Annotated in this window: 45 protein-coding genes; 19 read left to right on the forward strand and 26 right to left on the reverse strand. The window is 33.1% G+C overall.

Features of this window, described 5'->3' with window-relative positions; all coding sequences use genetic code 11:
* Nucleotides 1-167 precede the first annotated feature (167 nt).
* Entirely contained in the window at nt 168-707 is a 540-nt protein-coding gene (locus tag QZ659_RS09485; protein WP_291725382.1) for a transposase, read from the forward strand.
* Nucleotides 708-804: 97 nt separating this feature from the next.
* On the opposite strand, the gene QZ659_RS09490 is transcribed toward QZ659_RS09485, so the two are convergent.
* Entirely contained in the window at nt 805-1512 is a 708-nt protein-coding gene (locus QZ659_RS09490) for a hypothetical protein (protein WP_291725383.1), read from the reverse strand.
* Nucleotides 1513-1978: 466 nt separating this feature from the next.
* Between QZ659_RS09490 and QZ659_RS09495 the strand changes: the two genes are divergently transcribed.
* Together QZ659_RS09495 and QZ659_RS09500 are read left to right on the forward strand one after the other, a co-directional pair.
* A complete protein-coding gene (locus QZ659_RS09495) occupies nt 1979-2695 on the forward strand; it encodes a M949_RS01915 family surface polysaccharide biosynthesis protein (RefSeq protein WP_291725384.1) in 717 nt (238 codons plus the stop codon).
* A gap of 349 nt (nt 2696-3044) precedes the next feature.
* Nucleotides 3045-3515, forward strand: coding sequence for a hypothetical protein (locus QZ659_RS09500; RefSeq protein WP_291725385.1), 471 nt, complete (start codon nt 3045-3047; stop codon nt 3513-3515).
* Between the two features lie 17 nt (nt 3516-3532).
* Here QZ659_RS09500 and QZ659_RS09505 read toward each other — a convergent pair whose 3' ends face one another.
* Nucleotides 3533-4417, reverse strand: coding sequence for a carboxypeptidase-like regulatory domain-containing protein (locus tag QZ659_RS09505; protein WP_291725387.1), 885 nt, complete (start codon nt 4415-4417; stop codon nt 3533-3535).
* A gap of 160 nt (nt 4418-4577) precedes the next feature.
* On the opposite strand from QZ659_RS09505, the gene cysS reads away from it, so the two are divergent.
* Nucleotides 4578-6089 (forward strand): cysteine--tRNA ligase, encoded by a 1512-nt coding sequence (gene cysS / locus QZ659_RS09510; RefSeq protein ID WP_291725389.1) that lies wholly within the window; start codon nt 4578-4580, stop codon nt 6087-6089.
* A 312-nt stretch (nt 6090-6401) separates the two neighbouring features.
* Here the strand turns inward: cysS and QZ659_RS09515 are convergent, their stop codons facing one another.
* A complete protein-coding gene (locus QZ659_RS09515) occupies nt 6402-8573 on the reverse strand; it encodes an OmpA family protein (protein ID WP_291725391.1) in 2172 nt (723 codons plus the stop codon).
* Between the two features lie 151 nt (nt 8574-8724).
* Between QZ659_RS09515 and QZ659_RS09520 the strand changes: the two genes are divergently transcribed.
* The gene (locus QZ659_RS09520; protein WP_291725393.1) at nt 8725-9348 is read left to right on the forward strand and encodes a class I SAM-dependent methyltransferase; all 624 of its coding nucleotides are present in this window, start codon (nt 8725-8727) and stop codon (nt 9346-9348) included.
* 84 nt (nt 9349-9432) lie between these two features.
* On the opposite strand, the gene QZ659_RS09525 is transcribed toward QZ659_RS09520, so the two are convergent.
* Nucleotides 9433-10617, reverse strand: coding sequence for a hypothetical protein (locus QZ659_RS09525; protein WP_291725395.1), 1185 nt, complete (start codon nt 10615-10617; stop codon nt 9433-9435).
* Between the two features lie 392 nt (nt 10618-11009).
* Here QZ659_RS09525 and QZ659_RS09530 point away from each other — a divergent pair, with 392 nt between their 5' ends.
* The gene (locus QZ659_RS09530) at nt 11010-11684 is read left to right on the forward strand and encodes a hypothetical protein (RefSeq protein WP_291725397.1); all 675 of its coding nucleotides are present in this window, start codon (nt 11010-11012) and stop codon (nt 11682-11684) included.
* 67 nt (nt 11685-11751) lie between these two features.
* Entirely contained in the window at nt 11752-12741 is a 990-nt protein-coding gene (locus QZ659_RS09535) for an NAD(P)H-quinone oxidoreductase (RefSeq protein ID WP_291725399.1), read from the forward strand.
* A gap of 65 nt (nt 12742-12806) precedes the next feature.
* Here QZ659_RS09535 and QZ659_RS09540 read toward each other — a convergent pair whose 3' ends face one another.
* Entirely contained in the window at nt 12807-13406 is a 600-nt protein-coding gene (locus QZ659_RS09540; protein WP_291725401.1) for a hypothetical protein, read from the reverse strand.
* Nucleotides 13407-13530: 124 nt separating this feature from the next.
* On the reverse strand, nt 13531-13959 hold the full coding sequence (locus QZ659_RS09545; protein WP_291725403.1) for a hypothetical protein: 429 nt from the start codon (nt 13957-13959) through the stop codon (nt 13531-13533).
* A 312-nt stretch (nt 13960-14271) separates the two neighbouring features.
* Between QZ659_RS09545 and QZ659_RS09550 the strand changes: the two genes are divergently transcribed.
* Nucleotides 14272-14856, forward strand: coding sequence for a hypothetical protein (locus tag QZ659_RS09550; RefSeq protein ID WP_291725405.1), 585 nt, complete (start codon nt 14272-14274; stop codon nt 14854-14856).
* Nucleotides 14857-14976: 120 nt separating this feature from the next.
* A complete protein-coding gene (locus tag QZ659_RS09555; RefSeq protein ID WP_291725407.1) occupies nt 14977-16518 on the forward strand; it encodes a hypothetical protein in 1542 nt (513 codons plus the stop codon).
* A 14-nt stretch (nt 16519-16532) separates the two neighbouring features.
* On the opposite strand, the gene QZ659_RS09560 is transcribed toward QZ659_RS09555, so the two are convergent.
* Complete coding sequence (locus tag QZ659_RS09560) at nt 16533-17216, reverse strand: DUF2461 domain-containing protein (RefSeq protein WP_291725409.1); 684 nt, start codon at nt 17214-17216, stop codon at nt 16533-16535.
* Nucleotides 17217-17877: 661 nt separating this feature from the next.
* On the opposite strand from QZ659_RS09560, the gene QZ659_RS09565 reads away from it, so the two are divergent.
* Complete coding sequence (locus tag QZ659_RS09565) at nt 17878-18741, forward strand: RNA polymerase sigma factor RpoD/SigA (RefSeq protein WP_291725411.1); 864 nt, start codon at nt 17878-17880, stop codon at nt 18739-18741.
* A 64-nt stretch (nt 18742-18805) separates the two neighbouring features.
* Here QZ659_RS09565 and QZ659_RS09570 read toward each other — a convergent pair whose 3' ends face one another.
* The 6 genes from QZ659_RS09570 to QZ659_RS09595 all read right to left on the reverse strand — a co-directional run bounded on the left by QZ659_RS09570 (nt 18806) and on the right by QZ659_RS09595 (nt 25526).
* Nucleotides 18806-19903 carry a hypothetical protein gene (locus tag QZ659_RS09570; protein WP_291725413.1) on the reverse strand — a complete coding sequence of 366 codons (1098 nt, stop codon included), beginning with the start codon at nt 19901-19903 and terminating at the stop codon, nt 18806-18808.
* Between the two features lie 25 nt (nt 19904-19928).
* Entirely contained in the window at nt 19929-20288 is a 360-nt protein-coding gene (locus QZ659_RS09575) for a hypothetical protein (RefSeq protein ID WP_291725415.1), read from the reverse strand.
* 71 nt (nt 20289-20359) lie between these two features.
* The gene (locus QZ659_RS09580; RefSeq protein ID WP_291725417.1) at nt 20360-21496 is read right to left on the reverse strand and encodes a hypothetical protein; all 1137 of its coding nucleotides are present in this window, start codon (nt 21494-21496) and stop codon (nt 20360-20362) included.
* Nucleotides 21497-21558: 62 nt separating this feature from the next.
* On the reverse strand, nt 21559-24219 hold the full coding sequence (locus QZ659_RS09585) for a type ISP restriction/modification enzyme (protein ID WP_291725419.1): 2661 nt from the start codon (nt 24217-24219) through the stop codon (nt 21559-21561).
* 222 nt (nt 24220-24441) lie between these two features.
* Nucleotides 24442-24891: a hypothetical protein gene (locus tag QZ659_RS09590; RefSeq protein WP_291725421.1), complete on the reverse strand. Its 450-nt coding sequence runs from the start codon at nt 24889-24891 to the stop codon at nt 24442-24444.
* A 77-nt stretch (nt 24892-24968) separates the two neighbouring features.
* Nucleotides 24969-25526: a hypothetical protein gene (locus QZ659_RS09595; protein WP_291725423.1), complete on the reverse strand. Its 558-nt coding sequence runs from the start codon at nt 25524-25526 to the stop codon at nt 24969-24971.
* A gap of 344 nt (nt 25527-25870) precedes the next feature.
* Between QZ659_RS09595 and QZ659_RS09600 the strand changes: the two genes are divergently transcribed.
* From QZ659_RS09600 to QZ659_RS09610, 3 genes are all read left to right on the forward strand, one after another.
* A complete protein-coding gene (locus QZ659_RS09600) occupies nt 25871-27214 on the forward strand; it encodes a dihydroorotase (RefSeq protein ID WP_291725425.1) in 1344 nt (447 codons plus the stop codon).
* A 302-nt stretch (nt 27215-27516) separates the two neighbouring features.
* On the forward strand, nt 27517-28677 hold the full coding sequence (gene alr, locus QZ659_RS09605) for an alanine racemase (protein WP_291725427.1): 1161 nt from the start codon (nt 27517-27519) through the stop codon (nt 28675-28677).
* A gap of 234 nt (nt 28678-28911) precedes the next feature.
* The gene (locus QZ659_RS09610) at nt 28912-31278 is read left to right on the forward strand and encodes a TonB-dependent receptor (RefSeq protein ID WP_291725430.1); all 2367 of its coding nucleotides are present in this window, start codon (nt 28912-28914) and stop codon (nt 31276-31278) included.
* Here QZ659_RS09610 and QZ659_RS09615 read toward each other — a convergent pair whose 3' ends face one another.
* The 7 genes from QZ659_RS09615 to QZ659_RS09645 all read right to left on the reverse strand — a co-directional run bounded on the left by QZ659_RS09615 (nt 31279) and on the right by QZ659_RS09645 (nt 38771).
* The gene (locus QZ659_RS09615) at nt 31279-32019 is read right to left on the reverse strand and encodes a hypothetical protein (protein ID WP_291725432.1); all 741 of its coding nucleotides are present in this window, start codon (nt 32017-32019) and stop codon (nt 31279-31281) included. It lies immediately after the preceding gene.
* Nucleotides 32009-32800, reverse strand: a complete 792-nt coding sequence (locus QZ659_RS09620; protein ID WP_291725434.1) for a hypothetical protein — start codon at nt 32798-32800, stop codon at nt 32009-32011. The genes QZ659_RS09615 and QZ659_RS09620 overlap by 11 nt, the downstream gene beginning before the upstream one ends.
* The gene (locus tag QZ659_RS09625; RefSeq protein ID WP_291725436.1) at nt 32787-33722 is read right to left on the reverse strand and encodes a hypothetical protein; all 936 of its coding nucleotides are present in this window, start codon (nt 33720-33722) and stop codon (nt 32787-32789) included. The genes QZ659_RS09620 and QZ659_RS09625 overlap by 14 nt, the downstream gene beginning before the upstream one ends.
* Before the next feature lie 122 nt (nt 33723-33844).
* Complete coding sequence (locus tag QZ659_RS09630; RefSeq protein ID WP_291725438.1) at nt 33845-35536, reverse strand: S8 family serine peptidase; 1692 nt, start codon at nt 35534-35536, stop codon at nt 33845-33847.
* A 71-nt stretch (nt 35537-35607) separates the two neighbouring features.
* Nucleotides 35608-36225, reverse strand: a complete 618-nt coding sequence (locus QZ659_RS09635) for a hypothetical protein (protein ID WP_291725440.1) — start codon at nt 36223-36225, stop codon at nt 35608-35610.
* A 371-nt stretch (nt 36226-36596) separates the two neighbouring features.
* A complete protein-coding gene (locus tag QZ659_RS09640) occupies nt 36597-37997 on the reverse strand; it encodes a tetratricopeptide repeat protein (protein WP_291725442.1) in 1401 nt (466 codons plus the stop codon).
* 120 nt (nt 37998-38117) lie between these two features.
* Nucleotides 38118-38771, reverse strand: coding sequence for an ABC transporter ATP-binding protein (locus QZ659_RS09645; RefSeq protein ID WP_291725444.1), 654 nt, complete (start codon nt 38769-38771; stop codon nt 38118-38120).
* 416 nt (nt 38772-39187) lie between these two features.
* Between QZ659_RS09645 and QZ659_RS09650 the strand changes: the two genes are divergently transcribed.
* Entirely contained in the window at nt 39188-40192 is a 1005-nt protein-coding gene (locus tag QZ659_RS09650) for a glycosyltransferase family 9 protein (protein ID WP_291725446.1), read from the forward strand.
* Between the two features lie 26 nt (nt 40193-40218).
* Here QZ659_RS09650 and QZ659_RS09655 read toward each other — a convergent pair whose 3' ends face one another.
* A complete protein-coding gene (locus QZ659_RS09655; RefSeq protein ID WP_291725449.1) occupies nt 40219-40635 on the reverse strand; it encodes an START-like domain-containing protein in 417 nt (138 codons plus the stop codon).
* Nucleotides 40636-41118: 483 nt separating this feature from the next.
* Here QZ659_RS09655 and QZ659_RS09660 point away from each other — a divergent pair, with 483 nt between their 5' ends.
* Nucleotides 41119-43377 (forward strand): 7TM diverse intracellular signaling domain-containing protein, encoded by a 2259-nt coding sequence (locus QZ659_RS09660; RefSeq protein WP_291725451.1) that lies wholly within the window; start codon nt 41119-41121, stop codon nt 43375-43377.
* On the opposite strand, the gene rsmA is transcribed toward QZ659_RS09660, so the two are convergent.
* Nucleotides 43374-44192 carry a 16S rRNA (adenine(1518)-N(6)/adenine(1519)-N(6))-dimethyltransferase RsmA gene (gene rsmA / locus QZ659_RS09665; RefSeq protein ID WP_291725453.1) on the reverse strand — a complete coding sequence of 273 codons (819 nt, stop codon included), beginning with the start codon at nt 44190-44192 and terminating at the stop codon, nt 43374-43376. The genes QZ659_RS09660 and rsmA overlap by 4 nt on opposite strands.
* A gap of 183 nt (nt 44193-44375) precedes the next feature.
* On the opposite strand from rsmA, the gene QZ659_RS09670 reads away from it, so the two are divergent.
* A complete protein-coding gene (locus tag QZ659_RS09670; protein WP_291725455.1) occupies nt 44376-45371 on the forward strand; it encodes a DMT family transporter in 996 nt (331 codons plus the stop codon).
* On the opposite strand, the gene QZ659_RS09675 is transcribed toward QZ659_RS09670, so the two are convergent.
* From QZ659_RS09675 to QZ659_RS09685, 3 genes are all read right to left on the reverse strand, one after another.
* Nucleotides 45354-49196, reverse strand: coding sequence for a two-component regulator propeller domain-containing protein (locus QZ659_RS09675; RefSeq protein WP_291725457.1), 3843 nt, complete (start codon nt 49194-49196; stop codon nt 45354-45356). The two genes, QZ659_RS09670 and QZ659_RS09675, sit on opposite strands and share 18 nt — an antisense overlap.
* A 163-nt stretch (nt 49197-49359) precedes the next feature.
* A complete protein-coding gene (locus QZ659_RS09680) occupies nt 49360-49614 on the reverse strand; it encodes a hypothetical protein (RefSeq protein ID WP_291725459.1) in 255 nt (84 codons plus the stop codon).
* 85 nt (nt 49615-49699) lie between these two features.
* Nucleotides 49700-51061: a hypothetical protein gene (locus tag QZ659_RS09685; RefSeq protein ID WP_291725461.1), complete on the reverse strand. Its 1362-nt coding sequence runs from the start codon at nt 51059-51061 to the stop codon at nt 49700-49702.
* A 390-nt stretch (nt 51062-51451) separates the two neighbouring features.
* Here QZ659_RS09685 and QZ659_RS09690 point away from each other — a divergent pair, with 390 nt between their 5' ends.
* Together QZ659_RS09690 and rlmD are read left to right on the forward strand one after the other, a co-directional pair.
* Nucleotides 51452-52147, forward strand: a complete 696-nt coding sequence (locus tag QZ659_RS09690; RefSeq protein ID WP_291725463.1) for a hypothetical protein — start codon at nt 51452-51454, stop codon at nt 52145-52147.
* 160 nt (nt 52148-52307) lie between these two features.
* Nucleotides 52308-53723 (forward strand): 23S rRNA (uracil(1939)-C(5))-methyltransferase RlmD, encoded by a 1416-nt coding sequence (gene rlmD / locus QZ659_RS09695; RefSeq protein WP_291725465.1) that lies wholly within the window; start codon nt 52308-52310, stop codon nt 53721-53723.
* A gap of 37 nt (nt 53724-53760) precedes the next feature.
* Here the strand turns inward: rlmD and QZ659_RS09700 are convergent, their stop codons facing one another.
* Nucleotides 53761-54348 carry a hypothetical protein gene (locus tag QZ659_RS09700; protein WP_291725467.1) on the reverse strand — a complete coding sequence of 196 codons (588 nt, stop codon included), beginning with the start codon at nt 54346-54348 and terminating at the stop codon, nt 53761-53763.
* Nucleotides 54349-54434: 86 nt separating this feature from the next.
* Between QZ659_RS09700 and QZ659_RS09705 the strand changes: the two genes are divergently transcribed.
* Nucleotides 54435-54782, forward strand: a complete 348-nt coding sequence (locus QZ659_RS09705; protein WP_291725469.1) for a translation initiation factor — start codon at nt 54435-54437, stop codon at nt 54780-54782.
* Nucleotides 54783-54974: the final 192 nt, after the last annotated feature.

The following is a 54974-nucleotide window of genomic DNA, read 5'->3' on the forward strand; positions in this document are numbered from 1 at the left end:
AGCTGTTTTTTGCAACTAAATTTGATACTGCTAAACTAAAGGTTGGTGTTTTAGCGATAGCGACACCAACAACAAACAAGTGATATGCTCATTGGTGACATAACGGCAAGCCGAAACTAAAACACCAACTAGGGTATTTTTATTTTTCGTGATAATGAAGACTAAAAATGACAAAAGAAACTGACCTCTACGAACACAGATACATTGCTTTCTTCACAGCAACAATACTGAAATGGCAGAAGCTACTCCAACCAGATAAGTATAAAGATTTGATTGTGCAGAGTTTGGAATTTTTGGTGGTTAAGAATCGTATAGAGTTGTATGGGTTTGTTATTATGCCTAATCATATTCATTTGCTTTGGCGTATTGTTCCTCCTTTTACGAAAGAAGAAGTACAAAGAGATTTTCTCAAGTATGTAAGTCAGAATATCAAGAAAGATTTAAAAAATAATCATCCTGCTGTTTTGGAGCGTTTCAAAGTAAATTTGAAAGATAGGAAATATCAGTTTTGGCAAAGGAATCCACTTACTGTTTATTGCTACAATGACAAAATGATAACTCAAAAGTTAGAGTACATTCACGCTAACCCTATTCAAGAAAAGTGGAATCTTGTCTCAACTCCAGAAGAATATCATTACTCATCAGCTCGTTTTTATATTGAAAACAAAGAGGATTTTAGTTTTTTGACTTCTTGTTATGGAGAGTAGGCTTGTTGGTGTCGCTATCGCTAAAATACCAATAAGGGTATTTAAAACTATGGTAAAACCCACCCTAAACTAAAACACTAATAAGGAACATGAAGAACTAATCACAAACATATTCATATACGTTTTTAGTATAAATCTTACCGTCTTTGTCTAAGCAAATTTCTTTATAAAATTTCCCTTTATCATCATAGTAAAAAGTATATCGATACGACCTTGTTCCATCAGATTCATAGGTGTCGTAGTATTTTCGCTTTTCATCTTCGTCATATTGATAAGATAGGGTTCTATAATATGTGTTGTCGGGTTTATAAATTTTCATTTTGTCTATTTTACCATCTTCTGTATAAGTGTACATTGTATAGTCATAAAGTTCTCCTTCATAATTATATTCTTTTTTTATGAGCTGTTTTTCAGCATTATATTCAAACTTACGATAATGTTCTACTGTTCCGTTTGGTAAATACTTGTAATGAGAAATTTCTAATCCATCTTCATTATAATTGTGAATAGTATAACTTGTCATTTGATTGACTGCATCATACCAAGTGCGTTTTGTTATTTTTCCTTCTTCATTTACATCGTCTTTATAGTAAAATCTTAATGAGCCATCTGGATTGTGATAAGTCATTCCTACTTCTTGTTTTTTATCAGTGTATTGTCTTATCACATAAAAATTCATACTTCCATTTCCATTATAATATGTAGTTTTGGTAAACCTGCACGGACTTTTCTCGTTTTCGTCTTGAGCAAATAAAGAAAAAGAAAGTAAAAAGCTAACTATCAAAAATATAAATTTGGCTCTCATTTGGTTTTTGGATTGATGGTGAGTAAAAATGACTTCTACCTTTACATCACAATAAAAAAAAATATTTTAGCTCATCTAACCTTAAAAATTCCCCACACTTCCCTAAAAATGAGCAAATTATAGAGGGCTAAATATAGACTTAGACTTGCTGAAGTATTTGGAAACAGCCTTTTACTCTACCATTGTATCAATTTAGGAATATCTTTGAGAGAACAAGGTAAATACAAATAAGGGAATCAAACACATTAGAATAGCTACTCTAAAAAATGACCTAGAAGTAATACAATATCTAAAGAAGCTCTGATTCAAGTTTTCTTTCTACTCCTCAACTGTAAAAAAATAAAAAAGAAACGCACTACTAAGGTTAGGTGGCAAAGAAGTTGTAGGTTCACTTCTCACTCAAAACTACTACGAAGAGAGTTTTTTAATTATCAATACTTTTTAATTTTAAATTTCAGTCAAATCTATGACACGTTTTAATTCTCTATCAAGAACTTCTTTCTACTTTTGTCTTCTCATTAGTTTACTTTTTTTTACTTTTGGTGCAAAAGCTCAAAACACAACCAGTAAAAAACTTTCTAAAGAAGAGATAAACTCAATCTTTACAACAGAACGAAAAGCCGATTTAGCTATCCATTATCCCATTTTTCAAGTTCATACTTATTCAGATAAAAAAGGGAAATATTATATCGTTTTATCAGAATATTTACCTGCTGATGCCAAAGCAAAAGATGCTATTAGCAAAGTTCAGGAAGTGTATATTAAATATCAAGACGGAAAATATACTAGAATATCCGAAACTAATAATCATATTAGGGAAGAACAATACGAAACGGGTGTCTGGTTTTGGACAAAGTTTCTAAGTTTAGAAGACTTGAATAGTGATGGGGAAGTTGACCCAATTATAGTATTTGGAAGTGTTGGAATGAATAAATATGATGATGGTAGAATAAACTTTATTATTCATCATAAGGAAAAGAAAGTCATGATTTATCATCAAAATGGAGTACTAGACTCTGATAGATATACAAATGTAGATGCTAGTTTTTACGAATTACCTATTTCAATTCAAAACAAAGTAAAAGAAATGATGGTAAACTTTGAAAACATTGAATATGCTATCTTTCCAGCAGGTTGGAAAGAAGCTATGGCAAAAAAGAGAGGTTATTTTGATGAGAATTAACCTAAGGTTTAAAGTATAATTTTTTAAGAAGACAGCTAGAAAATAGCTGTCTTTTTTTGTGTTTTTGCAATCTCCTTTATTACTTACTCCATAGAGTGCCCTAATATACTAAGGTCAGACCAATAGGTCAGTACCAATAAGTGTATAAAAATACATTAGCTTCGCTCGCTTTCAGGTCTTAAACAACTTTTCCAATAAAGATATTTAAAGCACCAAAAGAGTAAAAAAGATAGACCTTCCTACAAGACTAGTAAATGTAAAAGTTGATAATTTGGAAAAAGCTATAAGTAACTATAGTTTTTTTTGTATCTTAAATGAAATATCCATATTTATCTAAACCTAAAAAGCTATGAGTATTTGGAAGAAAATTCAATCCTTTACAGACAAAATTACAGGAAAAAGTGCTTTAGTACAGCTTCAAATAGACGGAAGCTCTATGAAAGCACTTTTTGTTGTGAGAGTAACTGTTTCAGTAAGTGATTCCCCAATTACTATTAGAAAAGTAGCTGTTCGTTTAAAATCAGAAGAAACTATTATAGCTAGAAATGTAAATTTACATAACCCTATGGTTTCACATGGTAAACGAAGGGATGTAAAGCAACAAGAAATACTTTTTCAGTCAGAGAGTAATCTATCTATCGAAAGTCTTTCTTTAGAAGCAAATCAAAACTATGAATTTGAAGGCGAGTTTGTATTGTCTAAAGAAGCTATGCCTACCTATAAGGGCAGAAATGCAACACACCAATGGTATGTACAAGCCTATATAGATACGCTAGGTAGTAATCCTTCTTCAGAATGGGTACGATTTACGGTAGTATGATATACTATCATATAGACTCAAAATATATATCCCAAAGTCAGATTGACTTCTTTAAAGTCTTGTGCTATTTGGCGATAGGAAATTCCTGTGTTCAATTCTAGTTTTTCGTAATAAAACTTTCTATTTAGATTTGCCTCCCACGCCCAGTATTCTTGCCAATAGAAGGATTTGGCTGAAATACAAAATCGTATAAGATGTATGTATTTTGAAACTTCCAAATGAACGCCAAAATTTGTAGATTTATCATTTTCCACTCCTTTCCATAAAAATTTTTGATAACCAATTCCATATAAAAGTTCAGTTTTGATAGGTTTTAAATTACTCTTACTTATCAAAGAGTGGGTGGTAACTATGTTTTTTACGTCTAAATCTTCAAAAGTGGTTTGTTGAAACTTGTAATAAAATACCTTCTTTAGGATATCTGTTCCTACCTTACAGTAAAAATCTTGATTTTCCTTGAAGTTTGTGCCATATCCAAAGTCAAAGTCAATATTAAAGTTGAGAGAATAAAAACGCCTCGTTTTGCTTATAGAGATACCATAGGGATTGTAGAGAACGCCACTCCAATAATTTATTATTAGAGGGTAGGAAATTGTAGGATGATCAAGCACAGGTTGCTCAAGTAAAACTATGTTTTTATTTTTGCCTATTTTTGAAGCAGTCATTTCTTTCGTTTCATAACCAACACAACGAAATATTAAAATATCGTCTTTATTTTCCACAGTAATTAAAAATCTTCCTTCAATGTCAGTTATTGTACTTCTATCTGTTTCTTTTACTTGTACAATAGCACCAGGTAAAGCTCCATAATCACTTATGACTTTCCCTTTTACTAAAATCTGCCCCAAAGTAGCATAAGAAAATGATAAAATAAAGAGTAGAGAAAGTATAACTTTTTTCATAGGTTTTTAAATTTTGTTAATGAGTTTTCATCCTTACGATAGTTTCTACTCAAAATGCTGCAAAAATTGAATGGAATTAGAACTTTTCTATTTCTATTGATTGTTTTTTGGTAAATTTGTCTAATTATCCATTTTTCATTATCCATTATCCATTCACTGAATGAATCCTGAAAAAGACCTCTTAATCTATAATACACTTACTCGCAAACGAGAAAAATTTGAACCCATTGATGCGCCCTTCGTGGGAATGTACGTCTGTGGTCCTACGGTATATAATGACGTACACCTAGGAAACTGCCGTACTTTTACGTTTTTCGATGTGGTGTATAGATATTTGACGTACTTGGGATACAAAGTTCGCTATGTCCGAAATATTACGGATGTCGGACACTTAACAGGGGATAGCGACGAAGGAGATGACAAAATTTCTAAGCAAGCTCGTTTGGAAAAAGTCGAGCCGATGGAAGTTGTGCAGCGTTATACTAACGGTTTTCACGATGTGATGCTAGAACTAGGAAACATCCCACCAAGTATTGAACCAACAGCCACAGGACATTTGATTGAACAAATCGAAATGGTCAAGAAAATTATTGAAAATGGTTTTGCGTACGAGTCGAATGGTTCAGTGTATTTTGATGTGGTAAAGTATAACGAATCACACAATTACGGTAAGCTCTCTGGTAGAAATGTAGAAGAACAGTTAGAAGGACAAGGCACACGCAAATTAGACGGACAAGATGAAAAACGTAATCCTGTTGACTTTGCAATATGGAAAAATGCAGACCCTTCACACCTTATGCAATGGCACACCGAATGGGGTAAAGGCTTTCCAGGGTGGCATTTGGAGTGTTCTGTAATGAGTACAAAATATTTGGGCGACCAGTTTGATATTCACGGTGGAGGAATGGATTTGCAGTTTCCTCATCACGAATGTGAGATTGCACAAGCCGTAGCTACGACTGGAAAAGAACCTGTGAAGTATTGGTTACATTCCAATATGCTGACAATGAATGGCACGAAGATGTCCAAATCTTTGGGAAATGTAATTATGCCAGATGAGCTTTTTAGTGGAAATTCTGAATTGCTTTCAGAAGCCTATTCTCCTATGGTCTTTCGTTTCTTCATGTTCCAAACGCACTACCGTAGCACAATGGACATTACAGACGAAGCCTTAAAAGCAGCTAAAAAAGGCTATTTCAAACTTATGAACGGCATCAAGAATGCAAAAAGTTTAGAGTATCCAAGTGAAATTGAGCCAAATATTAATGAAAAACAGGAAAGTGATATTCAAAAATCGGTTACTTCTGTTTTTAGAGGCATCAATGACGATTTTAATACAGCCAAATCTATTGCAGCCTTATTTAATCTTGTCAAGAAAATAAATATGCTTCATACTGGGCAGTTAGATTTTTCTCAAATTTCTAAGGAATCATTTGATAAGCTAAAAAATACGCTGATTGATTTTACTGAACAAGTTTTGGGAATCAAGGAAGAATTGCCACAAGGCGAGAAAATGCTTAAAGAAATGATAACTACTTTAGTAGAAATGTATAAAGAAGCTAAAGAAGCTAAAAACTACGAAAAAGTAGATTATTTGAGAAGCAAAGCTAAAGAAATCGGAATTGTCTTCAAAGATATGAAAGATAAGATTGATTGGGCGTATGAGGAGTAACATCTAATTAACGTGAATTTGGAATTATATTTATTGATTATCAATGAGTTATGATATTCTTTTAATCTTCGGTACTGCCCTTTGGGCTGACCTTGATTAAAAGTAGGTCAGTCTCGTTAGAGCAGACCTAAAATAGTTTTTGTAGTGTATAGAGAAGCATTTAAGATTGGTTTTTAATCCCGAGTTCACGTTAATTACGAATTACGAATGAAAAACGGCTTTGAAATATTGATATTTTCAAAGTCGTTTTTTTATTAATGATGAAATTTGTAGGTCAAACGGCTTGCCTTTGACAAATAACATACGAATATATTATTTCCCCACCAATTCAATTTCTACTCTACGCCCATAAAAATCTTCCCTGTAAGGGTTGTTGGTATCTATCCCAAAAGAACCTTCTACAATTCGGTCTTCTGAAATTCCAGCATCTAAAAATAACTGTTTTACGGCATCAGTGCGCTGTTTAGAGAGTTTTTGGTTGAAGGCTGCACTTCCCTTTGAATCTGTAAATCCATAAATACGAACGCTCAAATTCTTGTCGTTTTTCAAGACTTCTATCAGAGGCGATATTTTTTCTTTGTCTTTTGGAATCACAGTAGAAGAGCCTGTCTTGAAGAAAATTTCTATTTTCTTTACACCTACCACTTCACTTTTCTGATTTGTAATTGGTGTTTTTTCATCTTTGTTTACAACAACAACAGTATCTTTCTTGGAAACTGGATTTGAGTTTTCAGACCAATTACTATTCGTTTCTACTAACTTTTCATTTTGTCTTTGATTTGCCAAAAGCTCAAGTTGTGTTTGAAGTGTTGAAAGTTGGTTTTCAATTTTAGACAAATCTTGGTTTTTTTCTGTATTCTGATTTTGAATTTCTTGTGTTTCCAACTGCTTTTCTAAGGCTGCCATTCGCTGCTGCATATACAAAAACTGCAATTCCATTAGTTTATACATCGCAGAATCTTGTTTTTGTGTAGTTGTAGTCGCTTGATTTGGATTGTCTAGCGTAATAGACAGATTGTTTTGCCTTTCAGCTCTAAGTTCTTCTAATTGTTTTTGAAGAGTATCCATTTCTAATCTTGCTTGCTTCTGTGCTTCTTCATCTGCTTTTCGTTCTGCTCTCGTTTTTTTAGTTTTCTTGTCTTCTTCGATTTGTTTCAAGCGATTTTGTAGTTCTTCTAATTCTGCTTTGGTTTCTTCAAGCTCTGTTGTTTGCTCAGTTTTAGAAGCTGAATTAGTAGTCGTTTGTCCAGTTTGGGGAATAACCTCTACTCTTGTAATGCTACTATCCGAACCAGATTTACTTGTCGTAACATTGACATTTATATCAATCTTGACAGTTTGGGGATTTGGATTTTGTTGATACGGATATTGCTGATTTGGATTGTAATTGTACGGATTCTGACCTTGATTTTGTTGCTGAGCATTTTGATTATTCTGTGAATTTTGATTTTGAGAGGTATTTGTTTCGACTTTAATTTCAGAATTTTTTGTATAATCTGGAATACCATCAACAGTAACTGTTTTTAAAGAATCTGGATTGAGTTCGAAAACACTTTTAGGTTTGTTAGCTGCGTACAAAGCTGGTGCACGAAAAGCCTGTTTTTTCGGCGAAAACGACCAACTGATTCCAAAAGAAGTGAAAATAAAAGCATCATTTTTCAAGAAACCTTGCCCAGTATTTCCACGACTGCCTTGTCCACCATTGTAATTTGCTGGATTGGCAATGTAAGCCGTTTCTGCACTTTCGTAAGACGAGCGAAAATCTCCACTTACATCATCTAAAAAATCACTTGTCAAGGAGTAATTTACAACTGATTGCAAATGCAAACTTAAACGGTTGAGCAAACGAAACTTCAAACCAATTCCCAAAGGAACATTTAACGAATAAGGCGAATAACCAGTTGAACTTTCTGTATTAAAATCTTGAAGGCGAGTTTCGAAACTTCCATCTTGCGTTATTATTTGTCCGTTTCCACTATTTTCGGCAGCATCACGAATTGTATTATCTGACCAATAATAATAAGGTTGATTGTCGTTGTAATACAAATCGCCATACGTTTCAAAATAATTTCCTCCAATTCCAGCCATCAGATAAGGAGAAACTAAAGCGTTTTCTCCCAAGAGCCAGCCGTTGTCTGTATAAAAAGTGAAAATATAGGCTGCCGAATAAATTTTAGTCTGTACATTTAAAGAACGTTCCAAAATTCCAGTTGCTCTGTCGTTGGCTGTAAATTCTCCGTAGGTGAGTTGAAGACGATTAGAAAGTGTTTTGTTGGGTGTGTTTTCTATGCTTAACCCAAAGGAAAATTGATTGAAGTCAGTAGCAAACATATCGTTGGATTGCCAAAACTTTTCATTCAAATCGCCACGATAGGTCATATTTCCAGTTTGCAGACCTATGCGCCAGTTGAAGTTATTTTGCTGACCAAATCCAAAAGGAATTGTTAAGAAAAATGTTAGAATTAGGAAGTATATTTTTTTCATTGCAGTACGATAAAAAAGTTACAATATTTTAAAACTGTCAGACATCTCAAGGATGTCAGTACAGTTGGATGTGAATTGTCTGACACATTTAAAGTGTACCGATAATCTTATTTTTTTGATTCATCATTTCTAAACCTTAACTTGTTTGAATATGAACTGTACACTATGCAACACAACGTTAAAAAATAAAGCTGATGAATTTTATTTCATCTGTGCCGGTTGTGGTGCTTATGTAAAAGACCAAAAATTTTATGTAGATAGCCAACAAGAAAAATCAATGTATGAAAATCATAACAACGATGTCAATGATTTGGGCTATCAAAAGTTTACTTCGCCGATTACGAAGACGATTCTTCAACACTTTACACCAAACGACTTGGGCTTGGATTATGGTTGTGGTACAGGTCCTGTAATTTCCAAACTTTTAAAAGAAAAGGGCTACAAAATAGAGCTTTACGACCCTTATTTTTATCCGAATGAAAATTATTTAGACTACCAATACGATTATATTTTTAGCTGTGAAGTCTTTGAGCATTTTTATAACCCTGCCAAAGAAATTCAAAAGCTACTTTCTGTTTTGAAACCAACAGGCTCATTAATAGTAATGACACATCTATACGATTACAAAACAGATTTTAAAAACTGGTATTACCGAAAAGATACTACTCACGTTTTTATTTATACAGAAAAGACGATTCAGTTTATTGCAGAAACTTATAATTTAGAAGCTGAAATACAGAAAGATAGAATGATTGTTTTTAAGAAATCAGTATAGTTTATTTTTACTAACCACAGAGTTCAGAGAGAACACAGAGAATGAAAATTTCTGCCGTTGTTGGTGTCCCCACCAACGACTAATCTACTTTTCCAAATCTATCCAAAAACGAAACTCTGCACTAAAACCTACAAAAGGACGGATATACACTTGGTCAAATACTCTTCCTCCTTGTGTCGAATCTTCTAAAAATGTTCCTCCTGCATTAAATCGAATAAAGCGAAACACTCTATACCCTAAGCCGATGTATGTCGGTCGTTTGAAAATAGGGCCTGTAATTTCTTCACCATTTCCATCTTCAAAGTTGCTCCAAAAAAAGCCTACGGATATCGAACTTCTACTCCAAAACTGTCCTGCAAAACCTTTTTTACCAAGTGGTAACGACAAACCAGCATACGGAGAAGTGCCAAAAGAACTGTTTTCAGAATTTGTACCTGCCAAATGAACACCACCATAACCTACATTCAACGGAATTTCGGTGCGAGTTTTTTCGGTAGGATAGTCGTCCATAAACTTTCTGTCTTGCAAGACGAGCAAATCTACATTCAAAACTTGTCCTAGTTCGGCTGCCAAAAGCTGTTTGAGTTCGGTCATTAATTTCTCTCTATAATCTGCACGAGCATCTTTTTTCTTGCGCTTTGAGAAAATGAATTTTCCTTTTTTGAGATTTGCTTTATTGATTTGCTCAATTTTGGAAACTACCAAATCTGAAAAGCCTTCAAACTGAAGTTGGCTTCTATTTCTATAAAGTGAAAGTCCTTTTCTTGCAATTTCATTGAGATTTCTGACAAGTTGTGCTGTTCCTCCAATTACTCTAGCACGCTTTCTTTCTACAGTAAAAGATTGTTCTGCATAAGCAAAAAGGTTGTTGTAGAGGTCTTGACGAAGGTTTTCTCTTTCCATATCTGTAATTCTTCTATAATAATCTATCTGAACATCATATTTGGAAGAACCACGTAATTTATAATTAACAGGAACAGTAAACGTACCAATACTAGAATACGGAGGGCGTACCCACGAAGCCACAAAAAGAGGCTTTGGGTTATCTTTTCGATTGCTTTTGTCATCCAAAATGACAATTTCTACCAAGACAGTTTCAGGCTGTGCTGCTCCACTGACCATTAAGTTTTCTTCGGCTGGCAGGCTTTGACTATTGTTGAAAGATGACTTTTCATACTCAAAAACGGCTGTGGCATACTGTGCTTTTACTAAAAAAGTAGAAGAATAAAAAGCTAAAAATAAGGATAAAAAAAGTAGTTGTTTTTGCATTGAGATAGTTGAAAAGAATTGAGTTAGAAGAAAATATAGAGTATTGGACATGAACAGACATTTGCTGTTCCATGAGTCATAGAACAGGGGAAAAGTACTGTTAGTTGGTGTTTTAGCATAGCGACACCAATAACTTTTTATATCGTGTCCAGTACTCTAAAGAAAATATTTTTAATCTGAGATTGTTTTTTGTAGTTTAAGAAAAATAACATCGTATAACTAACTTTTGTTAAAACTATGCGCTAAACGATAAGTTGTAGACTTAAGTTGTCTTGATAATTAGAAAAGTCAAAAAATAATTTTTGCAACTTTCTAAAAAGTCTTTCGTATTAGAATCAGTTTTATACAAAACTAAAATTTTATTAAAATCAATCTAAAAAATAATTCATAAAATGAAAAAAATCAACACTATATTTTTTGTGTTTGTTGTTCTATTTTTAGCTCTTAGTATTTCAGTTTCGGCTCAAAATGTAAGTGAAAAGCCCATAAAAATAGAAAAGAAAAAATCGCTAAATGGTTTTGAAGTTCAGTTTGATGCAATGTCAGAAGATGCTGAAAAGGCTCTTCAAATTGCTATTGAAAAGTGGTTAGACTCTCAAAAAATCAAATATAAGAGTAAGAAAGGAAATTATCATGCAAAAGAAGTAGTGGTAAAGCAGTTTTCAGACAAAACTTCAGATTTGCATATTTTTATAGAAGAGAAAAAAGGGAAAATGACGTTACAAGCTGTTCAGACGTTAGGGTATGATTTGGCTGTCAATAGCAAAGAACACCCACAAGAAGCTCAAAATATTCGTTCTTGGTTAGAGAATATGGTAAAAGAGGTTCGTTTAGAACAAATCAATTTACAAATTGCAGCTTTACAAGATGAGTTAAAAAACAAAGAAAAAGACATTGAAAAAAATCAGAAAGAAGATAAAAATTTGAAAGAAAGCATAGAAGAATACAAAAAGAAAATTGTTGAGGCAGAAAAAGCCATTGAGAAAAATGTAGCCGAGCAAAAAGATAATGAGCAAAAACGAGAAGCTCTCAAGAAAAAAATTGCTGAATTAGAGAAAATGAAATAAGAAAAATTTATCAAACCCTAATGGTCTTCAAGACCCTTAGGGTTTTTACACTTAAAAACAACACAACTTGAAAGCAGTCTTACACAACACCGAAAATCCAAACCAGCCTTTAAAAATTGGGGAAGTAGAAAAACCAATACCATCAGAAAATGAAGTTTTGGTAAAAGTAAAAGCAACAGCACTAAATAGAGCTGACCTTTTGCAAAGAGCAGGAAAATATCCACCCCCCAAAGGAGCTTCAAAAATTCTAGGATTAGAACTTGTTGGAGAGGTGGTAGAAGTTGGAAAAAATGTAACTCGCTATAAAGTAGGTGATGAAGTTTTTGGATTAGTTGGAGGTGGAGGTTACGCCCAGTTTGCTGTTATTGATGAGAAAATGGCGATTCCAAAACCTAGCTTCTTTTCTTATGAGCAGGCAGCAGCTATTCCAGAGGTTTTTCTGACAGCTTTTCAGACGATTTCTTGGACGTTTGGCATTAACGAAAAAAACTCAAAATCTATTCTGATTCATGCAGGAGCAAGTGGAGTAGGTTCGGCAGCTATTCAGATTTGTAAAGCATTGGGAATGAGAGTTTTTGTAACAGCTTCAAAGGAAAAACACAGTTTTTGTCAGAGTTTGGGGGCAGATGTAGTCATTGATTATCAGAATGAAGATTTTGAAAAGATAGTTTTGGAAAAAACAGAAGACAAAGGCGTAAACTATATTATAGATTTTATTGGAAAAGACTATTGGAATCAAAATATTAACAGCATTGCCACAGATGGAAAAATCGTGCTTTTGGCTGCCATGAGTGGAGCAAAACTAGAGAGTGTAAACCTAGCAAAACTATTGATGAAACGTGTTCAAGTGACAGGCTCTACACTTCGTTCTCGTTCTTTAGAATATCAGCAAAAACTTACCAAAGAGTTTATAGAATTTGCTATGCCTTGGTTTGAAAGTGGAGAGTTAAAGCCAGTTGTTGATAAGGTTTTTGATTGGAATTTCGCTGAAAAAGCCCATCAATACATGCAAAACAATCAGAATAAAGGAAAGATTATTTTGTCAATTTCTGAATAAATCCTCAATAAAAAACTCAATGCAAAGCAACTTTGCATTGAGTTTTTTTTAATAGAGACACAATTTTAGCGAATTGTAATTTCTATAATTTTGGTGTCTTTTTTTATTTCGCTAGGTTTGAGTTCATAATTATAATGTTGCTCGTCTAATCTATATCCCAAACGACCAACAACAGCTTGTGTATAGCCTTCTATTTCAGAACCAAAGACTTCCAAATTAGGATATTTTTCTAGTAAAGTTTGAAAAGTATCGCCTATTTTGATACCATCTTCCGTTTGGGCAAGCTCTGATGTTACAACAATAATTCCGACAGAATCTTCCATCTCTCCAAAGGGTGTAAAATATCCCGTTGTGTTTCCTTCTTTATCTTTGATGTTGTAAATATCAAAATCGCCTTCTCCAGTTTGTAAAAGACCTTTTTCCAACGTTCCTGCATAATCAGTAATTTTTGTGTCTGGAGAAAGACCTAAGAAAGAATTTTGATAGATAGTGAGGTCATTTGTTGGTTTTGTTTCTTCTACGTCTTCTTCTATAGTTTGAGTTACTTCTTCTGTTTGAGTAACTTCTACTTGCTCTGTTTCTTCTTTCTTTTGTTCTTGTTTACATGAAAAAGTAAAAATGCATAGAACAATTAGAAGACAGTAATTTAGTTTTTTGATATTCATAAGTTGAGAGTAAATAAGGTAAAATAGATTAAGATATTTATCAATTTACACAAAAAATATTCGAAAAGAAAAATCCTTATTTTGGCAAAAAATAAGGATTTTCTATAACATTGAGTAATACATATTAATATACATCTTTTCCAGTAAAACGGTTTTCTAATTCATCGGCTACTCGTGCAACTTCAAAAATCATATAGCGAACTTGGTCATAAGTACAGAGTTCGTATTTCGTAGATGCACCTACTTCAACATAACCATCGATAAGTAAAATTTTAGAGTAACAAAGTCCGTGGTTGAGTTCCAAAAGTTCTTCTAAGCTAATCTTTGGATAATCTTCTAACTTACAGACTTTAGAGATAAATTCTAACATAACGCCATCGCCTCTAGGAATAATATATCCTTTTACATTTTGATACCTTCCATCATTTAGAGGAATAGTAACGATGACAGTATCGTCAGAATAATCAGTGTATTTTCCATTGACTTCTTCAGCCAGCCCACGCAAATAATTTTGTACGTGTTTGTCAGTAGTTGGATTTGCAGTTGCGACCATAATTTTTAAATTTTTGTGTGTTTGTGTTTATTTTAAATGGGTTTGTGTTTATTTTTTTGTTGTTTGTATAAGTTACTCAAAATCAGTCGCTTTTCAAAATATTTTGAGGGGTTTTTTGGATAAAAAGAAGATTAAATTTAGCTATATAATTAAAAAAGGAATCAAATAAACTATTTCTTTGTTGGTGTAGGTATTATTTTATTTTCGACAGGAGGTTGTTTTTTTTACTCCTCATATCCCTTACGATGTCTGAATATATCTTTGTTACATCAAAAAAAATGAAGTGTAATTTATTCTATTCCTATTAAAATTATGAGAGCGACAATTTTACTTTTTATTATTTCTGCTTTGATTGTCTATGGAGGTCTTTTGTTTCCTCAAACACTAACAATTGAAGAAAAAATTGAAATAAACTCTTCCTCGTCTCATGTCTCTGAATATTTGTATGACTTACCCAAATGGGAAAAATGGTTAGACTGGCAAGCGTGGGAACATACTTCTGATACAAAATATACGTATTCCCAGTTTCCAAAAGGAGTGGGGGCATTTATGAAATTTGAAACCTTGGAAGGTAAGAGAAATAACGAAACAGCAGAGTTGTATATTCAATCTATTTCAAGAAAAGAACTATCCGAACAAGATTTACAAAGACTCAAATACATTGCAAATTTTAGAAATTACCAAACGCATGTAGAAGGCGAGTTTGAACTAGAAGCAAGTTCCGATAAAAATTCAAGTTCAGTACTAAATTTTACATTGGAAGTCGAATTAGGGGAAAATCCATTTGTGCGTTATTTGGCATATCTATACTACAAACCCAAGATTGAAAAAGAAACTATGGCAAGTTTGGAACGCCTAAAAAGACTTTGTGAAACTCCTATCCTTTGTAAAAAATAAGGGAGTAGAAAGACCAAATACGCAAAAGAGAGATTTATAGGATAAATAGACTTTTTTTGTAAATTCTATTTTGTAAATTTAGAGACAAATTAAGTCGTTCCTATCAAATAATTGTTTCTTTTGAAATATATAACCTCCTTTCCATCTATTTTTTCTGCTTTCAAATTATCTATTCAAAATAGAGATATTTGTTTTCTAAGTCTTTCAGTTATTTCCTTATTTCTTTTCTCTTGTTCTTCGTCTAACGAATTTGAAAAACCTAAAGAGATTGCCAAAGCAATAGAAAAATTGCCTAAAGAATGGTTTCTCTTAACAGAAAAAAATGGAAAACGAGTATTGATAGAACCCTATGAAGGGCTAAATCCAACATTTAAGTTTGAGTATGATTTGTCAAACGAACGGATGCAGATTCGTTATCAAGCCAACCTAACCCAGCGAGTTTGGCTCATTCAAAAGCTAATAAAGGAGGAAAATTCATATATTTTTTATCTCTTGGAAGATGGGGGAAACACCACTACTCGCTTGTCGTATTCTCAAACCTCACATCCAGCTGTGGGAAGATGGCAAGAACCTGCTGCTGTATTCTTGCCTTACAAAAATGCCTATTTTGTTTGGGACAAAACTCCTTTTGAGAAACAGGAACAACAAAACACAAATATTTCTACACAATGGGAACGAGGCGAGTGGCTACGAATGAAAGGAACAATTGAGGGTAAAGATTATTCGCTTTGGGCGTATGTATGTGTAACGGCAGATGTAAGTTCACCACAGTTTCAGCGTGGTGTTTATTTTTATGATACGTTTTGGAGAGATATTTATTTAGAAAATGCTACTGATTATGAAAGCCATTCGGCAGATGAAAACGAAGAATTTGAATGGATTATTGAAGAGCGTGCTGCCCTAGATGCAGAAACAGTCTCTGGTTATTTTAAAGGTTCGGTAGATTACGATTACAATTTTAAAGGAGTTTGGGAGTCTGCCAAAACCAATCAGAAACTAGATTTTAATTATCAAGAAAAAATACTGCCTTACTCTTTAGAAAATCATATCAAACGTTTCAAAACTTCTGATGGTAGTTCGCTTTGTGTCTATTATCCTCAAATTACTGGAATAAAAGATGAAAATGTTTTGAAGGACTTTAATGAAACCTATATCAAATCGCACGTAAATGCGTGGCAAAGAGAGTTTTTAGCAAAGTTAGATACAACTGTTTCACAGAATCGAAACTGCGACATAGAAATCAATTATAACATTCTTTTTGCTAATAAAAATCTAATTAGTGGACTGTTTTTTATTAGACAAGGCAGCAAACGAACTGAATATGTAGCCTTCAATTATGACTTAAAGAAAAATGAAGTTTTTAGATTAAATAATCTTTTCGAAACCAAAGTAGATGAAAAAAATCCACAAAACAGTTTTGAGGCACGTATTTATTCAAGAGCCAAACGCCATGTAGAAGTAGAGTCGGAACGTCACCAAATGGAATTTGCTCCTTACGATTCGCTTACCGTTTTGGAACATTACAATTTCCTACCAGATAATCTTCGCCTAACGCTTTATAGCCGTTCACAAAAACGATTTTTTCCAATTTATATTCCTTATAAAGATTTGAGGGCTTATATTAAAGACAGAGAGCGAAAAACTTATTTGGAATTGGAGTAATAATTAGTTTCTTATCATTCACTCTCCACTGTTTCCTCCCAAACGACATTGAGCCAGTCGTTTAAGGGTTGTCCTGCAAGAGCAATCTCTGCTATCTTTTGAGCAACATCGTCAGAGAGTAATTCTTTGTCTGTAAGTGTTTTCTCTACAATAAAATGTTTTAGCCTAAGCAGTTCAATATTGGGATGGTCTTTTGCATAGCCACGAGGCGCAGTTTTCAAAACACCATTTTCTAATTCTGAAAAATTATCAAAATGCTTTGCAAACTCTTTCTGATTAAAAATAGCTTTGAGTTCGTCTGCATTGTAGTCTATTTCTTCTCTAATCTTTTTAATATAGTCTTTGTTGGGCTGATAAACACCAACAGCTAAAAAGGAATTATTATTGGGAGCAATATGAAGGTAAAAAAGAGGTTTTTCAGTTTTACGTCCGTCTGGATGAATAACTGCTCCCATATAAGTTTTGTAAGGAGTTTTGTCTTTGCTAAAGCGTACATCTCTATGAATTCTGAAAATACAGTCTTTTGGAGCAAGCGTTCCAAAAGCTGGGTCAATCTTATTTGTAAAGTGTTCCAGAAGCGAAGCTATTAGTTTTTTGAGTTCTTTTTTTGCTGATTCATAGTCTTTTTTATGTTCGTTGAACCAAGCTCTGTTATTGTTTTGGTGTAGAGTGTTGAGGAAATCTAAGGTAGCTTTCATTTATGGATAATTACTGATTTTTTACTTTTGCGTAGATAAGAACAATGAAGTTGTTTTAAGACCTAAAAGTCGGCATATGCTGATGAAACGGTAAGCACAAGATGGAATCTTGCGCTAGAAAACCATTCTTAAACAAGTTCAATAACTAGAATAAATTATTTTGGTTTGAATATTTTTGTTCTTTACAGCTCTCTTGTCTTTCCACCCAAGTTGTCAGTATCTTTTTCTCCTAAATGTATGAATAACTTACCAAGCTGATATATTTAGATTAGAAAAAAATAAGTATATGGGCAATATTTAATTTTTTTATTTTGTGCTTTTTCAGTATTTAATTTTGTGTGTTTTGCAAATGATATTGTGTATATTAAGAATATATGAATTTGCTATTACATCAAAGTAACCCAAAACATGGGAGTGTTTTTATTTTTTAGAACGATTTTTGCTATACAATTACCGTAAAATAATAACTATAAATATACATTAAAAATTTGTTTTAAAAGGCTAAATTTGCACTTGAATTAAAACAAAACGACTTCTAATGCGTTCTATTTTAGCATCTTAATAGAGCCAAGACCAGTTTTGTAGTTTTTATACACACAACATAGAAACTTATTTTATATAAAAATATTGCTCACCTTTTATCAATAGGAAACCACAGTAGATGAGACAACTAAAAATCAGCAAACAGATAACCAACAGAGAAAGTCAATCACTAGACAAATACCTCCAAGAGATTGGAAAAGTAGATTTGCTTACTCCTGATGAAGAAGTAGAACTAGCAAAGCGTATTCGTGAAGGCGACCAAATTGCACTAGAAAGATTGACAAAAGCTAACTTGCGTTTTGTTGTTTCGGTTGCTAAGCAATATCAAAATCAAGGACTTTCTCTAGGAGACCTTATCAATGAAGGAAACCTAGGTCTTATCAAGGCTGCACAGCGTTTTGATGAAACTCGTGGTTTTAAGTTTATTTCGTATGCCGTTTGGTGGATTCGTCAGTCTATCTTGCAGGCTTTGGCAGAGCAGTCTCGTATCGTTCGCTTGCCTCTCAACCGTGTAGGCTCACTCAACAAAATTTCAAAGACTTTTTCTGAATTAGAGCAGCGTTATGAGCGTGAGCCTTCTCCAGAGGAATTAGCAGATGAGCTAGAAATTACTCCATCAGAAGTAATTGATACGCTTAAAATTTCGGGTCGCCACGTTTCTATGGATGCGCCATTCGTACAGGGTGAAGACAATACGCTTTTAGACGTTTTGGAAAATGATACAGAAGATAAGCCTGATTCAGAACTCATGAACGATTCACTTCGTCGTGAGGTTCAGAGAGCATTATCTACACTTACACCTCGTGAGGCTGACGTAATTACGTATTACTTTGGTCTTAACGGAGAGCATCCAATGACACTAGAAGAAATTGGAGAGAAATTCAATCTTACTCGTGAGCGTGTTCGTCAGATTAAGGAAAAAGCTATCCGTCGTCTGCGTCATACGACACGTAGTAAAGCCTTGAAGCCGTATTTAGGTTAATAATATAAGGGCATTTATAAAAAAAAACCGAAATTCAATTTTTTTGAGTTTCGGTTTTTGTTTGTTACTTCATTTTAGCTAGTTGCTTACTTCGCTCTTCTTCCATGGATTTTACCCACGCCTCATATTTGTCTTGGTTCATTTCTCTAAATCCTAGTGCTTCCATTTTTGCATTTACTTCTTTGAACTTCTTGTAGTTTTCTTTTAACCAAGCATTTTCATAGCTACCATGTTTCTTTTGAAAAGCTATTCCAAAATGACGTAAGGCATTACTTTTTGCTGCCAAAGTAGAGATACAGTTAGGAAAATAAACCAACGAAGTATCTACACAAGCCAAATTGAAATTTGAATATCCATACTGACTTTCATACGCACCTTCTAATGTTTTTAAGCAAAATGCTATACTTTCTTTAAGAGTGAGTTCTTTCATATATACACCTTTTCTAATGCTTTCTGCTGAAATATCCATAGAAGAAATCATCCAACTATCTGATGAAAAATTACCATTTGTAAGTTCTATATTTACCCATTTTCCTTGTTCATCTAAATGTTTGATATACATGTGATTCGGACCGAGAGCTAAGTGTGCGTTTGCGCCAATTTCAATAGCTAATATTTTATACAGCATTGGCATAGAACGACACTGTCCTTTATGTGTTTTCAATAGCTTCGTAACAAACAGACTTTTATGGTCTTCTTTTCCATAAAAATCTTCAAAATCATACGTATAAGGCTTATGATTATTCATTTTGTGTGGCTTGGTAAAAAACTCAAAAAGCGCATAATTGCCAGCCGTTTTGTAGCTAGAAAGTCCTTTTGAAGCTACAAAGGCATTCAAATCTTTGGCTATCTTGTCTATTTCACTGCAAAATGTAGTATAATCTAGCTCTCCTTGTGAGTACGCCCATTCTACCAAAAACACAGCACGTTTGAAGTCAAGAGGAATTTCATCCAATAACATTTGATTTATCTCTTGAAAAGCTGCATTATAGTATTTGTTGTCTGTATGAACGACAGAAGAATCTAATTCAAATTTTGGAGTTTGTAGTTTTAGTGCTGTCTCTACTATGTTTGTAGGTAAAACTTCTGTTTTTTTTTCTTCTAGTGTAGCTTGACAGGAGAAGAGAAGTAGAATAATAAATAATATTTGTAAATATTTCATTCTGAATGATAATTAATTTTCTCTGTCATTTATCCTCAATAAACATAATAACATAGGCACAAGTACAGTATGGCTTTTTAGGAGCTAGTAAACGTACCTCCATAAAAAAGAGATTTTTCTCTGTCGGACAAAACTCTATTTGTTCTTGTACTTTGCCATCTATGACGTTTTCAAACAAAGGCTCTCTTCGTACCGTCTTTATATCTACTTTTATTCTTTCAGTTTTTTTGCCGTATTTATCATAGGTCTTGAATACATATCTTTTCTTTCTTTTTAATTCCATTGCAAATACAATAACTTTTGCAGTATCTTCTCTAAATGTTATTGTGTAAACTTTTTTTTTCTGCTTATTATTAGCAAATAGTGTAGCTTTTGGATCTGACATACAGTCGCACTGTGCAAATAATTTTGCAGTAATGAAAAAGTTAATAAATAATAAGAGCAAATATTTGTTTTTCATTTTTTATTTAATTCATTCTGTAGATTTTCTTCAAATTTTCTTATTTGTCTCTTTCCTTCAATAAGTCTTATACCTCTATCACTTACGTTGCCTCTATCAGTATGAAAAGCTCTATTTGGAGACTTTTTAATAAAAATATCTTTACGTGGATCACTTAGTCCACGAGCCTCAGATAATGGAATATTATAAAATGAAATCGCATCTCCATCATTTGCATCATAAGTACCATCTTCATTTCGATTTGCAGAATGATTAGTATCACCGTCAAAATCACTAAAAATGATAGCATCTGCATCAACTTCATTATCTACTATTTCGTGATTATCACCAGCTAAAATATCGTTTACATCAGGGTTACTAATACGTAATCTCTCATTTGTAAATGTAAGCCCATGACAATTTGTTTCACAGTCTATATCATTGGTGGTTCCAGCTTTTATAGTTTTTTTATATTTACCCGTTTTATCGTCTACAGTCATTGTAATTAATCTAACAGCAGTTACTAGATTAGCTGAAATAGGTCTTCCATCATTTGCATAAATAGTCACAACATCATAGTCATACTCAACCTCATAATATGATGTTTTTCCATCTAATTTTGTAACTAATTCAGAGGACGCATTTGCTGTATGACTTTCGCCAGTAGCAGTAACCACAATATTCCCATCTTTATCGACAATTATCCGACCATCTGGGTCTGTATATTGGAGTGGGCTATTTGCTACGAAGGCATAAGGAGAAATATCTGGGTATTTTTTAGCTAATGGATCTACACTCAAAAACTTAGCTACATCTTTTGTATCTATGAAAAATGTTTTCAAGACTGTTCCATTTTTATCAAATAAAGAGACCTTACCTGTTTTGGAGTCCATTTCTAAGCGAGAAACCTGTGAGTTATCTTGATTCACAATTTCTAAATAATTTTTATTATTTCTCTCCTCTTCTGTCATCAAGACAAAAGAGCTGTCTCCAAACATAGCGTAAGGGCTTACGTTTTTGGTTTCAGTATTGCGAAACTGTGCGTTTTTCGTGCCAAAATCTACATCTGTAGTTTCGATTTCTTTTTTAGCTTCATTTGAACAACTATAAAAGAGAAAACTGATTGTTAGAAAGGCTAAAATATTGTAGTTCATAGTGTTGAATTTTTTTATAGTGTAAAGGTAGGTAAATTATTAGATGTAAGAAAAATTGGGTTTTATCCCTCCATCTCTCTCAAAACCTTAACTGTCTCTACACTCACTCTACAAACTTTCCTCAAAAGCTCTATCAGATGTTCTTTTTGATTTTCGAAGGAATAAGTAGTAAAAAGTCCTTTCTCAACGGCTTTTTTTACTGTTTTATCCCTTAGTTTGCGTTCGCTGTGGTGTTCCAAAACCCACTCTAGCGCACTTCTAACACCCAGTCGGTAGTGCCACGCTTCTTCTGGAATATTTTTCAGATACGTGTTTTCATCAATCCAAACCAAGCTACGCACTCTATCAGCCTTTAAGATAGCTTTTTTGTTATTTTTTTCATTATCATCGTCTTCTTTTTCTTCTCGTTCTAATGGATAGATGATAGCATCTTCATAGTTTAGATGAAGATTTAGAAGTTTTTCTCCCCACGTTGCCCACTTCCAAAAATCTTCATACATCGGAATACGTGGAAGTTCGGTATGCAAGATTTTTTTATATTTTTTACGGTAGTCTGGCGAATGTAAAACAGCATAAATGTAGGCAAAAATAGTGTCTTTGGTAAGCGTTCTTGCCTCTACTTGATTGTCTTTCATAGACTGTAAATTCTTCTTTAGCTCCTTGAAGTTTTTGGCTTTGAACTTCACAGGCTTTGAAGAATAATGATGACGAAACTGCTCCAATGCCCAATCTGTGATATTTTCTTTGAAAGAATCTGTCTCTTCATCAAAATAATATTTAGCAAATGTATAAGTTGCTCTTGCGCCATAACCATTGTCTGGGATAAAATTCGTAGCGTGAACCACCAAAGGCACTTGTTTATGAACGGTTACACAAATGGTTGGATTAGGAGTTTGCTCTTTTTGAAGTGGAAAAAAACGGAACTGCTGATACGGACGGTGCGTAATTACCTCATCCACATAAACAAATTGCTTTACAAACGGACGATAGGAAGCCTCCCTAATTTTAAATGAATCGTATTCTGTGGCTTCGTCTCGCTTTAGATGTTGCATTAGCTCGGCATTCCATTTTATTTTTGATTCTTTCTCTTTCGATTTTATGCCTAAAAAGTTGGGCAAGAGTTCTTTTTGTTCTGAACTGTGCCACGCTTTTCGTTCCTGCTCATATATATCACTAAAGTAATTCGCCTTTTTTGCTAAATTTTCTTTATCAAAATCGTACATCCACTCGTCTCTTGCTGTCAGAAGTGCTGGCGAAGCCCATTTGAAAAGTGCTGTTTCTTCGTCTGCAAACTTGGCTGTTTGGGTAGCTTTGTGAGTGAGTGGCATAAAGCCTAAGAAATCATCTTCTGGAAGTGCAATCCAATAATTTACGGCTTGACTAACCTTCTTGAAAGAGAGGTTTTGAAACTGTGTTCGGGCTAAGGCTTCTCCAAAATTTTTGAACGATTTGAAGTTTTTGGTAGGTTTCCAATAATAAACAGGGCATTGAGAACGCAAATGAGCCAAACGAAAACCATTAGAGTAATTCTGCTTATTTTTTCTGACTAAAAAAAGTAATGCTGATTCGTTTTCTTTGTTGCTAAAACTCTTTTTGTTGTCTTTTTCATTTTTAGAAAGTTCTGTTTTCTCTTCAATTATGTTTGTCGGATTTTCTTTATCTACATTTTTATAGTCCAAATCCATCACATATACACTATCAAACTCCGACTGCACACGCTTTCTAAAACCTTCATACGTAGGCGCATGAAGAACTATTGAAGGCAACCAAATAGCTACAACGCCTTTATCAGTAAGCCTATCCGTAGCCCAACGCACAAAACGCAAAGGCACAGGAGAAAAATTGTTCTTCTCATAAATCGGAGTATAGGCAGCCATTACACGGTTATCTATGGCTGAAAAATCTGCCTCTTCGCTATTTTTATCTTTTGTTTTATTCTCATTCTTATCGTTTTCTTTACTATAAACTAACTGGGTAGGTTGGCTTGTCTTGAAAGAATTTCCTACGATAATATGATATTTTGCGTCAATGGAACGATAAAACTCTTCTGCCTCACTCTCTTGCGAGCCAAAAAGCAACGTTTGTTTGGGAACATCTACAAAATAGGCTGCATTTGCCCAAAAAGTAGGCTTGGTAGTGTCTTTTATTTTCCAAAAATAATATGACCAAATTGAAAGCGTAGAAGTATAGGAATGTCCGATAGAAGGCTGAATATCTTGAAAAAATGTGCTTTGATACAGCGATGGAGCTTCAATATTAGCAATCGATTGTTGGATAAAACTTGAAAACTCTAAAGGTGCAATACCGAGTTCAAATTTGTTTTGCCAATAGACAAAAAGCTGTTCTTTTTTAGGCTTAGAAAAATCTGAAATAAGTTCTTCTAATGACAAAGAATACTTTTTCCATTGTTCTAAAAAGCCATTTTTAAAGAAAGATGAAAACGCCTCTAATTTTTTGAATAGAATGTCCTCTTGCAGAAAAGAATACTGATTTTCTTCTGAAAGAAGTTTGAGAAGTGGCTCTACAATTTGATGAGACAGAATAGCTGTCTTGAGCAAGTTATCGTCTGGAAGGCTATGAAACTGCGAAGCAAAAGCACCCAAAGAACGGTACTCAGAAGTCTTGCGAAGATTATTTTTTTCAAATTCCTCTTGCAAAGATTCTACTACATTGTCTATGGCAAAAAACTTGGGAAGTGCTGTATTTTTATTCTCAAATTGCATTCAAACGCTTTCTTTAATTCTGTTTTAGATATAACAAAACTACGAAAGATTATTCTAATTTGTAAGGCAATTTCTAGTTCTTTTGTCGAAGAGCGTAAGATTTGGGAAAACTATGAAAATCACGGTTAAGATGCAGAATACATAGCTGTCATTTGGAAAATACAAGTAATAAACTTTCTCTTATCCATTTTTCAGTAGCAGAGAAGAAACAGGTACTTTACCCTATGTAGGTGTCCATAGTTCCATAAAGCTAATTTTATTGTTTCTAATACTAATATATAAACGCCTCCCATCATCTTCTATTGAGATGTCGATGTTGTATGTTTCTCGTTCTACTATTTTACCTATATAATATTTCACTCCCTCAATGCTAAGAACTTGGTTAGTATCAGAGCCAAATGAAAAAGAGTTCAAACGTTTCTCTATAAAACAGACCTCATTTTTACCTTCCTTGTCTGCTAGACAGGTTTCATAAACATCTACTATTTCATTATATTTTACAGAACTACGATAATAAGGTGATTGAAAAGTCTTTTTTTGAATATTGCCAAAACTTACTCCATTTAACATAATATCTTCTATATTACATTCAGTACTTGTCGTTTGCGTTAAAGCGATGTTTATGTAAAAAAATGTGCTCAGAAAAATTAAAATAATTTTTAGTTTTTTCATTTCTGAATAGTAATTTGGTAAATCTACGACCTATCATTTTATTAGGTCTTTAAATTTGAATATAGCTAAAATAACAGTTATTGCAATTTTCTTACTAATCTAACCCTCTGAACAACGAAAATCAGCAATAAACTAAAAAGCAGAAAAGGATAAATAACACAGAATATAAAAAAGTTGATTTCGTAATACGACAAGCCTAAAAGATTAGCTAAGTTGATGATAAAATTTGTACAGTAAAAATAAACTTGCGTTACCATATTTCCCATAAAAAGTAGGAATAAACCACTCATTTTAGAAACCTTAGCTTTTTTAATTTCTCTCTGCAAGGACAAAGATTTTATCAACAAGAGATACATTAGCAAAGGAATAAAAATAACCAAAATAGCTACGTTAGCAGTTTTATATTTACCTGTTGAAAGTAAAAGTTGAATCGTTCCAAAATAAATTGGGTCAGAAATATGAAGGTAATTTTTTAGAATTTTTACGTGATGGTTTCTACAATAATTTTCTACATTGTGACACGCCCAAGAACATTTATTTTCTAGTTTTAAAGCTGAATTTATAGCTATAATGTTATTTTGACTAAATGGTTTTTCTTTGATAGTTGGTCTTAAAGCTTCGTTTATGATTATCATTAGAAGGAAGGGGAGCATTAGTAAAGCAATATTTCTAGTTATAACAAACAATCTCATCATCTTTGATTTTCTAATAATTTAGCAATAAATGTAAAGGAGCGTTCCTACGGAACTTAGAATTACAAAACCTATCTTTTGGCTACCAACAGTTTAACTCTAACGAGGTTGAATAATAGCCCTGTAAGGGCTGTTCGTTGGTAGTTTTAAGAAATATGTTTGTGTTAAGCTCCATAGAAGCGAACCATTATTATAGTAAGATAATTTTATCTGTCTTTGCAAGCCTATTTTTTATTCTCTAATTTTAGACTACAATTTTTTCAATTATACAAAACCAAGCAGAACACATGAAAAAATCCATCTTAATCTTGAACGCCAAACTTATCAATGAAGGTAAGATTGAGGAAAAAGACATTTTTATAGAAGACGGACGTTTTAGCCGAATAGAAAATGACCTTTCTAGCCTAAGTGCTGATACTGTTATCGATGCAAAAGGACAGTACGCTATGGCAGGGGTTATTGATGACCAAGTGCATTTTAGAGAACCGGGGCTTACTCATAAAGCACAAATTTATACAGAGGCAAAAGCAGCCGTAGCAGGTGGAACAACGACATTTATGGAAATGCCAAACACCAAGCCACAGGCTCTTACTCAAAAATTATTGGCTGATAAATACGAAGTTGCTGCAAAAGATTCTCTTGCCAACTATTCATTTTTTATGGGCGTTTCGAATGAGAACTTGGATGAAGTATTGAAGACGGACAAAAATAACGTTTGTGGACTAAAGATTTTTATGGGTTCTTCTACTGGGGATATGCTTGTGGATAACAGAAAAACACTGGAAACCATTTTTAGCCAGACCGATATGCTTATCGCTACGCATTGTGAAGATGAAGAAACGGTTAAGAATAATGAACAACTTGCCAAAGCAGAATACGGAGATGACGTTCCGATGCGTCTGCACCCAGAAATAAGAAACGTAGAAGCCTGTTATAAGTCGTCTAGCCTAGCGATAGAACTTGCTAAAAAATATAATACTCGTTTGCATATTTTGCATATTTCGACAGCCAAAGAGTTAGATTTATTCAGAAATGATATTCCATTGGCTGAAAAACGAATCACATCAGAGGTTTGTGTACATCACCTTTGGTTTGATGCTGTGGACTACATAAAATTAGGCTCTCAAATCAAATGTAATCCTGCCATAAAAGAAGCCCAAAATAAAGATGCACTTTGGGAAGCTCTCTTAGACGACCGTTTGGATATCATTGCTACCGACCACGCTCCTCACACGTGGGAAGAAAAGCAAAACAACTATTGGAATGCTCCTTCTGGCGTTCCGTTGGTACAGCATTCTCTTCTGATGCTTTTAGAAGCCTATAAACAACATAAAATTTCGTTAGAAAAAATAGCCGAAAAAATGGCGCATGCGCCAGCCATTTGTTTTCAAATAAAGGATAGAGGCTTTGTCAGAGAAGGTTATTTTGCCGATTTAGTGCTTTTTGATTTGGAAAATCCAACGATGGTAACAAAAGAAAATTTAGAATATAAATGTAAGTGGTCGCCATTTGAAGGAGCTACATTTGATTCACAGATTACACACACGATTGTTTCTGGACATATTGCTTACGAAAATGGAAAGTTTGACGAGAGCCAAAAGGGAATGAGAGTAAGTTTTGATAGAGAGTAGGTTTTGAAATTATCATAACTCATACCAAGATAAAAACTACTTTACTCTAATACTTCGGTCTGCTCTGCGAGACTGACCTTATTTTCCAATTAGGTCAGCCCAATAGGGCAGTACCGACATACTTTTAGGTGCTGTTTAATTTTTATTTTGGTATCATAAGAAAAATAATAAACTGTTCATTTTTTCTATGGACAGTTTTTTTATGGCGCAAGAACCATAACAATATTATTGTACGCTTGATTTAAAATACTAAGACTCTTAACTTTGACGATATACAAAACTCAAAACCAGCACTAAAATTAATGTTTTCAACTTCCCACATAGAAATTAGTAAATCGGCACTTCAAAATAACTACAATTTTTTAAGGCAACTCATAGGTAAAGATGTCGTTTTGTCTTCTGTTGTAAAAGGAAACGCTTACGGACACGGAATAGAAAACTTTGTACCCTTGGCAGAAGAATGTGGTATTCGTCATTTTTCTGTTTTTTCAGCAGATGAAGCCTTTGAAGTTGAGAAACTCAAAGCTGAAAATACTCAAATTATGATAATGGGAATGATAGGAGATGAGGAACTAGAGTGGGCTATACGAACAGCTATAGAAGTCTATATTTTTGATTTAGAACGACTTCAAGCAGGACTTTCTATTGCTCAAAAGATACAAATTCCTATCAAAATTCATTTAGAAATGGAAACAGGAATGAACCGTTTGGGAATACCCAAAAAAGAAATTCCTAAAGTATTTGAACTATTAGAAAAGTACCCAAACTGCTATATTTTAGAAGGTATTTGTACACATTATGCAGGTGCAGAAAGTATTGCAAACTATGTTAGGGTAAAGACACAAATTATCAATTATAAAAAAATTGTAAAACGTTTCAAGCGCAAAAAAGCCCCTAGTTTCTTTCCAAAAAAGTACCATACAGCTTGTTCGGCTGCAGCTATCGCCTACCCACAAACTCAAATGGATATGGTCAGAATTGGAATTTTGCAGTACGGTTTTTTTCCTACACAAGAAACACTTATCCAATATTTGAAAGATAACAAAACTCTCCAAGACCCACTCAAACGAATTTTGTCTTGGAAAAGTAGGGTAATGACAATAAAAGAAGTTGAGGCTGGCGAATTTATAGGATATGGAACTTCTTTTTTAGCCTCTCAAAAAATGAAAATTGCGATTGTACCAGTAGGGTATGCACACGGATATAGCCGAAGTCTTAGTAATATGGGGAGAGTTTTGATTCGTGGCGAGCGTATGGCAGTAGTAGGAGTGGTAAATATGAACTTAATGATAATTGATTTAGAAAAAAATCCGAATGTAGAAATTGGTGATGAAGTTATTCTGATAGGAAGACAAGGCGACCAAGAAATCAGTGTAGCAAGTTTCGGAGAGATGAGCAACCAACTCAATTATGAACTTCTTACTCGCCTACCTATGAATATCCCTAGAAAAGTAGTAGAATAAATAGTTGTTAGATGAGAGATTATTTTTGCAGTTCTTGTATAGATTTTATTGGTTTCTTGATTTTAACAAGAAAAGAGCAGCAATTTATATGAGCGAAGTTTAATGTATTGAGTAGTAATCAACTATCCTACTAATTAAGGAGATATAATTTTTTCTAAATGCAACTCTATTGCAAAAAGAAATTATCTTTGATTATCTTTGCATAAATAAAAATTTCCCTTCTCTTTTTTTCTTATGCAACGCCAATTTTTAAAGTTATTTCTGTTACTATTTTTCTTTTCATTTTTTACAGTAGCTTTTTCTCAAGACTGTAACTTGACACTTTCGGGTTTTATCATCGATGAAAATACCAATCAGCCTTTAGAGTTTGTCAATGTATATAATAAAGAAACACTAAAAGGAACTGCTAGCGATGCAAAAGGCTATTTCGAACTCAAAAATATTTGTAAAGGCAAACACCATTTTGTTTTTAGCCATGTGAGTGGAGAAAATCATAGCGTTTTTCTTAATGTAGAAAAAGATACGATTCTATATGTGGAAATTCACGCTCTCAATACCGTTTTGGAAAGTGTTGTGATTAGTGATAAGGCAATAACTTCTACTCAAAATACACAAACTCTCAATCATCAACATATTTTAGATAATTCGAATCAGAATTTATCAAATATGTTAGAGGAAATTTCTGGGGTAAGTACACTCAAAAACGGAAATGGCATCTCAAAACCTGTCGTACACGGATTGTATGGAAATCGTCTTACTATTCTAAACAATGGCATCGCACAAAGTGGACAGCAATGGGGCAACGACCACGCTCCAGAAATAGACCCTTTAGTAGCCAACAAAATAAAAGTTGTAAAAGGTGTTTCTAGTTTGGAGTATCAAGGTTCAAATTTGGGAAGTGTTATTTTGGTAGAGCCTGCACGTATAGAAAGAGAGCCTCATTTGCACGGAAATACAAGCTATTTTTTTGAAACCAATGGCAGGGGACATGGCATAAACCTACAATTAGAACAGTTTAGTCCAATAGTAGCATGGAAAATCAATGGAACGCTCAAAAAAAGTGGAGATAAAAAAACACCTAATTATTTTCTAAACAACACAGGACATCAAGAAGCAAATATTGCCATACAACTAGAAAAACAATTTACAGACAATTTTTTTACAGAATTATATTTTAGCTCCTTCAATACAGAACTAGGAATTTTGCGTGGTTCACACGTTGGAAACCTAACCGATTTAGAAAATGCCTTTGAGCGTGAAGTTCCTTTTTTTACGGAAGATGATTTTAGCTATGCTATTGATGCTCCAAAACAAAAAGTAAATCATCACCTTTTCAAAGTTCACTCAAAGAAATATTTTGATACTAAAAAAGATAGAGAAAACGACACTGAACAGTTTTTAGATTTTACTTTTGCTACACAACTCAACCTCCGAAAAGAGTTTGATGTTCGTAGAAGTGGACGCTCCGAAATCCCTGCCCTAAGTTTAAAGCAATATTCTTATTTTTCTGAAATTAAATATAATAAAGAATTTAAAAATAATTTGTTATTCAAAGTTGGATTACAATCTACTATTACAGATAACACCAACGACCCAGAAACAGGAATTTTGCCACTCATTCCAGATTATTTAAGTTATGAAACTGGCATTTTTACCGTCTTGACCAAAAAAGTAAATCGTTGGTTTTTTGAAACAGGTTTTCGTTATCAAAATACGATTCAAAATGCTGTTACCATCAGTCGAACTGTTCCTAGAGAGATTATTCGTTTTGATAATAATTTTGATAATTTTAGTTCTTCTTTAGGCATAAACTATGAACTGAGTGAGCATATACAAATGTCGTATAATCTTGGCTTGGCTACTCGCAATCCTGCCGTAAACGAACTTTTTAGCAATGGATTGCATCAAGGTGTAAGTGGAATTGAGGAAGGAAATCCAAATCTGAATACTGAAAAATCTATCAAAAATACATTTTCTCTAAGTGGAAATATCAAAGAAAAATTATTTTTTGAAACCTTGTTGTATTACCAAAATATCAAAGACTATATTTATCTCAATCCAGAAAAAGAGTTTCGACTAACAATTCGTGGTGCTTTTCCAGTTTTTAAGTATAGACAGACCAACGCACAGATGTATGGCTTGGACATTTCTACACGATATAAATTTTCAAAATCTTTGGATGTAAAGGCAAATTATAGCTACATAAAAGGAAAGGACTTGGAAAACAATTTGCCACTTATAAATATGCCTTCTAATAATTTGCAGGTAGGTTTACGCTATCAGATTCAAAAGCCTATTTCTATTGGAAATACAGAAAAAAGAAGAAAGCTAACCAACACGCAGTTTGAAATCACGAATCGTTATGTGTTTAGGCAAAACGATTTGTTGGCAGAACAAGATTTTACGCTTCCTCCAGATGGGTATAATTTAGTAGGATTGAGGGTTTCGACAAACATTCAAGGACAAAAATTGCAATGGCGCATTTTTACAAAGGCTGATAATTTGTTCAATATAGAATACAGAGATTATCTGAATAGACAACGTTATTTTGCCAATGATTTGGGAATTAATGTTGTTTTGGGTGTGAAGTTAGAGTTCTAATTATTCTATTTCTTGATAATCAAAAGGCGAAGTAATTTTTGCTCTTTTTTTATCTTTGGCTATTACTTGGTAGTAGTTGATTTCGTCTTCTCGTTCCTTGCTATAAAACTCTGTTACAACTTTAAAAACTACGGTATCGCTTTCATTGAAACTAAATTTAGTATCGTAGCCTTTTTGTGGTGTGAAGTCTGGAGCTATAAGAACCTTAGGGTAAGTATCATGGTCATCAATTAAATAAATTTTGTTACCTAAGCCAACCAAAAATATTGTTCTGTCAAATTTTAAAAAAAACTCTCCCATTTTGCCTCTTTCTTCCATCAAAAGCACTTGGAAATATTTGTAAAGCAAGTTTTGATGAATTTCCTTTATTTTTTTAGAGGAACATTCTATACAATACGTAACCTCATCTGATGGAAGTTTTATCCAATTTGTATCTATTTGAATTTCTAATTCTCTATAGTCCAATTTGTTTTGCTTTCTTACTGAATCTAGTAAGTCTTTATTTCTATTCACTTTTTTTAAAATGGCTACATAGTGTGGAAGTTGTCCTATCTCAAACGTTTGCCTTTCCATTTCGAATATAGAGTTATCCAAAAGATTGTTACTGGTAACTTCAATAGCATATCTAGTTTCAGAAATAGCCTCCAAATCTCTATTTTCTTTTTTTGTAACAAAATAAAATACACCCAAAGCAACTGCCAAAAGCCATAAAATTAAAGAAAGTATAGGTTTATTTTTCATTATTAAGTGGTGTTATTGCAAAATCTTTTCGCTGTCCTTTCTTGACTTCTATCTTAAAATAAGGCTTATTTTTTCCTCTATAATCTTTAGAAAACGCACTAAACCTTGGATAGAAAATGGTAGTGTCACTTTTATTGGAAAAGATGTTTTTTCTAGCTTTCTCATAATTATACTGATTTGTGTTGCGTTTGTAAATCAGAGCTATTCTGTTTCCTCTTAAACCCAAAACATCTATACTAATTTTATCATACATTATAGACCAATAACTGATATTATAAAGACGTTTTTTCCATATTTCTATATAAGATTGATAGAGCCAAATTTTATTAATTTGATTTACTTTTTCGTTACCAGAAACGTAATTCAGCACAGGTCTGTGTTTAAAAATGAAAGCATCTATATCATCTAACATAGTCATTTCCTTCTCTTTTTCTGTTAGGCTGTTCCATTTTTTTTCTGATATTTTAAAATGGCTTTTGGGGATATTCTTCTCTAATTCTTTCCAACTTATTTTATCTACTTGATATAACGAATCTGCGAAGTTAAAACCTTTATCAATTCCTGTAAATATACTTTCTTCTCTAACTCCTAAATTTTCTAAGTCTTTCAAATATTTATCAACCAAAGACTGATGCACTTTGAAAGAAGCATTTTTTAAAAAGTTACTGCTTTCTGCTAGAGCTAAATTTTCTTTATTACTAAACGAGGAGAATAAGAAATAGCTGCCCAAAACAAAAACTAAAACCCATAAAATAGTTACTAGCGACTTACTTTTCATCATTGAAATATTCGTTATAAGTTTTAAAATCTATGACGATGCCTAATGTAGTGTCTCTTCCACAATCTATTGGAAACTGAACTTCAAAGCGTGCTAAACTGTCTTTTCTATATTCTTTTGGAATGACAATAAATCCATTCTCATCAAAAACAGTTTCCATTCCTTTTGGATAAACGACTTTTGTATTTTGCCTATCAAATGGAAAGCAAGTAATTGTTTCGATACTATATTCATCTGTAAACTTCTCATCTTTTATAGTAGGAATGATAAATGGAACTACTTTAGCATCTTTTATATCAAGATTGAAAGGAGCAAGTGAGAATTTATCCACTAAAACTTTTACATCATCATAATACATCTGTGCAAGTTCGATTTCAAAACGAGAGTAATGAAAGGCTTGTAAATATTTGTCTGTATCAAAATAAAAATCATAGATTTCTTGGTCACTTCTGCCTTTCTCAAATACAAAATCTTGATAGGTTTGGGCAATGGTAGAATCTACTTTTGAGACTTCTTTGATGTAATACTGAAAGGCTGTTTGAAGTTGCAACTCTTTTAGTTTTGGAATCTTGTTAAGGTACTTATAATCTGAATTTTTATTGAACTCTAGTATTTTGTCTTTACTGACAAAATAGTTTTTTACAGTTTGAGCATAGACTTCGTTAAGCTGTTTGATTTTACCATCAAATTCTTCATTGAGGCAAATTGTTATCATTCTTCCTTCTATTTCATCTTCTAACCTTCTTTTGTTTTGCTCTACTCTACGTAAAAACTCTTGCTTGATACCTTGATTTTGCTCATAGCTGTACTTTAAAATCTGCTTCTCTGTATCATTGTAGTCTTTTATAAAATCTCTATACACAAAAGCTGATGCAATTAGTATAAGAATGAAGAGTGGTAAGATAGGTTTTTGTAAGAGTTTCATATAGATGGAGGGCAAAATAGTTTTTATATTGGTATAATAAAGACGGAAAAGATAGTTTTTAGTATAAAAAAAGACATCACAAAATACATTGCAATGCCTTTTTAAAATAGAGGAGTTAAAAACTAATCTTTCAACATTTTTATAGTTCCTTGATAATTTTGTCCTTCTATATGAATGATATACATTCCTTTTGGAACAGTAGGAAATTCAATTTCACTTTTACTAGAAGTTAAAACATCTTGTAAAATTATTTTTCCTTGAAGATTGTATATTGCAAGATGTAGCTCTTGGTTGGTAGTAAAGAGGTTTTCGTCAATTTCTATTTTCAGACTACTCTTAACAGGATTTGGAAAAATACGAACCTGTGAGTTTTCATTTGTCAAACCTTCATTACTCAAAATAATATCATTAAGTCTTTTGAAAGTTGGAATACCATATCCGTATTCTGAATTAGCATCAAAATAACTATCTCCAGCACGGCGAACAATCGTCATAATTTCTTGTGCTGTAAGGTCAGGATTTTGTTGCATAAAACCAGCAATCAAGCCAGCTACAAGAGGAGCTGCATACGAAGTTCCACTTCCAGTAATCAGACGGTCTTGTTCGTTCCAAAGTACTGTTCCTGAACCCATTGCCATTACATCAGGTTTAATTCTTCCATCAGCAGTATTTCCACGAGAAGAAAAATTAGCAATTTCTCCGTTTACATCTACTGCGCCTACTGCCAATACTCCTTCTGCATCTGCAGGAAACGAAATTTTCCCCCAAGAATCATTCCCACTATTTCCAGCACTTGTAACCACTACAATTCCTTTTTCGCTTGCTATTTGTGCTGCTCTTGAAATAAGAGCTGTTTTTCCATCTAAATCTTCGTGAGTATAATTATAAGATGGATTCTCAAAATCATAGTAACCTAGTGAAGATTGGATAATATCTACGCCCAAACTATCAGCTTTTTCTGCCCCTACAGCCCAAAATGCTTCTTCAATAGGCTTCTCATAACTACTACTAGCATTTTCTGTTCTAAACAGATGATATGTTGCTTCTGGAGCAGTTCCTATGAGTTGTCCTTCAATTTTTGAGAGCATAGCAGAAAGTACTTTTGTTCCGTGAGAAGAGCCTTGATACACATTTTGCCCATTTCCTACAACATCATACACAAAAGAAATATCGGCATGAGTAAAGGCTGAAAGTGTATTCGCATTCGTAAAACCTCCATCCAAAACGGCAATATGAACTCCTTGTCCTAAATATCCTTGCTCATGCATTTTATCTGCTCCTAACATTTGTATTTGAGCTAAAGAATTTCCGTAGTTGAAGTTTTCTTCATTCTCTTCTATCTCTTTAAGGTCTGCTACATAAATTTCTTGGCAGTCTTCCTCATTTGGGTTCTCTATATCGCAAGTGGCAGAAATTCTAGTTATTTGGTTTGAGTTTTCGTTGTAAACTATTCTATCTATTTTTTCTACAAAAGAAAGGTTTGAAATTTCTGTAAAAGTAGCCTCGTCTGCTACTACAATGGCAGCATTAAACCACTTGATAGTATAAGGAACAACTGCTCCCAAATTTTTTAGTTCAGCAACATACTCTGCATTTACAGGCAAATCTTGCTCTGTTATTTCAATGCCTTGTTTTTCTCTTCTATCAACAGCTCTCTGTGTAAGAAATTCTAACGGACGACTGGTAGAGAATGCAGTTCCGTTTTTATCTGTGAAGTACACCAAACGCTCCGAAGTTTGGGCAAGTGTTTTGGAGAAGAGTCCAGTACAGAAGAAAGTTATAATAACTGTAAAGAGTAATTGTTTTGATTTCATTTGAGCATTAGTTTGATAATAATCTGATAATAAAATTCATTGTGTCTGACTAAAAGAGGATAGTTAAAACCTTATTTATTTTTATCCTTAAAAGATTTGTAAATTTCTTCTACTTCTTTTACACTGACTTTCGAAAATAAAGCAGCTTGCTCTACATCTAAGCCTCTAAGGTAACAATTTCCAACAGAAGATATTTTTTTCTGTTGTTCGTTGAGGTAATCCTTTGGTGGAGCTTTTTTTCTTCGTTTTCGTTTGGGATAAATTATTTTGTTATGCTTAACAGCATCTTCTTTTGCAGCTTGTTCTCTCTTATATTTTTTCATTTGCTCTAAAGCTAAGCGAGCTTCTTTTGCAGCCTTTTCTCTAAGAATATCTGCTTCTCGTTGCCTACTTTCCTTATATGCTGAAATATAGTCTTGTTCTATTTTCTTTAATTCTTTATCTAATTTTTTTGTGTTTTCTATATTCTTTCTTCTGTCTTTTTTTCTGTCTTCAATATCTTTAAATATATTATTTTTTCTTGATAAAGAAGCCGAAATGGCTTTCATATTTTGAGTGCTAAACCCACAAACTTCTCCTATGATTTCTTGAGGAATACCTTTAGCAATACACTTTTCAGCGATTTCTATACGTAATCTGTATTTTGCTTTCTCTATGGCTTCTTCAATAGTCTTATTTGTCTGTTCCATTCTGATTACTAACCAATCTTTTTAGTACACCAATTTTTATTTTGATTAAAATACAAAAATACAAAAATACAAATCAAATTAGAGGAATGGAAATCATTGTAGAATAAAACATATTCTACTTCTTAAAAAAGTACCAATTTTTTTAGAGTACTGGACATGATATAAAAAGTTGTTGGTAAAACACTAACTAATGGTACTTTTCACCTGTTCTGTGACTCACAAAACAGCACATATCTGTTCATGTCCAGTACTCTACAATTTTTTATGTTGCTCCTAATTTTATAACTAGACGCTTTTAATCGTAGAAGTGCTGCTTTTTTTTTTAAAATAACAGAATAAAGTAATGAAAAACTCTTCGAATGAATAGCTTCTTAGTTTTCTAACTGTTCAATAATTTTATAGATAGCTTTTTGAGTGTTGAGGTCTGTAAAAAACTCCAAGATATAATTTTTCTTTTCTGGGGCTATCAAGATAGCATTTTCAAGAGCCATTACGGCAGCTTTATATTTTCCTCCCCCCATCAGATAGGCTACATAACGATAGAGAAGTTCAGCTGATTCGGGAATGATTTCTAAGGCTTCTTCTGTAATGGCAATAGCTTTATCGTACCACCCTTCTTTGTAATATACATGCGACCACGAGAGCCACACATCTACATTCTCGCTCAAAATCCTTGATGCATTGTCGTAGGCTTCCATACACGAAATCATATTGCCAAGTTGGTACTCACAACGAGCTTTTCCAAACCACGCATGACCAATATTTTTATTGTTTTTGAGAGATTTTTGATAAAAATGAACGGCTTCTTTCCAACGCTCTTGCTCCTCCATACATTCTCCTACACCAAAGGCTGCCATTTCATATTCTTGGTCAAACTCTAGTGCTTTTCTATAAAAGTTGAGAGCTTCTGCAAAGCGTTCTAATTTCTGATAGGCTGCCCCAATGTGTGTGAAGAGTTCGGCTGTGGGTTGTTCTAGTTTTGAAGTAGTTAAAAAACAGTTTAGAGCTTCCTCATATTGTCCTAAATTCATGTGGCAGTTGCCTTTATTGAAAAAGGCAGACGAAAAACCATCTTCAATAATAGAAGCATAATCAAAAGAAGTAATGGCGTCTCTATAAAGTGATAAGCGCATCTGAATAAGCCCTAAATTGTACCACGCTTCTACAGAATAAGGGTCATTATCTATAAACTGTTTATAAAAACTTATGCTACCCTCCAAATTATCCAACTCATCATAACAAAAGGCAAGCTCATATAAGGCTTCTTTGTGTCCTTTGTTTGCTATTAGTGTTTCTTTGTAGTATTGAATAGCTGTTTTGAGGTCGTTTTTTGCTTGATAGCAGCTTCCAATCTGATATAAGATTTCATCTTTTTCTTTACTATCTGTAAGAGGTAACACTTTTTTATAAATATCGGCAGCCTCATCAAACTTAAAACACTCTTGAAGAATCCATGCTTTAGTTACTTGTACTTCAATTTCGAAAGGTTGTAGAGCTTCAGCTTCTTCGATAGTATGCTGTGCTTTATCAAAATCATTGTTTACAATATGCGCCCTTGCCTCTTCAACAATAAAATTTACTGAAAAAGGATGTTGAGAACGTGCAATCTGACAAACTGAAAAGACTTTATCTAAGTCTGCTGTTTTGCGATAATGTTCCAAAAGAAATTCATACGTATCAATCTCAAAGAAAAAACTTTCTCCTGCTTGTATTAAGCGTTCAAATTCGGCTATCGAAACACTAGGTTCTTCTCTTCTTGAATTACTTATCATCTTTTATCAGTTACTAAATTAGAATTATGAAAGGATTAGGGCTAAAGCTAACTACAAATTAATGAAAAAAAAGGTAAAAAAAAACTCTCAAATCAAACAATAAATTTTCTATTTATACAATTACGCAACAACCAAACCTTTTTTCAGAACAATTTCTCGGTCTGCCATTTTTGCTAGTTCTGGGTTGTGTGTAACGATAACAAAAGTTTGACTAAATTCTTCTCGTAGTGTAAAGAACAGGTTGTGAAGCTCTTCTGCATTTTTACTGTCTAGGTTTCCACTTGGTTCATCTGCAAAAACGAGAGCTGGAGAGTTGATTAATGCTCTTGCTACTGCCACACGCTGCTGTTCCCCTCCCGAAAGTTCAGAGGGTTTGTGGTCTTTTCTGTCAGCTATTCCAAAACGTTCTAAAAGTTCAATTGCTCTTTTTTCAGCATCTTTAACAGATTTTTTTCCAATAAAAGCAGGCATACAGACATTTTCTAAGGCTGAAAACTCAGGCAAAAGGTTATGAAATTGAAAAATAAATCCAATTTGTTCGTTGCGAAAGTGAGCTAGTTTATTGGATTTTAGTTTTTGAACTTCTACTCCATTTATTATTATTTCTCCTTTATCTGGAGAGTCTAATGTTCCCAAAATATGTAATAATGTAGATTTGCCTGCACCCGAAGAGCCAGTGATGGCTACCACTTCTTTTTTTGCAATCGATACATCAATTCCTTGCAAAACTTCCAATGAACCGTATTTTTTGACTATATTTTTTGCAATGAGCATTATATTTTTGTTTTCTAGTGTATTGGTTGGACAAAGATACGACTTTAAAATTTTGTGTTATTATAAAAATATTAAGGATAATATTTTATTGTGTAGATTTGTTTTCCTTTGTCCTATAAAGAATGAGTATAGGTTTTTATTGAAGTTAATTCAAAAATATTTATGCTCCTTTTAAACAGTGTATGAAATAACGAAATTTATTGGTTTGGACTATTCCTAGCTTGGAAAGAGCTTTTTATATCGGTCTGACCTTAATTAAGTGAGTTCAGTCTCGTTAGAGCAGACCAAGAACTATGTCTAATCTATTTTAAACAAATAAAAAACTTATTGTTAATCCCAAGGTCACGTTATTCAGTTTGTAAACTCAATGTTATTGGAAAACAGGCATTCTTAAACGACTTCAAAGTATAAATATTATGAAAAAAAACAACTCTTTAGAAATTAAAAAAATAGCTGTTTTTATGCCTAAAAAACCTTTTTTTGGGGCAATGTTGGTTCAATTTCCCTTTTTTCTATTATTAAGAGAAATATATCCGTCTGCAAAGGTGAAAATTTGGTCGCCAGTAACATCCAATCACTTATTTTTGAAAAATAATTTGGCTGATGAGATGGAACTCTATGATAAGTCAAGGTCATATATCAAAACAGTGAAGAGTTTGCGTTCTTTTTCTCCAGATTTACTCATCAACTTACGACACCAGTCTGAAATTACGCATTTGCTTGCATCTCTTAGTGGAGCAAAATTTAGAATAGGAATTATTGCTAGTAAATGGCAAAAATCAGCCTATCAATATTCCATTTTTAATGATACTTCTTGTTACCGTGGACTTCTTTATTTGAGATTGTTAGAGCAGTATTTGGAAAGACAGAATATTTATAAATCAGAAGATAAAAAGTTTGAAAAATTTAAGCAATTAGATAATAGCTTAACGTCTAAGGTTCAACTTAACGAATCAGAAAATCAAATTTGCTTTCTTATTGGAGGTGGAGAGGGAGAACATAAACGCTGGGGTGTTCATAATTTTGTAGAGTTAGCAAAATTAACACTCAAAGAAAAACCCTCCACCAACTTTGTTTTCTTGATTGGTTCAGTAGAAGAAGAAGATGTACCCATCATAGAAAAAGAACTCTTGCCACATCAGTACCAAATTTTTAAGAATGCAAGTATTCCAGAGATTGTTTCAGCTATCAAACAATGCAAAGTTACGGTAGCCAATGATTGTGGACCTTCTCATGCTGCTCAAATGTTAGAAGGAAACTACATTAGTCTTTGGGGGTGGGAAAATCAACATCCTTACCAGCGCATTGGAGAATGGTTCTTATCAAGAGAAAATTCCTCAACGATTGTGGCACATTACCAGAAAAGTATCAAAACTATTTCTCCTAAAAGAGTATTTTCTTATCTAAAAAATAACTTATAAACATTCTCAATAAAGATATGGGTTACTTATGCTCCTAATTTTTCTCTTAGAGTTTCTACAAGTCCGTCCCAAAGCTCTTCCAATACTTCTTCATCGTTCATTTCTGAATAATCTGTGATGAGTAGATAAGTAGTATCTGTAAGTTCACTGTAATTCAGTTTTAACTCTAAAAAATTATTGTCTGCTCGCTTTCCTCTTTTTCTTGTTTTGGCTTCTTCTATACTATCTATAAACTTGTAACGAATCAGAGAATTGTTTCTTTGTGATACGATTTTGGCAAAATGTTGCTCATTGTCCCAGTGAATATTTAAAAACTTGTTTTCCAAAACTTCTACTTTATCTGCAAACCATTCTTCCAGTCCTTGTGGAGTAGCAATATAGGGATAAATCATTTTGACAGACGCTCTTATTTCGTATTCAGCATTGTATTCAAATTTACTCATTTGTTGTTGTGTTTTATAGCTTGAAAATTTATGGCTAATAATTGCCTAATATAACAGATTTATTTTATATCAAGCATAAGTGTATGGCTTGAGAGCTTATTTCTATCATCAGAAATAAAAGTTATTTTGGCTTTTTATAAATACGGCTGTTAGTAATTTACCAAAAATTGAATGCTGTCTATTTCTTTATAGTGCCAATTTTGTAAGTCCAATACTATGGAAAAATAAACGTTACTGAAAATAAGATTTAATAAAGTTTATCACGATTATTTACGTAGGTCAGGCTTCCATTCTGAGAACAAAGATTAAAAAGGCTTTATTTTAGTCAAAAACTTAGTTTTTGATTTTACAGACCAACCTAAGAGACTGGTGTACAAAATTAACCGTTATAACGTCTAATGTGTACTCATATTTTGTAAGAATTGATATGATTACTTTAGACAATAAATAGTATATTTGAATGAAAATAGGGCAATTTATTTCATGAAAAAAAGTGTAATCAGTTTTTTAAATTTTCTTTACTTACCTATCATTATAATAATGATGGTTTTGTGTTGTATCCCTATTTCAATATTTGCCCAAGAGAAAAGAGAAGTAACCAAGCAAAATAACAGAGACACACTGATTCTTGAAAAGCACAAAACTACCTACCATTTTGATGCAGCTATATATTATGCTACTACTGATTTAGCAACTACATTTAATGATTTTATTAGCCAAGAAAATAATTTTTCTCCTTTTATAGTAGAAGGAAATAAGGTGTTTTTGCCCTCCGACCAAGCAAGTTGGTTTCAGATTCCTGTCAGAAGTGAATACGATGAAATAAGTGATTGGTTTTTACAGGTAAGTAATGGCTATCAGATGCAACTTTACATACCTCAATTAGATGGTTCATACAGAGAAAAGCGATTTGGAATCTTTTACAAAGATTCTCTCCAAAGTTCTGTTCCCAATTATTATTCTACTACATTTTCCTTGAAAAAAGGAACAAGTATGCTTTATATGCGTGTTGTGCCATCTGAACGTGCAAAAAAACAAGGAGGGTACAAACAAACATTTGTTCTTTTTAGAAAAGATGCTGCACACAATCATTTTGCCATCAACTTGGCAACAAATAGTATTATTTATACTATTATTTTGGCGATGTGTCTTTATAATCTGATTTTGTTTTTTCTGATAAAAGATAAATCTTATCTGTATTATTGTATTTCCATTTTCTGTATGGGAATCTATTTCTATACAGTGCCTACGCTTAAATCAGTTGCTTTTTGGGGTAAGCTGACTCAAGATTCTGAATTTAATGCTGTAGTAAATTATATCTCACTCTTTTTGACAGTCATTTTTTGGATAAAATTTACGCAGAGCTATTTTGGAATGCGAACTAATTTTCCAAAATGGAACAGGTATTTTACAATTACTATTTTTATTAATATCATATTGGCGACTCTTTATATTTTCCTTATTGGAGATATAAGTAATATATTTGTCATAATACTTCATCTTATCACAACTATTTCTCTTATGACGTTTTCTGTAGTGGTATTTTATAGAAAAGAGCTATTAGGGAAACAGTTTTTTATGGCAAATGCAATTTTATTTGTATTTGCTATCATCTACATGGGAGATGTGCTTCATATTATTCCATCTAATTGGTTTACTGATTCTGCCCTAGAGATAGGCATTATGATACAAATTGTATTGTTTTCATTGGCTTTGGCTTCACGTATTAATTTATTAAGACAACAAGTATCCGAACAAACCATAGATAAGGAACGCTTAGAGCGTATAAAAGCCGAAGAAATCAAGTACGTAATAGAAAAGAAAAATCAAGAGCTAGAAGAAAAAGTGAAGCAAAGAACAGCCGAAATTTCAGAGAAAAATACAGAACTAGAACAAGTAGTTGAGGAACTAGACACTACCAATGAAACACTTCGCTATACCATAAACCGAGTGGAGGAGCAAAATACACAAATTACATCTAGCATTGCGTATGCACAACGCATTCAAGAAGCTATTTTGCCACGTCAAGAGGAAATTAAGAAATTCTTTCCCAATAGTTTTATCATTTTTTCTCCATTACATGTTGTCTCTGGAGATTTTTATTGGTTTTTAGAATTGGGAGAGAAAAAGTTTTTAGGAGCTTTTGACTGTACTGGACACGGTGTTCCAGGAGCTTTTATGGCTCTTATTGCCAATGAATTACTCAATGAAATCATACTTTATAAGAAAATAACTTCGCCAGAGAAGATACTTTCCCAACTTCACAAATCTATTCAGTATTCACTCAAACAGAGCGAAACCAAAAGTGAAGATAGTATTGATGGAACACTATTGTGTGTGGAGACAGATAAAGAAAATGGGTGTAGAGTGGAGATAGCCAGTGCAAGAAATTCTGTATATATTTTTGATACAAAAGGAGCTAGAGAGATAAAAGGAGATAGAATGAGTATAGGAGGAGATTTTCAGAAAGAAAATGTTTCTTTTTCATTGTATTCTATACAAATTGAAGAACAAACTGATTTGTATATGCTCTCTGATGGACTTCAAGACCAGTTTGGAGAAAAAACTAATAAAAAATTTATGAAAAAACGAGTGCGAGAATTGCTTAACGAAGTTACCACGTACGATAGCTCCTTACAAAAACGTACCATAGAATCTACTCTTGAAAACTGGAAGGGCATTAAGGAACAGACCGATGATATTCTTGTGATGGGACTGCGTTTGAAAGGTAATAATGATTAGTCTTGCTCACTTTCTGCTTCTCTTTCCCTCTCAAAAATTTGTGTAAGCTCTATAAAGTCTTGCACAGAAAGCTGTTCAGCTCGTTGGCTCAACATCTGATTGAGTTCTTCTTTTTCTTTAAATGCAGCAGGGATGCCCAGTGGTTTTAAGGCACTTCGAAGCATTTTTCTACGCTGATTGAAACCAAACTTGACAAGTTGAAAAAAGAGTTTCTCATTACAGTCTAACTGTTCTATGTCGTTTCTCTTTAAGCGAATAACTGCCGATTTTACTTTAGGAGGAGGGTTAAACACCTTTTCATTTACTGTAAAACAGTAATCAATATTATAAAAAGCCTGTAATAACACACTCAAAATACCATACGTTTTGTTGCCATGAGGTGAAGCTATTCTTTCAGCAACTTCTTTCTGAATCATTCCGACTACCTCAGGAATCTGATTTCTATAATCTAAGACTTTAAAGAAAATCTGTGAAGAAATATTGTAGGGGAAGTTCCCTATGATGCCAAATTTTTCATCAAAGACAGTACTCAAATCTATCTTCAAAAAATCTTCATTCAATAGATTATCATCTGTAAAACCTAAATTTTCTTTCAAATAAGCTACTGACTCGTCGTCGATTTCTACTACAGTAAGGTCGTATTTTTTATCATTGAGAATAAATTTTGTCAATACGCCTGTTCCAGCCCCAATTTCTAATAGGTTCTTATAGCTACTATCTTCAAGTTGGTTTACAATTTTGCGAGCAATATTTTCATCTTTTAAAAAATGTTGTCCTAAATGTTTTTTTGGTTTGACAGGAGAGTTTTTAGACATATTGAAAGGCGTTTTTGAAGGGTTTGTAAGACACTACAAAGATAACAAACTATTCTTATTTGGAAGATGAAGCTACTTTTAAAAAACAAGTAATCGTTTTCTTTTCAAAGAAAGATTTTAGACCTTTGCAAAACTATAATTTCACTTCTTTTTCTTATTTTCTTAGGTCTTATGGAAAAATCAATGACCACTTCATCGGCGTCTGCTCTTGATTATTTGAAACTTCATTTTATCGTCTTGATTTGGGGTTTTACGGCTATTTTAGGAAAATGGCTTACTATTCCAGCCGTGGAAACAGTTTTGTATCGTACACTCATTGCAGCTATCGTTTTGGCGTTCGTTGTAAAACGAAAAGATTGGAAAATACCAAAAAAAATGATGACTCAGATATTTTTTACTGGGATGATTGTCGGAGCGCACTGGATTACTTTCTTTGCAGCAGCTAAAGTTGCCAATGTTTCTATTTGCTTGGTTGGACTTTCAACAGCATCACTTTGGACAGCTTTTATCGAACCTATTTTCAATAAACGCAAAATAAAGATTTATGAAGTAGGTTTAGGGTTGATTATTATTTTAGGCTTATATGTCATTTTGAAAGCTGACCTAGAAAATGATATGATAATAGGACTTATTTTAGGAATTGTTTCAGCGATTTTGGCAGCACTTTTTTCAACCATAAATGGAAAATTTACACACTTGGCAGAGCCAAATACCATCACAGTATTGGAAATGAGTGGAGCTGCTATCGGAATTATGTTATTTCTCCCTTTTTATTCGGCTTATTTTACTGGAGAAACAGGAATAGATATGGTTTTAAAAAATAATGAAACTTATTTTCCTAACGGACACTGGTTTGCAGAAATTATAAACACCATTCCATACTTGACTACAGATATGATTATGATTTTTCTTTTGGCTATTGTCTGTACTGTTTATACGTATTCTGTCAGTATTGAGCTTTTGAGAAGAATATCAGTTTTTGTAACTAATTTGACTATTAATTTAGAGCCTATTTATGGAATCGTTTTGGCTGCTATCTTTTTCAATGAACACGAAAAAATGGATTCTAATTTTTATGTAGGAGCATCTATTGTATTGTTTTCAGTTCTGTCTTATCCAGTTTTTAATTTCTTTTATAAGAAACAAAAAAAGAAAAAAGCTCTACAATCTAATTCCTAGAAGTGTAATATCGTCTCGCTGTGGTGCTGTGCGTTGATGTTGTTCTAAAAGAATTTCTAATTCTTCTTTTTGTCTAATAGCTGAGAGATGTTTGATTTTTTCTAATTGTTCTAAAATCCTTTTTGAGCCTATTTTATGACCTTCTATATCAGCTTGGTCTGCAAAGCCATCGCTCATCATATAAATCATTGTATTGTTTTGTAAGATGATAGTTTTTTCTTCGAAGCTCTCATCTCGCTTTCTACCTCTTCTTCCACCAATAGACATTCTGTTGCCTCTCAGCTTGGTAATTTTTTCATTGTTTTCTGAATAATACAATGATTGTTTTGCTCCAGCAAAGGTAATTTTATTTCCTTCTTCTATCCTTTCCAAGCAGAAAATAGAAATATCCATACCATCATCGTTTTTAGCTTTTTCTTGTTGGAGAGCTGCCCGTACATCTTGATGAAGTTTTTCTAATATTTGTGCAGGAGAGAAAATTCTTTCAATCGTAACAATTTCATTCAAAAGGGCATTTCCAATCATAGACATAAAACCACCTGGAACGCCGTGTCCAGTACAATCTACAATTGCTACAAAGGTTTTTCCTTTATAATTTACAACCCAGTAAAAATCTCCACTTACGATATCTTTTGGTTTAAAGACTACAAAATATTCACTAAACAGGCTATTCATTTCCTCTGGTGTAGGCAAAACGGCTTGTTGGATAGTGAGGGCATAGCGAATAGAGTCTGTAATATTTCTATTTTTTTCTTGAATAATTTCATACGATTTTGCATTACTTTGAGCAATAGAAATATAAGCTGCTAGAGCTTCTAAGATAACAATATCCTCTTTTGCATACGCATTTTTTCTAAAAGACTGTACAGTCAAAACTCCTACTGTTTTTTCGTTGATAACCAAAGGAACATAAATAAGAGATTGTGGTAGTTTACCAATGTCTAAGTATTTGAGTTGCTCATTTTGAGCAAAATATTCTTCTATATCATTTATAAAAATAGTTTTATTTTTAGAAAGGCACTGCACTGAAAGACGATTGACTTGAGAAAGCGAATCACTATGAGGAGGCAATGGCTCTCCGTGTTCCATAAAGTTTTTAAAATCAATTTTTTGTTCTCGTGCATTATAAACACCCATTCCAAACCCTTCTGCTGGCATTAGCATCAATATATTTTGATAAATAGTTTGAGCAAGCGTATCAGTTTGAAGTTTTGCTGTAATTTTTTGTCCGATTTCACCTACTTTATGAATTTGTTCATAAGACTCTGTAATGGCTTTTCTCTGTTCTTCGATTCTATCCCTTTGAGATTCTATTTCTTCTTTTTGTTGGTTTATCTCTGCTGTACGCTGCTTAACAGTTTCTTCTAATTTTAAATTCTGTTTTGTAATTCTTCTTATTTGGTAACGATATGCCAACCATACTAAAAGTAAAAAAGCAACAATAATAGCTATCCAAAAATAAGCAGTCTGATAAAAGAAAGGCTTTACCACAAAACGTACTTTAGCAACTTCTTCACTCCAAACACCATCATTATTAGCTGATATAACCTCAAAAGTATATTCTTTTGGTGGAAGTCCAGTGTAAAGTGCATCTCTTTCGTTTTTTACCTCTATCCAGTCTTCGTCAAAGCCTTTTAAACGATACTTGAAGTGCATATCGGAAGGAGAGACCAAACTAAGACCTGTAAAATGAAACAAAATACGCCTTGCTCCTGCTTCTACGATTATTTCCTCATCAGAAAATGAAGGAAATTTATAATCAATGCTATCTACTGATAGCTTGGTGATGTACGTAGGAGGAGCTAATGTATTTTTCTGAATATTATTAGGGTCTATCATAGATAAACCTCCAATAGTAGGAAACCACATTCTTCCTTGGCTATCTTTTAAAAAATGTACTGCTCCTGTACATTCTTCTTCTTTCATTCCATCACTTCTATCAAAAACTTTTACTTCTAAGTCTGTTCGTTTGCCCTCAAGGTATTCTGTAACAGAAGCTCTCTCTATTCGAATAGCTCCAGAAGAAGAAGAAAGCCATAAGTTGTTATTACTATCTTCACGAATATCAAATACAGCATCTACAGGGAAATTGTTAGAAGAATTAAATATATTAATTTTGTTGATGTCTTTGGGTGAGATAGCAACTAGACCAGAATTGGCACAAATCCATAGAATTTTTTCTGAGTCGTAACGAGCTGAAAATGCAAGGTTAGAAGGCAAGCCTTCGGCTTGTGTATATACTTTACTTACTTTTCTTGTTTTGAGGTTGATAATATCTACACCAGCATCATTGGTGGAAACAATCAAGTTTCCTTCTGAGGTAGGTTCTACACCCATTACAAAATTAGAGGAAAGACCATCATCTTTAGTAAAAGGAATCCATCTTTGCTCTGAAGGTATATATTCATTTAGTCCACCACCACGAGTGCCAACCCAAATACTTCCATTTATAGTTTGAGTAATAACTCGTACTTGGTTATCCGTTAAGCCGTCTTTTATAGTAAATAGTTTTTCTTCTCCAGTAGATGAAATGCGCAATACTCCTGCATAAGAACCTACCCAAATATTTCCTTCTCTATCTTTGAAGATAGCACGCAAACGGTCTGTTGAAAGAGGGGTTTTTAAATCATATCTGCCTACATTTTGGTTTTTTATAGTGTTTATAATTCCAGCATCAGAACCTACCCAGTAATTATTCTTTTCTATTTCTTGTATCGAACTTACAGAAACAGATGCTAATCCTTGTTGAGTCGTATAGTTGAGAAATTTTCCATCTTTCAAACGAATAAGACCAGCTCTGTACATTGCTAACCACAGATTTCCTTCTTTGTCTGTACAGATATTCATTACATTGTTATGAGGAAGTCCATTTTCTGTGTTTAGAACTTCATATACTCTAGAAACAGGGTTTTTTCTAAATAGACCTGCACTGGTAGCAAACCAAATACTTCCTTCTTTATCTTCTATAATGTCATTTACACTAACTCCTTTCAACTCCTCAATTATTTCAGATTTTCCGTTTCGGATTCTGTTTACACCATTTATTGTACCGACCCAAAGTGTATTGGTTCTATCTAATAATAACCCAGTAATTACATCATTTGTAATACTTCCATTTTCTACATTATACCTTTCTATCCTTTCATTTTGATATGAGAATAACCCTTTTCCTTCTGTGCCTATCCAAACTATACGGTCTGTTCCTATCTCTCTATATTGTAATTCATTGATTGAGATTGTACTGATTTCAGGAATAGCACTAAAAGGTGTAAAAATACCATCTTGATAAGTAATTATTCCATTTCCTCTTGTTCCTAGCCACAGGGCATCTCCTATTTTTGAAATAGATTCGATAGAGTAATCTGGAAAATTTCCTTTCGTTGTTTTGGCTGTATAAAAATTGAAATTATGGTCTTTTTGTACCATAAGTCCACTACCATGTGTGCCTATCCAAAGAGAATCATCTTTAGTTTGATATATCGCAGAAATAGAACTATTAGTAAGGTAGGGAAGGTTTTTCTTATCAAAAATCTTGAAATCTACACCATCAAAACGGATAAAACCACTATATGTACTTGCCCAAATAAAACCATCTTCGCTTTGAAAAACATAATTCAGTGTGTTGGTAGGAAGTCCTTCTTTTGTTGTCCACTGGTCTAAGATGTATTGAGAAATTTGTTTTTGAGGGTCTAATGCAATACTAGAAGGAGTATAGAAATAAAAAAGAGCCACCACAAAACATAATACAAATCTATTTACATGCTTGAAAAGAAAGAGCTTATCAAGAGCAAAATAGTTTTTGTTAGAAGGGGACTTATTTATCACTTCAGAAGGTTTTGAACTAAAGTAAAGAATGATTTTGTGTAATTACAAATTTAATCAAATATAATAAGATTCTTAAATATTTGTAAATATTTGATGATTAGCCATACAAACAGACTAAAATAGAATGGATAGGTTCAGTCGGTATATTTTTTTATGGGGTAATTTACTTTCCTCCTGCGCCTCCACCATATCTGCCTGTACCAAATACATACACACCATAATATGTACTTCGATAGGTTCTATCACGACAATTTCCCCATTGGTCTCTCATGTTTTCAGGACAGTTTTCATTGAGGTCTTTTATAAGGTCTTTGTCATGAGCAGTGCTTAATCCTAAACTGCTTTTTGAAGCTCCATAGGTAGTAATTAGGAGAAAAAACAAACCACCAAAGACGATAATTTTTGTAAGTATTGACATAATTTATTTTGATAATGTTTTAATGTTGTCTTGAATGTTAAATGACTACTCTTTGTGTCTTACAAAAGGTTTATATTTAACATTATTACGCTTTTGCTTCTGCATTTATACCAGCATAGATATATTTTTTACGGATTTTTTTGCCTGTTGCACCAAAAGTTATCAATAAAACAACAACTGTTAGGAAGCCACTAAGCATTAAGAAATATCTACTAAGTAATGCTCCTTCATTTACTGTAAATTTAATAACAGCTTGTGAGCCTGTTCTACTATTAAAATAAGTAGAGTCTGTTTGAGCATAAATACGAGCAAAATAATCACCTTCTTCTGTAAATTTAAAATACTTTGAGGATGATGTTTCAGATTCTGTCCAACTTCCCTCTGAATCATATCCTGACTCGTACCAAAAATCACTTTCTACAGCGTTAATCACATTTTTTTCTTTATCCAAAAGCTCTACCACGACATACATACCTTGATTTTGAGTACTTTTAAATTGTACACTCCACTCAATATTATAGTTTGTTCCTATGTCATCTATTTTGATAGGCTTTGAAAGATATCCCTCTTTTTTATCAATGTCTTGTGTATCTACTTTAGTAGTAGCAATAGGTGTTCCATCTGAAAATAAAGAAAGCAAAAATACCAAAAATGAAATTGCAGCAGCAGCACCTACGGTTTTACGAATGGTAGAAAAACCTTTATCTCGTTCTTGATAGGTGGCTATAAATGGATTTCCTTCAAGAGCTTTATATAGTTCTTCTTTAGAAATTTTCTTTTCTGCCGAAAATTCTTTCCAACCATCGCCCTGTTCTACAGTATAGCTCCACATTCCCTCTTGATAGGTGGCAAAATGTGTCTGTGTTCCAACAGCATAAGGGTCTTCTTTTTCTGTTTCTCCTTCAAAAAATTCTAAAAATAATGAGCCGTATTCAGTAACTCTATAATCTGCTCTTCCTTCATAAAAATTGGTAAAAAGAGGCAAATCCGTAGGGTCTGCTTCTGTTCTATCTACCGTAACAGGCATTCCTAAAGAGTATCCTTCCTTATCTTCACTCAAATAATAACGCTCATCTTTTCCTTCTTGAGTGTTTTTCAAAATATAAGTATCCGAATACCAAATTTCATTGCTATACCCAGAACCCTCATCACTTGTATAATATTCCTTGTGTGCTGAACGGTAACGCAAACGTGCCGTAATGATAAATTCTTTATCCTCTAAACGAAGTATCTGACCTACTCTAAGGAAACTATAATGAGGAAAGTCCTCTATTTTCAGACTTTCATTCAATGTACGGCTAAAAGCTAAATCAGAAGCTACTCCACAGTTGTAACAGTACATATAACGAACATCTTCGTCCCATACGTAACGATCGTGCTGACAGCTAGGGCAAGTTTTAGGATTTGTGAAATTTCCTGTCTTTTTGAGTATAGTAGGCGTATCCAAAGGTAATTATGGTTTAATTTTTTCTTAGTGAATGGAATAAGGTCTAAAATAACTTACTCACTAGAGTTTAATAAAAGCGAAATAACAATGTAATATACTCAATAAACCAAAATACTACAAATTGTAGCGCAATAAAAATCATTAAAACACTCTGAAATACAGATTATTAATACACCCTCAATAATTGTACAATTTTTATATTTTGAGATTATTTTTTTATCAAAAAGACAACCTTGTAGCTAGAATTTACGTTAAAGTAAATACAAAACGCAAAGCCGTGAATAATACTCAATTTTACAATTATTTTTTAAACTATTTGGGCAAAGAATTAGAATTATAGTAACAACTATCTAACCCAAACAATTTTATTCACCAAAACAAAATATTCTTATGAAATTCAAACACAATTCTTATTTAATAAGACCAAAAATAAAAACTACTTTAATATCTGTTTTTTCAATGGTTTTATGTTTTTTAATGGGTATAGCCAATGGACAAAATGTTAAAAGTTATGATAATACAACAACTGAAGACACAGATTGGAATATAGCAACTAAACAAGATAATACACTCACAGATGAGGAGAAAGAGCAACAGGAACAACAAAAACTATGGGATGAATGGGATGCAAAAAATGCCTCTGACCTTCCTGAAAATACGGTTGTAATATATGGAGATGTGGAGGAAGAGAAGAATAGAGTAAAGTCTCCTAATGAAATACTTATGGAAACATTAGTGGGAAATTGGGAAGGTTTTTATGGAGGTAGTGAAGCATATATAAACTTTAGAGAAAACAAAACCGTAATTATAAATACATCTGTATTTTCAAATGCTCCATCTGCTTCAGGCAAAGGGTACGTCCAATATTATTACGAAATAGATGCTTCTAAGAGTCCTTACAGGCTTATTTTTTATAACAGAGATAGAGAAATAAAAGGCGTTTTTAGAATCAATAACACAAATAGTATTACGCTTTGTCATAATTTTAAAGATGATAAGCAGCCTAAAGAAATAGATAATAAATACACTATTTTAAATTTTTCTAAGATGCAAATTGAGGAAAATAATCAAGAACATTCAGACTAATTTGCCTTAAAATTTTACGCAAAAACCATAACTCCATTGACTAATTGGGTTATGGTTTTTTTCTGTTTTATTTTGTCTAACTTTGTAGTCATTCAAAATGAAAACAACAAAATTATAATCTGTTTTAAGATATATAAGCAGATTGACATAAATAGATAAAATGGGAAGAAGAAAAAACAAAAATAGAATTGTAGAAAATGTAGTCATTCTTGATGCTGGAGCTGAGGGAAAATGTATTGCTCGCCCAGAAGAGGCAGACGGAAGAGTGGTATTCATAACAGGTGTTGCTCCAAAAGATGTGGTAGATGTACGAGTTACTAAGCAACGAAAAAGCTATTGGGAAGCTACTCCAGTGAAGTTTCACTCTTATTCAGATGAAAGAGTAGAACCTTTTTGCAAGCATTTTGGAGTGTGTGGGGGGTGTAAGTGGCAACATTTGAGCTATGAAAATCAATTAAAATACAAGCAAAAACAAGTAAAAGATAATTTAGAACGTTTGGCAAAAGTAGAACTGCCAGAAATTAAACCTATTTTAGCTTCTGATGAAACGACTTTCTATAGAAATAAATTAGAATATACGTTTTCATCTCGTCGTTGGCTAACTAAAGAACAAATTAGCTCTGGAGAAGATTTTGACAACCGAGCTTTAGGATTTCATATCCCTGGACGTTTTGATAAGATTGTCGATATTGATGAATGTTACTTACAAGCCGAACCTTCTAATACAATTCGTTTAGAAATAAATAAATACGCTAGGGAAAATGATTTGGAATTTTACGATGTAGTGAACCATACAGGACTGTTGAGAAATCTCATGATACGAAGCTCTCAAACAACACAAGACCTAATGGTAATGTTACAGATTACGGCTTTTAATGAAAAAACGGAAAGTCTGCTGCATTTCATTAAAGATTCATTTCCAGAAATTACTTCTTTGCAATACGTTATCAACACTAAAAAGAACGATACTTTCCACGATTTGGAAGTAGTTTGTTTTGATGGTAAGGACTATATCACAGAAACAATGGAAGGATTGGAGTTTAGAATCCAAGCCAAATCATTTTATCAGACCAACTCTATTCAAGCCTACAATTTATATAAAATCACTAGAGATTTTGCAGGACTGACAGGAAATGAAGTGGTTTATGACCTTTACACAGGAACAGGAACTATTGCTAATTTTGTCGCAAAACAGGCAAAGCAAGTAATTGGTGTAGAATATGTTGAGGCAGCAATTGAAGATGCTAAAGTTAATTCTAAACTCAATGGTATAGAAAATACACTTTTTTATGCTGGTGATATGAAAGATGTTTTGAATGAGGAGTTTTTAGAAAAACATGCTCGTCCAGATGTGATTTTGACAGACCCACCACGAGCAGGAATGCACCCAGACGTAATTCAGATGTTATTAAGAATTAGAGCAAAGCATATAGTTTATGTGAGTTGTAATCCTGCCACGCAGGCACGAGACTTACAGCTTTTAGATGAAAAATACAGTGTAAAAGCTATTCAGCCTGTTGATATGTTTCCACAAACACATCACGTTGAGAATGTGGTTTTGTTGGAGTTGAAGTAATTTTAAAAAATGGGTAGTGTCAAACAATAGCCACTACCTATTTTTTGACTAAGTCACTAGAAAAACTTTCAAATAATTGCTCTAGTTCATCATATCTGCCTTGTAAAATATCATCTTTTGGACAACTGGCACTACATCCAAAACAGATTTCTAAAAAACTATCCACCTTTTCATTTTTATAAAATAAAATGGCGTGCTTGGGTTTGTAACAATCTACTGCTATTGATGTGGCTTTGTATGGAGTAGTAAGAAACGTTATTAACTGTTCTCTTTGAGAGTCTGAGAGAGTAATTCTTGTTTGTATGGAATCCACCAAAAATTTACCTTCTTTCAACAAATCTCCACATACCTGTCCAGGGAGTCCCATGGCTCTTTTAGCATTTGGATAAAATACAACTTCTATCTTATCATAATCATCAAAATAAGCAGTATTGTTTGCTAAACTATTTGGAATTTCGCTTTCAAAATCCATTGCTTCCATTTCAAGAAGTTCTTCCATGTCATCTTCTTGGATTTGTTCAGATATAGGGACTTCAGACTCTTTTTGTTGTTTATGTTGATTGCAAGAAGTAAAAAGCAAAAATGAAATAGTGATAGCTAAAAATGGCAAGAATATATTTTTCATTCTGTTTGGTTTAGGGGTACTTTTATCCTAAAGTAGTTATTTTTACAGATATTTGTGGTGTAGAATCATTTTAAAATCAAAACCTTATGGCAAGAGATAAAAAAAAGAAAAAACGAATTGATGTTAGTGGAAGTGGTGGAATGGTATTTTCTACCAATCCAGATTTTGAGTTTCCACAAGAAGAAGAAATGGAAACACTTCCCAACGAAGAACAAAAATTAAAAGTTAGCCTAGATAGGAAAAAACGCAAAGGCAAAACTGTCGTTCTGATAGAAAATTTTGAAGGAAAGGAAGAAGATTTGAAAGAACTCGCCAAGCAAATTAAAAATCATTGTGGAGTGGGTGGTTCTGCTAAAGATGGGGAGATAATTATTCAAGGCGAACTATTAGACAAAGTAAAATCCTTCCTCAAAGAGAAAGGATTTAAAATATAATTTTTATTTGTAGGTCAAACGGCTCGCCTTTTTTTTATTGAGATAAGATTCTGTACAATTCTAAGTTGAGGTAATAGTGTTTGCCTTCTATTTCCTTCTGTTCCAAGATTTGTAAGTCTGATAAAATATTTAAGTATTTTCTAGCTGTATTTTCTGCATATATTCCAGTTTCTACTAAGTGAGATACTTTAA

This window comes from Bernardetia sp. (assembly GCF_020630935.1).
GTDB lineage: Bacteria > Bacteroidota > Bacteroidia > Cytophagales > Bernardetiaceae > Bernardetia.

Excerpts from the sequence above, each read along its gene's own strand:
- QZ659_RS09485 (WP_291725382.1), top strand. The coding sequence starts at position 168 with ATGACAAAAGAAACTGACCTCTACGAACACAGATACATTGCTTTCTTC.
- QZ659_RS09490 (WP_291725383.1), bottom strand. The coding sequence starts at position 1,512 with ATGAGAGCCAAATTTATATTTTTGATAGTTAGCTTTTTACTTTCTTTT.
- QZ659_RS09495 (WP_291725384.1), top strand. The coding sequence starts at position 1,979 with ATGACACGTTTTAATTCTCTATCAAGAACTTCTTTCTACTTTTGTCTT.
- QZ659_RS09500 (WP_291725385.1), top strand. The coding sequence starts at position 3,045 with ATGAGTATTTGGAAGAAAATTCAATCCTTTACAGACAAAATTACAGGA.
- QZ659_RS09505 (WP_291725387.1), bottom strand. The coding sequence starts at position 4,417 with ATGAAAAAAGTTATACTTTCTCTACTCTTTATTTTATCATTTTCTTAT.
- cysS (WP_291725389.1), top strand. The coding sequence starts at position 4,578 with ATGAATCCTGAAAAAGACCTCTTAATCTATAATACACTTACTCGCAAA.
- QZ659_RS09515 (WP_291725391.1), bottom strand. The coding sequence starts at position 8,573 with ATGAAAAAAATATACTTCCTAATTCTAACATTTTTCTTAACAATTCCT.
- QZ659_RS09520 (WP_291725393.1), top strand. The coding sequence starts at position 8,725 with ATGAACTGTACACTATGCAACACAACGTTAAAAAATAAAGCTGATGAA.
- QZ659_RS09525 (WP_291725395.1), bottom strand. The coding sequence starts at position 10,617 with ATGCAAAAACAACTACTTTTTTTATCCTTATTTTTAGCTTTTTATTCT.
- QZ659_RS09530 (WP_291725397.1), top strand. The coding sequence starts at position 11,010 with ATGAAAAAAATCAACACTATATTTTTTGTGTTTGTTGTTCTATTTTTA.
- QZ659_RS09540 (WP_291725401.1), bottom strand. The coding sequence starts at position 13,406 with ATGAATATCAAAAAACTAAATTACTGTCTTCTAATTGTTCTATGCATT.
- QZ659_RS09545 (WP_291725403.1), bottom strand. The coding sequence starts at position 13,959 with ATGGTCGCAACTGCAAATCCAACTACTGACAAACACGTACAAAATTAT.
- QZ659_RS09550 (WP_291725405.1), top strand. The coding sequence starts at position 14,272 with ATGAGAGCGACAATTTTACTTTTTATTATTTCTGCTTTGATTGTCTAT.
- QZ659_RS09560 (WP_291725409.1), bottom strand. The coding sequence starts at position 17,216 with ATGAAAGCTACCTTAGATTTCCTCAACACTCTACACCAAAACAATAAC.
- QZ659_RS09565 (WP_291725411.1), top strand. The coding sequence starts at position 17,878 with ATGAGACAACTAAAAATCAGCAAACAGATAACCAACAGAGAAAGTCAA.
- QZ659_RS09570 (WP_291725413.1), bottom strand. The coding sequence starts at position 19,903 with ATGAAATATTTACAAATATTATTTATTATTCTACTTCTCTTCTCCTGT.
- QZ659_RS09575 (WP_291725415.1), bottom strand. The coding sequence starts at position 20,288 with ATGTCAGATCCAAAAGCTACACTATTTGCTAATAATAAGCAGAAAAAA.
- QZ659_RS09580 (WP_291725417.1), bottom strand. The coding sequence starts at position 21,496 with ATGAACTACAATATTTTAGCCTTTCTAACAATCAGTTTTCTCTTTTAT.
- QZ659_RS09585 (WP_291725419.1), bottom strand. The coding sequence starts at position 24,219 with ATGCAATTTGAGAATAAAAATACAGCACTTCCCAAGTTTTTTGCCATA.
- QZ659_RS09590 (WP_291725421.1), bottom strand. The coding sequence starts at position 24,891 with ATGAAAAAACTAAAAATTATTTTAATTTTTCTGAGCACATTTTTTTAC.
- QZ659_RS09595 (WP_291725423.1), bottom strand. The coding sequence starts at position 25,526 with ATGATAATCATAAACGAAGCTTTAAGACCAACTATCAAAGAAAAACCA.
- QZ659_RS09600 (WP_291725425.1), top strand. The coding sequence starts at position 25,871 with ATGAAAAAATCCATCTTAATCTTGAACGCCAAACTTATCAATGAAGGT.
- alr (WP_291725427.1), top strand. The coding sequence starts at position 27,517 with ATGTTTTCAACTTCCCACATAGAAATTAGTAAATCGGCACTTCAAAAT.
- QZ659_RS09610 (WP_291725430.1), top strand. The coding sequence starts at position 28,912 with ATGCAACGCCAATTTTTAAAGTTATTTCTGTTACTATTTTTCTTTTCA.
- QZ659_RS09615 (WP_291725432.1), bottom strand. The coding sequence starts at position 32,019 with ATGAAAAATAAACCTATACTTTCTTTAATTTTATGGCTTTTGGCAGTT.
- QZ659_RS09620 (WP_291725434.1), bottom strand. The coding sequence starts at position 32,800 with ATGATGAAAAGTAAGTCGCTAGTAACTATTTTATGGGTTTTAGTTTTT.
- QZ659_RS09625 (WP_291725436.1), bottom strand. The coding sequence starts at position 33,722 with ATGAAACTCTTACAAAAACCTATCTTACCACTCTTCATTCTTATACTA.
- QZ659_RS09630 (WP_291725438.1), bottom strand. The coding sequence starts at position 35,536 with ATGAAATCAAAACAATTACTCTTTACAGTTATTATAACTTTCTTCTGT.
- QZ659_RS09635 (WP_291725440.1), bottom strand. The coding sequence starts at position 36,225 with ATGGAACAGACAAATAAGACTATTGAAGAAGCCATAGAGAAAGCAAAA.
- QZ659_RS09640 (WP_291725442.1), bottom strand. The coding sequence starts at position 37,997 with ATGATAAGTAATTCAAGAAGAGAAGAACCTAGTGTTTCGATAGCCGAA.
- QZ659_RS09645 (WP_291725444.1), bottom strand. The coding sequence starts at position 38,771 with ATGCTCATTGCAAAAAATATAGTCAAAAAATACGGTTCATTGGAAGTT.
- QZ659_RS09650 (WP_291725446.1), top strand. The coding sequence starts at position 39,188 with ATGAAAAAAAACAACTCTTTAGAAATTAAAAAAATAGCTGTTTTTATG.
- QZ659_RS09655 (WP_291725449.1), bottom strand. The coding sequence starts at position 40,635 with ATGAGTAAATTTGAATACAATGCTGAATACGAAATAAGAGCGTCTGTC.
- QZ659_RS09660 (WP_291725451.1), top strand. The coding sequence starts at position 41,119 with ATGAAAAAAAGTGTAATCAGTTTTTTAAATTTTCTTTACTTACCTATC.
- rsmA (WP_291725453.1), bottom strand. The coding sequence starts at position 44,192 with ATGTCTAAAAACTCTCCTGTCAAACCAAAAAAACATTTAGGACAACAT.
- QZ659_RS09670 (WP_291725455.1), top strand. The coding sequence starts at position 44,376 with ATGACCACTTCATCGGCGTCTGCTCTTGATTATTTGAAACTTCATTTT.
- QZ659_RS09680 (WP_291725459.1), bottom strand. The coding sequence starts at position 49,614 with ATGTCAATACTTACAAAAATTATCGTCTTTGGTGGTTTGTTTTTTCTC.
- QZ659_RS09690 (WP_291725463.1), top strand. The coding sequence starts at position 51,452 with ATGAAATTCAAACACAATTCTTATTTAATAAGACCAAAAATAAAAACT.
- rlmD (WP_291725465.1), top strand. The coding sequence starts at position 52,308 with ATGGGAAGAAGAAAAAACAAAAATAGAATTGTAGAAAATGTAGTCATT.
- QZ659_RS09700 (WP_291725467.1), bottom strand. The coding sequence starts at position 54,348 with ATGAAAAATATATTCTTGCCATTTTTAGCTATCACTATTTCATTTTTG.
- QZ659_RS09705 (WP_291725469.1), top strand. The coding sequence starts at position 54,435 with ATGGCAAGAGATAAAAAAAAGAAAAAACGAATTGATGTTAGTGGAAGT.